This window comes from Streptomyces sp. NPDC057474, from assembly GCF_042802555.1.
Lineage (GTDB): Bacteria > Actinomycetota > Actinomycetes > Streptomycetales > Streptomycetaceae > Streptomyces.
Genome location: NZ_JBHVDX010000001.1, coordinates 56,257 through 113,927 on the forward strand (window position 1 = coordinate 56,257; position 57,671 = coordinate 113,927).

A 57,671-nucleotide genomic window follows, 5' to 3' on the forward strand; every position below is an offset into this window, starting at 1 on the left:
CCGGTGGCGGTCCCGCAAGGCCAAGGGGCTCGCCTACGCGGCCCCCACGGCCGTGTTCGTCGGGGTCTTCTTCCTGCTGCCCCTCCTGCTCGTCGGGCAGATGTCGCTCAGCGACTGGCCGCTGCTCGCCGGGGACCGAGGTGTCAACGCCCCCGAGAACTACACCGACATCACCGACGCCCCGCTGTTCTGGCCCGCCGTCCGCTTCACCCTCCTCTACACCGGGGTCGTCACCGTCGTACTGCTCGGCCTGGCGCTCCTGCTCGCCCTGCTCGTCCAGGAGTCACGGCCGGGCGCCGGCTTCTTTCGTACGGTCTACTTCCTGCCCAGCGCCCTGGGCCTGGCCTCCGCCTCCCTGCTCTTCTGGGGGCTGTACAGCCCGACCACCGGCCCGCTCGGCGACATCCTCGAAGGGCTCGGTCTCGTCGACGAAGAGGTGTCCTTCCTCGGCACACCGACTGCCGCCCTGCTGTCGACGGTGTTCCTCATCGTCTGGAAGTTCGCGGGCTTCTACATGCTGATCCTGCTCGTGGGCCTGCAACGCATCCCGCACGAGGTGTACGAGGCGGCGCGGATGGACGGCGCGAGCCGCGCCCAGATCTTCCGCTCCATCACCCTGCCCCTGCTGCGCCCCTCCCTCGCGCTCACCCTGCTCCTGTGCGTCACCGGATCGCTGCTCGCCTTCGACCAGTTCTTCATCCTCACCAAGGGCGGCCCCGACAACAGCACCGTCACCGTCGTCCAGTTGATCTACCGCGAGGCCTTCCAGCGGCTGAACCTCGGCACCGCGGCTGCCCTGTCGATCATCGTGCTGGCCGTGCTGCTCCTGCTCAACGCCCTCCAGTTCCGCGGTCTGCGCCGCGCCGACGAGTCATGAGAGGGAACCCGACCGTGCTTACCCGCGCCCTCGGCCGTACGCCGTACTACGTCGTCGCCGGAGGTCTGGCCGTCATCTTCCTCTTCCCGCTGCTGTGGAACACCTGGGCGTCGGCCAGCCCCCAGCCCGGCACCGCCCAGGACTCGGGCTACGGCCTCGGCAACTACCGGACGCTGCTCGAGTACGACGCCGGTCTGTGGCAGTACCTGCTGAACAGCACGGTCGTCTCGGCGCTCACGGTCGCCCTGACCCTCGGTGTCTCCCTGCTCGGCGGCTACGCCTTCGCCCGCTTCGACTTCCCCGGCAAGAACCTGCTGTTCCTGCTGACCCTGGCCATCCTGATGGTCCCGTACGCCACCCTCCTCATACCGCTCTACGTACTGCTCGGCAGGCTGCAGCTGCAGAACTCGCTGATCGGGCTGAGCCTCGTCCTGGCCATGTTCCAACTGCCGTTCGCCACCTTCATGATGCGGATCTCCTTCGAGGCGGTGCCGCGCGAACTGGAGGAGTCGGCGCTCGTCGACGGCTGCGGCACGGCGGGCGCGCTGCGCCGGGTGCTCCTCCCGGCGGTACGGCCGGGGCTGATCACCGTGGGGCTCTTCGCGTTCCTCGCGGCCTGGAACGACTTCATCGCGCCCCTGATCCTCATCTCCGACAGCGCGAAGGCACCCCTGCCACTGGCCGTCGCGAACTTGCGGCAGCAGAGCATGGGCGCCGTCGACTACGGCGCGACCGAGGCGGGTGTGGTGGTCCTCGCCGTGCCCTGCCTGCTCCTCTTCCTGCTGCTGCAACGGCACTACATCCGGGGCTTCATGTCCGGCGCGCTCAAGGGCTGACGCGCTCGAGGGCTGACGCGCTCGAGGGCCGACGCATACGCGCGGCGCGACGACGTGGACAGCCCACCGCCGACCGAAGGGACGAACCGAAGGCATGAACAGGTGAGGGAGAACACGGTGACGTCATCCGTCCTGCCCGTGGCGCCGACCCGTGGCCGACTGCGGCCGCTCGGCCTCGACGAGGTCAGGATCACCGGGGGTTTCTGGGCCCGGCGACGGCACACCAACACGACCGCCACGCTCGACCACTGCCGCGACTGGATGGACCGCGTCGGCTGGACCGGCAACTTCCGGGCCGCCGTCGAGGGCAGGATCCACCGGGACCGGCGCGGCCGGGAGTTCGCCGACTCCGAGGTCTACAAGCTGCTCGAAGCCATGGCCTGGGAGGCCGCGAACGGCGACGGCGCCCCGCTGGACGCCGAGATCACCGCCCTCACCGACCTCGTCGCCCCCGCCCAGGAGGCGGACGGCTATCTGAGCACCGCCTTCGGCCGCCCCGGTCAGCCCGCCCGCTACAGCGACCTCGAAGAGGGCCACGAACTGTACTGCCAGGGGCACCTCGTCCAGGCCGGCGTGGCCCAGGCCCGCGCCCGGGGCGAGGGCGAACTCGCGAAGATCGCCCAGCGGGCCGCCGACCACGTCTGCGCCACCTTCGGGCCGGGCGGCATCGAGGCCTTCTGCGGCCACCCGCAGATCGAGTCGGCTCTCGTCGAACTGGCCCGGCTCACCGGACGGCAGCGCTACCTCGACCAGGCCGCCCTCTTCGTCGACCGACGCGGCCACGGCACCCTCACCGAGGGCGAGTTCGGCCGCGCCTACTTCCAGGACGACCTCCCCGTCCGCCGGGCCACGGCCCTGCGCGGTCACGCCGTCCGCGCCCTCTACCTCGCCGCAGGCGCCGTCGACGTGGCCGTGGAGACCGGCGACGACGAGCTGCTCGCCGCCGTCGTACGCCAGTGGGAGGCCACGGTCGCCCGTCGCACCTACCTGACCGGCGGCATGGGCTCGCACCACCGCGACGAGTCCTTCGGCGCCGACTTCGTCCTGCCCCCGGACCGCGCCTACTCGGAGACCTGCGCGGGGGTCGCCTCCGTGATGCTCGGCTGGCGGCTGCTCCTCGCCACCGGCGAACCCCGCTTCGCCGACCTCGTCGAACGAACCCTGTTCAACGTCGTCGCCACCTCCCCGTCCGAGGACGGCCGGTCCTTCTTCTACGCCAACACCCTGCACCGGCGGCACCGGGGCGTCGCACCGCAGGCGGACGTCGACAGCCCCCGTGCCGACTCGGGGCTGCGCGCCCCCTGGTTCGCGGTGTCGTGCTGTCCGACCAACGTGGCGCGGACCCTGGCACAACTGCCGGCCTACCTGGCGACGGCGGACGACGAGGGCGTGCAGCTGCACCAGTACGCCGACGCCGACATCGCCACCTCCCTCACCGGTGGACGGGGTGTCGCCCTGCGGGTCCGCACCGACTACCCGTCCGGCGGGAGCGTGACCGTCCGGATCGGCCGCTCCCCGGCCCACCCGTGGGCCCTCTCGCTGCGCGTGCCCCAGTGGGCGGCGGGCGCCACCGCGTGGCTGGTCGATCCCGACGGCGTGCGCCGCCCGGTCGCCCCGGGCACGGCGGCCGTGACCCGGGTCTTCCGGCCCGGCGACGAGATACGGCTGGAACTGCCCGTCGCCCCGCGCTGGATCCACGCCGACCCCCGCATCGACGCCGTACGCGGCACGGTGGCCGTCCAGCGCGGCCCGCTGGTGTACTGCGCCGAGTCCGTCGACCTGCCGGACGGCCACGAGGTCGACGCGATCCGGGTGGACACGTCCGCTGACCCCGAGGACGGGCCGGGCGGCGGCACGGAGGGCACGGGCGGCACGGTCGTGGTCGCCGGGGAGGTCGCCGTACGCGAAGGGCGGAGCGAGGCGGCATGGCCGTACGAGCCGCTGGGGCACCCCCATGAACAGCAGCCCGCCGACCCCACCGGGATCGTCCTCGTGCCCTACCACTCCTGGGCCGACCGGGGCCCCTCGACCATGCGGGTGTGGCTGCCGACGACCGAAGAGGGCCGGCCCGAAGACCCGGACAGCGGCACCGACACAGGGAGGTAGTCGTGCGCGGACCACGAAGACGGCACCACCACAGAACCCTGGCCGGAGCGCCGGCCGTCGGACTGCTCGGCACGCTCGCCGCCGCCGTTCCGGCCGAGGCGGACAACTCGGCGATCGGCTACCCCGTCTACTCCGGATCGGCGGAGCCCGTACCGGCAGGCTCGCCCTCACCGCCGACCGTCTCACCCACCGCGTCTACGACCCCGTCACACGCAAGGTGACCTTCCCGGACGGCGGCGGCGCCAAGGCCCGGACCACCGGGCTGCGTACGGCCGTCGCGGCACCGCAGGACGTCGAGTACGGCCGCAAGGACCGGGTCACCGACCTGTTCGCCAAGGCCGCGCGGGACCTGACCGGCACGGCGACGGACAACCTCGCCGCCGGTGCCACGGTCCGCCCCTCCCACGAGGCCGAGGGGCGGGGCGTGGCCGGAGCCGTCGACGGCTTCACCGTCAACGGGGCACGAGCGTACGGGTCACCGGGATCGCCGACCGGGCCGCGCGGCCGGTCACCGCGACCGTGTGGGTACGGCAGACCGACGCGGTCGAGATCACCAGCATCGCAGAGGAGCCGGTCACCACCCGCGCCGGCCGGGCGCCCACACTCCCGGCGACCGTCGTCGTCACGTACAACGACGGCTCCAAGGACGGCCGGATCAGCGTCACTTGGGACCCGGTGGAGCCGGGGCAGTACGCCGAGCCCGGCACCTTCGCGGTGAAGGGGGACCGTGGCGGGCACCACGTACCGCGCGACGGCCACCGTCACCGTGACGGGCCCTCCATGACCGGCCCTCCACAGCACTCCATGACCGCTCGGTGACCGCCTGCCTCGGCTGATCGAGCGGTCACCGTCCCATCCCCCACACCTGCCGAACGACTGACGATCGGAGTCGAGAGCATGTCCCAACCCCCCACCCGGCGAAGGCTGTTGAGCCTCGCCGCCGGAGCGGCGGCCGCCACCCCGCTCGTACCGGCAACCTCGCTCGCGCACGCCGCCCCGGCCGCACAAGCTGCTGCTGCCCAGGCCCCGTCCGCAACAGCCGCCCAGGCCCCCGCGACCCCACTGCCCCTCCCCTCCACCTGGTCGGTACACCCCTTCCCCCTGGCCCAAGTCACCCTGGGCGACGGTGTGTTCAGGGCCAAGCGCGACCTGATGCTGAACTACGCCCGGTCCTACCCGGCCGACCGCATCCTGGCCGTCTTCCGCGCCAACGCCGGTCTCGACACGCGGGGTGCCCGGCCGCCCGGTGGCTGGGAGACCTCCGACGGCAATCTGCGCGGCCACTACGGCGGCCACTTCCTCACCCTCGTCGCCCAGGCGTACGCGGACACCCGGGAGGCCGCCCTCAAGACCAAGCTGGACCACTTGGTCGGCGCGCTGGGGGAGTGCCAGGCGGCGCTGGCGGAGCGCGGTACGCCGAGACCCAGCCACCCGGGCTTTCTGGCGGCGTACCCGGAGACGCAGTTCATCCTGCTGGAGAGCTACACGACGTACCCCACCATCTGGGCGCCGTACTACACCTGCCACAAGATCATGCGGGGACTCCTCGACGCGCACACCCTGGCCGGGAACGCACAGGCCCTGACCATCGCCTCGAAGATGGGCGACTGGGTGCACAGCAGGCTCGGCGGGCTGCCCAAGGCGCAGTTGGACCGCATGTGGTCCATCTACATCGCCGGTGAGTACGGCGGCATGAACGAGGTGATGGCCGACCTCCACGCCCTCACCGGCAAGGCGGAACACCTCGCCGCCGCCCGCTGCTTCGACAACACCGCGCTCCTTGACGCCTGTGCCCAGGACCGGGACATCCTCGACGGGCGGCACGCCAACCAGCACATCCCGCAGTTCACCGGCTATCTGCGGCTGTTCGACGAGACGGGGGAGGAGCGGTACGCCGAGGCCGCGCGGAACTTCTGGGGCATGGTCGCCGGGCCCCGGACGTACAGCCTGGGCGGCACGGGACAGGGCGAGATGTTCAAGGCCCGAGGAGCCATCGCGGCCACGCTGGACGACAAGAACGCCGAGACCTGTGCGACGTACAACATGCTGAAGCTCAGCCGGCAGTTGTTCTTCCGGGAGCCGGACGCGGCCCGCATGGACTACTACGAGCGGGGTCTGACCAACCACATTCTGGCCTCCCGCCGGGACGCGGCGAGCACGAGCAGCCCGGAGGTCACCTACTTCGTGGGGATGGGCCCGGGAGTCGTGCGCGAGTACGGCAACACCGGCACCTGCTGCGGCGGCACCGGCATGGAGAACCACACCAAGTACCAGGACTCGGTGTACTTCCGGTCCGCCGACGGCAGCGCGCTGTACGTGAACCTGTATCTCGCCTCGACCCTGCGGTGGCCGGAGCGGGGACTCGTCGTGGAACAGACGAGCGCCTATCCGGCCGAGGGTGTCCGCACCCTGACGTTCCGGGAGGGCGGGGGCACGTTCGATCTGAAGCTGCGGGTGCCGTCCTGGGCCACGGGGGGATTCACCGTCACGGTCAACGGGGTCCGGCAACGAATCGAGGCCGTGCCCGGGTCGTACCTCACGCTGAGCCGGAACTGGCGGCGCGGTGACCGGGTCGGGATCTCCGCGCCGTACCGGCTGCGGGTGGAAAGGGCCCTGGACGATCCCACGGTCCAGTCGGTGTTCTGCGGTCCGCTGCTGCTGGTCGCGCAGAGCCCGGAGGCCGGGTTCCGCAGCTTCTCCTTCTACAAGGACTTCACCCTGCGCGGCGATCTCGCGGACGTGATCCGACCCGAGGGCAGGCCGCTGCACTTCACCACGCACGGTCTGACCCTCGCGCCGTTCTTCGTCGGGAACGACGTCGGCTACCACGCCTACTTCAGGCGCTCCGAGCCCGTCGTCGTGTTCGGTACGGCCGGTTCGGGCGTCCCGAACCGGGCCCGGGGCGACGGCCTGACCTTCCTCGACGTGCTCTGGGCGCAGGCGTCCTTCCCGACGTCCGAGGACTTCGTGCGGGCGGTGCGGGCCCTCGCCGACGGGTGGGTGTCCGAGGGCCGGTTCACCGCCGCCGAGCGGGACGCCGTGGTCGCCGCGGCGGTCCGGGCGGGTCTCCGGGGCTGAGCACGCGCGAAGGGTTGACGTGTACGGGGCGAGATGGGTTTATGGGAGCGCTCCCATAACTCTCTGGCACCCCGACCTTTCGATGCCTGAGTTTCTCGGCGCCCACCCCCACCTGGAGTCGCAGTGAGAACTGGAAGAAGCACGCAGCGAAGGAATTTCTTAAGCACTCTTCTGGCCGGACTGGCGGGCCTGATCGGGCTCACACTCCTGGCAGTCCTCGCCCCGGCCGTCGCCCTGGCCCAGTCGGCGCCCGACGTCCAGGCCACCGGCCTGCACATCGGTGACGGCCGGCTGCTGGAGGGCAACGGCAACGATTTCGTGATGCGCGGCGTCAATCACGCCCACACCTGGTACCCGGGTGAGACGCAGTCGCTGGCCGACATCAAGGCGCTGGGCGCCAACACCGTCCGCGTCGTCCTCTCCGACGGGCACCGCTGGACCAGGAACAGCCCCGCCGACGTGGCGAACGTCGTCGCCCAGTGCAAGGCCAACCGGCTCATCTGCGTCCTGGAGGTGCACGACACCACCGGATACGGCGAGGAGGCCGCGGCCGGCACGCTCGACCACGCGGCCGACTACTGGATCGGCCTCAAGGGCGTCCTCGCCGGCGAGGAGAACTACGTCATCGTCAACATCGGCAACGAGCCCTGGGGCAACACCAACCCCGAGGGCTGGACGGCCCCCACCATCGCCGCCGTGCAGAAGCTGCGGGCCGCGGGCTTCGAGCACACGATCATGGTGGACGCGCCCAACTGGGGCCAGGACTGGCAGGGCGTCATGCGCGCCAACGCCCGGTCCGTGTACGACGCCGACACCACCGGCAACCTGATCTTCTCGATCCACATGTACAGCGTCTTCGACACCGCCGCGGAGATCACCGACTACCTGGGCGCCTTCGCGAACGCCGGACTGCCCATCCTCATCGGCGAGTTCGGCGGACCCGCCGACCAGTGGGGCGATCCGGACGAGGACACCATGATGGCCACCGCCGAGCAGCTGGACCTCGGCTACCTCGCCTGGTCCTGGAGCGGCAACACCGACCCGATCCTCGACCTGTCGATCGGCTTCGACCCCACGCAGCTCAGCGCCTGGGGCCAGCGCATCTTCAACGGCGCCGACGGCATCGCGCAGACGGCTGAGGAAGCCACGATCTTCGGCGGCGGCAACCCGGGCGACACCCAGGCGCCGACCACCCCCGGCGCCCCGACCGCCTCCGCGGTGACGGCGGCCTCCGCCACGCTCTCCTGGACCGCCGCCACGGACAACGTCGGCGTCACCGGCTACGACATCGTCCGCGTCAGCGGCTCCGCCGAAACCAAGCTCGCGGCCTCCACCACCAACTCCGTCACCCTGACCGGCCTCACCGCCGACACGGCGTACACCTTCGCCGTCTACGCTCGTGACGCCGCCGGGAACCGGTCGAACCGCTCGGCCACCGTGAACGTCACGACGGACGAGGGCGGCAACACACCCGCCGGGAACTGCTCCGTGGCCTACCGGGCCACCAACGAGTGGCCGGGCGGCTTCCAGGGCGAGATCGTCATCCGCAACACCGGTACCACCGCCGTCAGCGGCTGGACTCTGGCCTTCACCTTCGCAGGCGGTCAGACGATCACCAACATGTGGGGCGGGAGCGCCACGCAGAGCGGTGGCGCGGTGAGCGTGAAGCCCGCCTCCTACACCTCCACCATCCCGGCCGCGGGCTCCGTGACGGTCGGGTTCATCGGCAGCAAGGGCGCAACCAACACCGCACCGACGACGTTCACGCTCAACGGGGCGACCTGCGCGAGCAGTTGACCGCCCTTGCGAAGTGACCGGCGGGGGCCTGCTCGTGGCCCCCGCCGCTCACGTCAGCGTCGTACGAGCTCGATCCGGTACTTCCGGGTCTGTGAACCGTCCTCGCTGGTCACGGTGACGACGGCCGAGGTCCGGCCGGACCCGCCGGACTTGGCGGTCCTGTCCACGGTGACGGTCGCGTACGGGTCGCGCGCCGTCGCCGTGACCTCCGCCCGGCTCGGGTTCTCGGTGGCTATCCGGTAGGTGGTGGTGTCGGGGTCGAAGGACCTGATCGGTTTACCGGCGACCTCGATGGAGGTGGCGGCGGTGTCCGAGGAGGCGCCGGGGGTCTTGGCGAACACCTCGATCTCGCCCATCGTGATGTAGCCGCCCTGACGCGCGGTCATGACCACGCGCACGCCGGTCGCAGGGCCCGCGTCGAGCGGGACGTCGATCACCGGTGTGCCCTCGGTGCCGACCGCGACGGGATCGCCCACGTCGGTCCACGGACCGTTCTCGGTGGCCTGGACCTGCACCTTCAGGCTCTCGGGGAAGGAGACGTTGGTCCCGTCCCGATGGAAGTGGGCGACGACCCGGGTCAGGTCGCGGGCCTTCGGGAGGCTGAAGGCGATGGTGTCGGACGGGTTCTTGGTGCCCGACTTCCAGTTGGACCAGGCCTTCTCGGCGGTGTTGCCGTTGCGCAGCCGCTCGGCGGAGTAACCGCTCTCGGTGAAGGTGGCGCCGACGGAGACGTTCGTGTCGGTCGCGATGTTGGCCTCCGTGGCCTGGGTGACCTGGACACGTACGGTCGCGTCGGCCGTGCTGCCGTCGACGACCTCCGCAGTACCCGGCAGTGTCACGACGCCGGTCTTGTCGAACGCTCCGGTGGGTGCCGCGTCCCAGGTCACCGGGAGGGTGGTCCGGCCGCCGTGCCTGCCGACGCCGACGACCGTCGTCGGCAGCTCCGGCTCGCCGCCCACGTACGTCTTGGCGCGGGCGGGGACGGTCGAGGCGATCGTGTCGACGGTGACGAGGGCCTTCGCGGGGATCCTGCGTCCAAGGGCGTCGGTCGCCTCGCCCGTGACGCGTACGGTCCCGGGCCTGCTCCACTTCCGGTCCGACGGCAGGTCCCACACCACGGGCAGGGAGCCCCGGGCGCCGTCCCGGAACACCGGAGTCACCGTCTCCGGCAGCTTCGGCCGCAGATCCGGGACGGTGAACGCCTCGGCCCGCTCGGTGCGCAGCACGGTCTCGTCGCTCACGGTCCAGCGCTGGTTGGCCGCCGAGGTCGGGGTGTACGTCGACACCTTGGCGCCGTCCGCCGAGGACTGCCCGGTGACATCGACGAGACGGCCGGTGGCGGTGTTCACGAAGGTCCAACTTCCGTCGCCCGTCGTCGACATGACCCACTGCGCGGCTGCGGGGACCTCGTCGGCGGCCGGGTCTTCGAGGACGGCCTGGTTGTCGCGTACGGCGAGCCGCTTGCCGGTGTCGGCGTTGGTGAGGGCGTAGCGCTCGCGGTTGCCGGTGCCGGGGGTCAGCTGCTCCACCGACCACAGCTGCCGGGCGCTCGCGGTGTCGGTCGTGCGGATGACGACGCCGGTGCCGTCCTCCGACGGGGTGAGCGATTTGCCGCTCTGTGTGCCCTGGAGGCGGTAGACGTGGTCGGGCTGGACGAGGGCGGCGTCCTTCGCCGCGCCGCTGACGCCCTCGACCAGGAAGGTGGTGACGGACTTGGCGGGGACGTCGAGGGTGGCCGCGCGGTCGGTCACCCGGACCGGGGTGCCCTCGACGAGGGCGCCGTCGGCGCTCGTCACGACGGGGGTGACGGTGGCGCGGGACGAGACCTTGCCGAAGCGCGAGAGATCGAGGGTGACGGAACGCGCGGTCGTGCCGCCGTTCACGTGGACCACGGTGGCCGCACGGCCCGACTTCTTGACGGCGGCGACGCTGGACGGGTCGTCGACCTTCACGAAGTGGTCGCCGGGGCGGATGTGATGGGTGAAGTTCCGGATGGTGTGGAACTTGGAGTTGGCCCGGATCGGGCAGGTCTCCAGGGTGTCCGAGGCCGTGCAGTTGAACGGGACGTGGATGCTGCCCCAGTTCTTGCCGGCCGCGGCCTGCGGGACGGAGTCCTCGATGGGCTGCCAGAACACCCAGGCGGAGGGCTCCAGTTCACGCATGTCGTCGACCATGCGGGTGGCGATGCCGAGGCCGGGCTCCATGCTGGTGAAGTCGGTGCCGGTGCCCCAGGTGCCCTCGACCTCGCTCATCCAGAGCTTCTTGTCGGCGCCCTTGGCGATGTCACGCGCGCTGGTGCGCATGCCGGTGCCGTAGGTGTGCACGTTGAGCTGGGGGACGGCGGCACGCGCGGAGGTGTCGTACGCGTTCCAGTTCTGGGTGAAGATCGTGGGGTTGGTCTCGTCCATCGCAGAGATCTCGGCGTCGGTCGCCGCTCCCTCGAGCGCCTTGTCGAGCGCGAGGACCACCTTCTGCTGGAGCGCGGGGCCCGCGTGCGCGCCTTCCTGGCGGCCACCGGTGGGCTGGCCGTTCGCGCCGATCTGGGTGCCCCAGTAGTTGGTGTTGGGCTCGTTCAGCGGGGCGATGGTGTCGAAGTCGATACCGTGCCGCTTCTCCATCTCCTCGGTGACCCGCACCAGATAGGTGGCGAACTCGTCGACGCGGTCCGCGCGGATCTGGTCCGTGTTCGCGTCGAAGCCGCCGGAGACATAACCGTTGACGGTCTGGAACCAGGGCGGCGAGTTGCTGAACGCCTCCCACTTGGTGATCTTGTCCTTGACCTGGTCCACCCACCACCGCTGGCCCGGGTCGGCATCCCAGTCCCAGTGGTCCGGGTTGTCCGGGTCCCACCACTCCATGTCCTGCCGGGTGGTGCCCTCGGGGGCCTTCCAGAAGCCGTCCATCGTCGCGCCGGTCTTCATGTAGTCCCTGCGGACGTCCGGGGCGTTGCCGCCGCCGATGTTGTAGCGCGCGATGTTGAGGCCGAGGCCGTCCTCACCGAACAGCATGTCGACGAGCTGTCTTCGGACGGGCTCCGGGTAGTTGCCCGTGGCGTTGGCGAACCAGACGAGGCTCGTGCCCCACCCCTCGAACTCCTGCTGCTGGTACGACGGGTCGATCCGTACGGTGACTCCGCTCTGCGCCACCGGAGCCGGTGTGTCCGCGGCCGTGGGCGGCGCGGCCATCAGGCCCGCGCCGAGCACCAGGGGAACCATGGGCGCCCATGCCCGGACGATGCGATGTCGTGGGGACACGACACTCCCTTCCACTACACGGAGGCGAACGAGATTTCGTTGACATGCCCAAAACATGTGCTTAGCATTCAGGAAACTGAAAGCGCTTTCTAGCCCTTGTGTGTACGGATTCGCACGACCCAGGAACGTCCCCCACTCGTCCCGGGAGGAACCACATGAGGTCGTCCTTGTCACGCGCCGCACGCGGCGTGCCCGCTCTCACGCTCGGCCTGCTGCTCGCCGCGACCGCGCCCGTCGAGGCCGGGACAGCCGCCGGCGCCGAGGCGGCACCCCTTGCTGAGACGTCCCCCACCGGCTTCGCCGCCGTCAACGCGCTCGGACAGAACGGCACCACGGGCGGAGCGGGTGGCGCGACCGTGACCGCCACCACCACCGAGCAGTTCCTGCAGTACATCGACACGGTGGGCCCGCTGGTCATCCGGGTGCAGGGCACCGTCGACATCACCAGCAAGCAGGGCGTCCGCCCCAACAAGACCATCATCGGCGTCGGTTCCTCGGCCGTCATCAACGGCGGCGGCCTGGACTTCTACCGCTCGTACAACGTCATCGTGCGGAACATCAAGTTCACCAACGCCGAGGACGACGCGGTCAACGTCGGCCAGGAGTCCCACCACATCTGGATCGACCACAACGAGTTCGTCGCGCCCCTCGACGGGGCCGTCGACGTCGTGCGCGGCGCCGAGTACGTCACCGTGTCCTGGAACTGGTTCAACAAGACCGACAAGAGCATGCTGCTCGGGCACTCCGACGGCAACGGCAGCCAGGACGCCGGGAAGCTGAAGGTCTCGATCCACCACAACTTCTTCGACGGCTCACGGCAACGGCATCCCCGGGTCCGCTTCGGCGAGCCGGTGCACGTCTACAACAACTACTACAAGGGAAACGCCATCTACGGCGTCGCCTCGACCATGAACGCCGGCGTCGTCGTCGAGGGCAACCACTTCGAGGGCGTCCCCGCCCCCTGCTACTCGGCGAGCGGGTACGACGCCTCCGGGCCGGGCCGGCTGGTCCAGCGGAACAACGTCTTCACCGGGTCCGGTACGTGCGAGACCAACGGCACGGTGACCGAGCCGCGCACCTACTACGCCTACACGCTGGACCCCGCCACGAACGTCCCGGCCCTCGTACGGGCCGGGGCAGGCACAGGAAAGACCGGTAGCTGAACATCCCCCTGTATCCCCCCATATCCCCCCACGAAAAACAGGAGAGACCCCGATGAACTCACCGCGCAAGAAGGTGGTCGTGGCCGCGCTGGCGGCCGCGTTGCTCGCCGGACCCGGTGTCGCGCAGGCCGCACCCCAGGCCGCGCCCGTGCCCCGGGAGCAGGCCGCGGCGGCCACCATCACCTGGACCCTCGTCCGGGCGAGCAACCCGACACAGGACCAGCAGACGGCGTACAACCTCATCACGGCGGCCATGAACGCCGCGGTCGCCCGGTACAACAACCTCAGCGACCTGGGCAAGAACATCACCGTCCGCTACGAGCCTGGCGTCCCCACCGCCGACGGGAACATCAACGGGACCATCCGATTCGGCAACCGCAGCTATATGAACGAGCGGACCGCGCTGCACGAGATCGCGCACACCATAGGCGTGGGCACCAGCTCGGGCTGGTCGCGGCTGGGTGGCAGCGGTACGTGGACCGGTGCGCAGGCCACGGCACTCGTCCGGCAGTACGACGGGGCGAGCGCGAAGATCTCCACCGGTGGCGGCCACTTCTGGCCGTACGGACTGAACTACGACAACGAGTTCTCCGGTACGGCGGCCGACCGGCACGTCCGGATCGTCGCCGCGATGGTGAGCGACGGACTGTAACTCGGGTGGTTGCAGAGGGAGTTGGTGCCTGGTGACAAAGGCGCCGACGGTAGCTGCGTTGTTGTGAGCATGGGGCGGTGGGGACGCTTTCGCGGTCCTACCGTCCCAGCATGAACACGAGTCGCAGCAGGGGAAAGAACCCAAGGGCACTGCGGAGTGCCGCGTCGGCGGTGCTGCTGACCGTCGGGGCGCTCACCGGGGCCGCCCCGGACGCCCGGGGCGAGGACGCGCGGACCGAGACGGCCGTGGCGTCGACGAGTCCGGTCGGCGGGGTGACCGAGACGGTGGTGCGGGTGAGGGCGCCGCTGCCGGCGTCCTTCGGGGCGCGGCCGGCGGCGTGCGACTGGCTGTCGTATCTGCGCTACCGGTCCGCCGACGGGCCGGCGGACTCGGCCGACGCCGACCGGATCCTCGTCGCCCAGCCGGGGATCCTGGAAGGCGCCGGAGCCTTCGACAGCATCGCCCGCAACACCGTGGCACGGGCCGCCGGGCAGGGCCGGCACATCGAGTTCTGGGCCCTGGACCGGCGCTCCAACTGCCTGGAGGACCGCACCGGTGTGGCCTCCGGCGACCAGCACACCGCCGTCGACTACTACTACCGGGACAAGCAGGTCGAGGGCCGTACCTTCGACGGGTTCGTCGGCGACGGCGAGCTGGGCTGGATGGCGAAGCTCGGTATCGAACGGACCGTCCGCGACCAGTACGACCTGCTCACCGCCGAACTGCCCGACCAGCGGGTGCGCAAGGAGAAGGTGCTGTGCGGCGGGCACTCCCTGGGCGGTGTGATCACCGGGTACTTCGCGACCGCCGACTTCGACGGCGACCGGGCCACCACGGCCGACGCCGGACACAACCAGTGCGCCGGCTACTTCGCCCTCGACACCACCGTCTCCACCTCGCTCGCCGACCTGAGCGGCAGCATCCCGGACGACACCAACCTGCCCGACGTGGGCCTCGGTTACGGCGCGGTCCAGGCCGGGCTCGACAGCGGACTGCTGCCACGCACGCTGTCCGCGCCGGTGCTCCTCAACCCGGAGATGATGACGCTGCTGGCCATCGCCGGCGTGGGCGCGTTGCAGGACCCGGGCGGCGAGGCCGATCTGCCGAGCTATCTGCCTCTCAACACCAACATCGAGGTCACCAACCGCTTCCTGTTCTCCGAGGACACCGCCACCTTCCTCACCGGCTCACCGGCGGTGAAGGACTTCCGGCTCACCAACGAGGCGATACTCGGCGCGCTGATGGACGACCACTCCGTACCACTGGCGTTCCTGCAGAGCAGCGTCGGCTTCTTCGACGGCGGGCCGATCGTCGACAAGAGCTTCCCCGTCGCCAACGGGAGCGACGAGCAACCGGCGCTGTTCGGCAGCGAGTACAAGGCCATCCCCGACCGGCCGGGCGGCCCGCTCTACACCTGGCGGAACTACGACCGCGTGGGCGATGCCGACGACCCCGGGTACCGGTCGGCCGACGGGACCCCGTTCACCGCCGCGGGCAAGGAGGTCACCGACATCCAGGAGCTGGCCCGCAGCATGGGCGAGCAGCCGTTGGACTTCACCGAGCAGTACTTCCCGACCAAGCTGGTCACCGACCTCCAACTGGCCGGCTCACCCCAGGTGAAGCGACTCGTCGTCCACCCGGACGGGCTCACCGCCAACCCGACGCTCACCGTGCTCGCGGGCGACGGACTGCTGGCGGGCCGCGTCCCGGCCGACCTGGACCCCGTCGTCGCCGACGGCTACCAGCACCTGGATGTGCTGACCGCCGCGCCCACGCAGAACAACGGCCGTCCCGAGCCCGTCTCCACGAGCCTGACGGAGTTCGCGCGGGACCCCGACTAGCCATCGCCCCCATGGAAGAAGGGCCCGGGAGGATTTCTCCTCCCGGGCCCTTCACCCGTGTGCGGTGGGTGTGCGCCGTGGGCGGGGCGTCAGACCCTGGTCGCGGCGAAGGCCGCCGCCGCGTCGGCGTTCGCGGTGTAGCCGAGGTGGGCGCCCACGTCGCCCCCGCCGTTCTCACAGACGGGATCGCCGGCCGCGCAGAAGTCGATGGTGCGGCTCTGGTAGGTGCCGGTGACGCTCTTGCCGATGGCCCGGATCGGGTTGCCGAACAGCAGCACCGCCGAGACCCTGGGTTCGAGCGCGGCGGGAATGCCGGCCACGATGGGGCTGCCGACCACCGCGCCGGCGCTGCTGATGCCGATGGAGTTGTCGACGACGTTCGCGCCCTGCGAATAGCCGACGAGAATGAAACGCTGGTTCGGGCAGGAAGCGGCCTGGCTCCTGACGTGGTTCACGAGGTCCGTGTTGCCCTGCGCGGCCGAGGTGAGGGAAAGGTCCGCGGGATAGTTCACCTTGTAGCTGGACAGTGATTTGCCCGTGATTTTCTTCTGCAGCGCGGAATACACGGGGTCGCCGACGATGAAGCCGAGCGTGCCCGGCTCGAACGTGCCGCGAGCCGCGACGATGTCGATGTCCGTGCAGGCCGCGGCCGTGGCCGTGGGTGCCGAGACGGTGGCCAGTCCGGCCCCGCCGGCCAGCGAGAGCGCGGCGAGGCATAAGCGGATACGCATGGGGATCCTTTGAGGGTGGGGCGCGAAGTGCGCCTGTGGAAAAGGATGTCCCGAAGGTATTCGCCTTGTCAGGCCGAGTGTTATGGACGGTAATTCAGTAATCGCTTTTCTTTTTGCGCCGAGGTGAGTCTGTTCTGTTCTGGTGAGTCTGTTCTTCTTATGCGGTGAACGTGTCGTCGTCCCGCAATGCCTCGGCGCGCAGGGCGAGGATGAGGTCCAGACGGGTGCCGGGGTCGTGCAGGGCGTCGCCGAAGAGCTTCTCCAGCTGGCGCAGGCGGTAGCGGACCGTCTGCGGGTGGACGTGGAGGCGGGCGGCGACATCGGGCACGTTGCTGCCGCTGAGGAGCCAGGCCAGGAGGGTTTCGGCGAGCCGGCCGCGCGGCCCTTCCGCGACCGCGTCCAGCGGGGCCAGCGCCCGTAACTGGAGCTGGGCGAGCATCGGTTCGTCGCTGTGCAGCAGCAGCGTCGACAGATGGTCGGCGCAGCGCACCACGCCCTGCCGGGGCAGGATGCCGCGCCCCATCAGCCCGAGCGCACGCGTGGCCCAGTGCAGCGAACGTGCCGCTTCGGCGAGCGGGACCGTCGGGCCGATCGCGGCGGGCCGGCCACGCAGCGCGAGTGTGAACGCCCGGCCTCCGAAGCGGCCGGAACCGTCCGGATCGGGCACCAGCATCCGCGGCGGCCGGGACTCCATGTCCACCAGCGCCCCCGCCGCCGCCAACGGCCGGTCCGCCTCCCGCTGGTCCGGGGTCGCCGCCAAGGCGACCACCGCGACCTGCCTCGGCACCGACCACCGGGCGCCGTGCGCCAGGTCCTGCACCGCCTCCGGGGCCACCGGTCCCTCGCCCAGCAGCAGATCGAGCAGCCGCCTGCGCCGCCGCTCCAACTCGTCCGTACTGCGCAGCTGCGCCTCCGCGTATCCGGCGGCGGCCGCCTCGGCCACCTCGTGCACGGTCCGGAACGCGAGTTCGCCCAGCGCGGCCACGACCGAGGAGTCCAGGCCCAGTTCCTCCGCCGTACGGCCCATCAGCCGCCAGGCGTGCAGACCTCCGACCCGTAGCGCCGACTGCAACGCGTCCAGAGCGCGGCCCTCCAGGGCCTCGCCGCGCCCGAGTTCGTAGTACGTCGCGGTGATCGCGGCCCCGTGGCCGCGCGGATCGGCGATGTGGTCGACGAACAGGGTCAGCGCCTGCACGACCCCCGATCTGAGGTGCGCGCGATACGCCCCGTCCGCCGGCCGGGCGTACTCCGGGACCTGTCTGCGCACCTCCTCCTCCACCTCGTCGGCGACGGCCTCCAACCGGTCGCGCAGAAGTTTGGCGAGTTCGGGCGGCACAGGGGCAGCGCCGGGACCGTCCGGTACGCCGTGCGGCGGGGTGGGGGCAGCCACGGCGGACCCTCCTTTCACCCGGAAGCGGCTCACCCGCGGGCTGGTGCCCGTGGGGCGAGGGGCAAGTCCTGGGTTGGACGGACGTCCCCTGCGCTCCGTTCCGTGCCCCGACGGCACCGGCCTCACGCCGCCACCCCCAGCGCACCGGCGAGCATCGGCCACGACGTGCCGAACTCCCGCTTCCAGTAGGCCCAGCTGTGCCCTCCTCCCGCGTAGAAGTGGGTGGTCACCGGGACCCGCAGCAGCGAAAGCGTGTCCGTGAACGCGTGGGCGGACGGCCACAGCGCGCTCTCCAGCGCCTCGGGGAGCCAGTCGCCGATGCCGCCGACCACTCCGCTGCCGCTCGACACGTACAGGGCGGTGCCGCGCAGCCCCGCCGCGCGGGAACGCGGGTTGAAGTCCCGCCAGGTGAGCAGGTTCAGGATCGGGTTGCCCCACAGCGACAGGGGCGACAGGTTCTCGCGGGCCACGATGGCGTCCATCAGGCTCGGCACCCCGGGTGCCGTCGTGTCGAGGATGCCGCTGTACGAGGCCGCCGCCGCGAACGTCGCCGGGTGACGTGCCGCGTGCGCCATCGCTCCGTAGCCGCCGGTCGAGACCCCGGCGACGGCTCGGACCCCGGACGCCCGGTAGTCACGGGCGAGCAGCGCCGGGACCTCGGCGATCTGGAAGGTCTCGTAGTCGGGGCCGTCCCGCCAGGCGGTGGGGATGCCGGTCGGCCCCGCGTCCGGCATCGCCACGATCAGCTCCCGGCCCGCCGTGAACGCCTCGATGTCCGTCTCCCGGGTCCATGACGTGTAGTCGTCGTGGGCGCCGTGGAGGAGATACAGCACGGGGTACGTCCGGGCGGGCTGCGTGTCGAAGGAGGACGGGAGGATCAGTCGGACCGGGGCGTTCCGCCCCAGGGCGGCGGAGGGGAGGGAGACGTCGAGGGTGCGGGGGCCGAGGCGGGTGACGGATTGAGCGGCGGGGGTGGTGGCTGCGGCGGCTGGCTGACTGGTGCCGGTGCCGGTGCCGGTGCTGCGGCTGGTGGTGGTCTGGGCGGTGGGCGTCCGGCGGGTGGCTGCCCTGGCGGTGCCGGTGGCCGTGGTGCCGAAGAGGGCGGCCAGGCCGGTGGCGGCGGCCGCCCTGGAGACGGAGCGTCGGGACATTGCGGTGGTGCGTTCGGTGCGTTCGGTGTGGTCGGGCATGGCGGCTCTCCTCGGATCGGGTTCAGCGGGTGTCCCTGGCGAGCTCCCACCGCAGATGGGCGGCGATCTCGTCCACATGCGGCGGGTCGAGCAGCGACAGGTGGTGACCCGTGACCCGGACGACGGTCAGGCGCGGGCACACCTCGTCCCAGCCGAGCGTCTCGTCGTCCCGCTCGTACGCGGGGTCGCGCACGGTGTGCGGGGCGGGCTCGGTGGCCCGGTACAGCACCACCCGCCCGTCGTGCCGGCCCGGTTGGTGGGCCTCACCCGTCCGCAGGTCCAGATAGGAGGACCGCTGGTGAGCGAGGGCTGCCTGCGGCACGTCGGCGGCCTCCCGCAGGGCCCGCAGCACGGTGTCGACGCGCTCGCCGTCGTCCTCCGTCGCGGCCAACTCGTCGTAAGGCAGCGTCAGTTCGACCCCGTACGTGTCGGCTATGTGGCGGGCGAAGCCGGTGAAGTGGGCGTGGATCCGCTCGGCCGGTGTGCCCCCGGGGTGGGGGAGCGGCCGTACGGAATCGATGAGCACCACCAGCCGCACGTCCCGCCCGGCGGCCGTCAGCTGCCGCGCCGCCTCCTGCGCGACGAAGCCGCCGAACGACCAACCGCCCAGCAGGCAGGGCCCGTCGGGGTACACGGCGGCCACCGCTTCGGCGTAGCGACGCGCCTTCTCGTCGACCGTACGGGCCTCTTCGACCCGCTCCAGCCCATACACCGGCCGCTCCCCGCCGAGCCGTTCCACGAGGGCCCGGTAGACGTCGGTGGTGCCGCCGGCGGCGTGGACGAGAAAGAGAGGGGGATGGGGGCCGGAGGTGTGGAAGGGCCGGAGGAAGGAGTGGGAGCCGGTGTTGTGGAGGGGCTGGGGCGGGTGGTGCGTGTCGGAGGTGTGGAGGGGCCGGGGCAGGAAGTCCTCGCGCGGCGTCGTCTCGGTCGGCGATGACGAGTCCTCGCCGGCTGCGTGTGGGAGCTGCGGCAGGGGCTCCTTGCCGACCGCTCGGGGGGCGGCGTGTGGCGGGGTGTCCTCGTCCGAGGCCCGTGGCGCTCGCGATGGCGAGTCTCCGGCTGTTGCCTTCGCGGCCGGCGCGAGTGGGATGCCGCCGGACGGAGCCGGTCTCATTGCCTGCGCCGGGGCGGCTTCGGCCGATGTCGCCTGCGTCGGCGCCGCCTGCTGGACACCCCCGGCCGGCATCGCCTCGACCGTCAGCGCTCGCTGGATGCGGGCGGCCGTGTCCTCGACCGTGGCGGCGCCCAGCAGGTCGCGCAGGGGGAGTTCGATGTCGAACTCGCGTTCCAGGGCGGCGCGGATGCGGACGGCCATCAGGGAGTCCAGGCCCAGCTCGGCGAAGGCGGTGGCCGGGGTGATGCGGGTCGGCGAGTGTCCTGTGACGGCGGCGATGTGGTGGCAGAGGCGGGTGGAGACGGAGGCGTCCTCCGCCGAACGCCACCCTTCTGGCGTACGACTGCTCTCCCGCCCATGCCACCCGTCCAACTCCCGGGTGCCGTCCAGCCCAGGGCCTCCTTCCGCAGCATGGCCTCCGGCCGCCGTACGGTCCGCCTCCGGCATGTGCCGTCCGGACACCATGCGGCCCCCTGCCGTCCCGTGGCCCCCGCCCGGTTCGCGGCCCCCCTCGACCTCCGCATGTGCCTGCCCCGTCCCCGCAACCCTCGCCCGGCCATCCGTCCACCAGTGCCGCACATGCCGCCAGCGCGGCCCGGGCAGGTCGATGACGCGGCCCCGCGGCGGCGGAAGCCGCAACCCGGCGGTGTGCAGGGTGCCCACCTGGGTGAGGAAGTCGGCGGCAGTGTCGGCGTCGCGGTGGAGGGTGCCGAGGGCGAGGGTGCCGGGGGCGGTCTCCGTGAGGGCTCGGGTCAGGACCGGGTGGGGTGAGAGCTCGACGAACGCGGTGTGGCCGTCGGCAGCGGCAGCGGCGACGGCCCGGTCGAGGCGCACGGGCCGCCGCAGGTTGGCGGCCCAGTGCGCCGCGTCGAACACACAGTCGCCGCGCGGGTCGTCCAGGACGGTGGAGTAGACGGGGACTCGGGGGTGTCCGCCCCGGATGTCGGCCAGCTCGGCCGTCAACTCTGCCAGGAGCGGCTCCACTTGGGGGGAGTGCCCGGCCCCGGCCACCCGCATCGCACGCGCGGCCCGCCCCTCCCCCTCCAGCCGGCGCACCAGACCGGCCACCGCCTCCTCCTCCCCGGTGACCACCTTCTGGCCGGGTGAGGAGTGCACGGCGACATGCACGCCTGGGAAGTCCCGTTCCAGAGTGACGAGTTCGTCGTCGTCGAGGTCCACCACCGCCATCGCCCCGCCTCGCAGCCCACTGAGCAGCCGGGCTCGCACGGCCACCACACGGGCCGCGTCCGACACTTCCAGCGCGCCCGCGCACACCGCGGCGGCCACCTCGCCCAGGGAGTGGCCGATGACGGCGACGGGCTCGACCCCGTGCGCGCGCCACAGCTCGGCGAGCGCCAGCTGAAAGCCGAGGAGGACGGGTTGGGCGACCTCCAGGCGGTCGAGGTCGCCGCCGGTGGCCAGGTGGTCGTACAGGGAGAGCCCGCACTCGGGGGCCAGTTGCGCGTCCAGCTTCTCCACGGCCGCGGCGAAGACGGGTTCCTCGGCGAGCAGTCGGCGTCCCATGCCGGACCACTGGCTGCCGTACCCGGAGAAGACCCAGACCGGGCCGCGCCCGACGAGATCCCGGTCGCCCACCATGACCCGCGCGTGGGGTCGACCTCCTGCCAACGCGTCCAGTGCGTCCATGAGTTCGGCACGGTCGTCGGCGACGATCGCGGCGCGCACGGACCCCCGCCCCGCCCGCCCGGCCAGCGTGCGCGCCACGTCGGCGGGGTGCGCGGCGCTGCCCTCGCGTGTGCCGAGCCAGTCAGCCAGCCGGGCGGCGGTGTCGCGGACGCGGACGGTGTCGGTGTCGGAGAGGAGATGGAGACGCACGGGGGGTTCCTCGGCCGGGGGCGGGAGCAGGGCGCCGGGCCGCCATTCCTCCAGTACCGCGTGGGCGTTGGTGCCGCCGAACCCGAACCCGGAGACTCCGGCGGTGGCCGTACCGCCGTACCGGGGCCACGGTTCGGCCTCCGTCACGACCCGCAGTCGTACGTCGTCCTCCAGGGTGCTGCCCTCGCCGCAGTGCAGCGAGGGCGGAATCAGGTCGTGGTGGAGTGCGAGCACCGTCTTCACCAGGCCGGCGATGCCCGCGGCGGACTCCAGGTGGCCCAGGTTGCCCTTGACGGAGCCGAGTAGCAGCGGCTGGTCGGGGTCGCGGCCCGTACCGAGCACGGCGCCGAGCGCGCCCGCCTCGATCGGGTCGCCGATCGGGGTGCCGGTGCCGTGCGCCTCGACGTGGTCGATGTGCGCGGGGGAGAGACCGGCACGCGCGTAGGCGGTGGTCAGCAGGGCCTGCTGGGCGGCCGGGTTGGGGGCCAGGAGGCCGTTGGAGCGGCCGTCGGAGTTGACGGCGGTGGCGCGGACGACGGCGAGGACGCGGTCGCCGTCGCGTTCGGCGTCGGACAGCCGCTTCAGCAGCACGGCCGCACAGCCCTCGCCCCGGCCGATGCCGTCGGCCGCCGCGGAGAACGGCTTGCACCGGCCGTCCGGCGCGAGGGCGCCCGCCCGCCGGAAGGCGACGGTGACGGTCGGGGAGAGCAGCAGATTGACCCCGGCGGCGATCGCGAGGTCGCTCTCGCCCGTGCGCAGGCTGACGCACGCGTGGTGCACGGCCACCAGGGACGACGAACACGCGGTGTCGACGGCCATGCTCGGCCCGCGCGTGTCCAGGACGTACGCCAGCCGGCCCGCCGCCACGCTCAGCGCCCCGCCGGCCGGCGCCCAGGGATCGACGGCGGCCGGGTCGGCGCCGGTGAGCTGGCCGTACTCGGGCGCGGAGATCCCGACGTAGACACCGGTGGCGCTGCCCGCGAGGGACGCGGCCGGGACGGCGGCATGGTCGAGGGCCTCGTGGACGACCTCCAGGAGGATCCGCTGCTGCGGGTCCATCACGGCGGCCTCGCGCGGGGTGATACGGAAGAAGTCCGCGTCGAACCCGGCGATGTCGTCCAGGTAGCCGCCGTACGGAAGGGCGTCGGCGGGTGGGTACGCCGTGAAGTCCCGCCACCGGTCCTGCGGGACCCGCCGGATCGTGTCGACGCCCTCGCGGAGCAACCGCCAGTAGTCCGCCGGGCCGTGCACATCACCGGGCAGCCGACAGCCGACCCCGACGACCGCGACCGGCTCACCGGGCGACGTGGGCGCCCTCGGAGGCGGGGCCGCCACCGGGGCGATGTCCGCCGCCGTACCGCACAGGCGCGCCACCAGCGCATCCCCGGTGGACGCCTCCCACAACAGCGTCGCAGGCAGCTCGCGACCCGTCGCCCGGGACAACTCCCCGGCCAGCACGACCGCGTCCCGCGAGGACATTCCGAGATCCGCGAACGGCCGGTCCATCGGCACGTCCTCGACGGCCGTACCGCTCCAGACGGCCACCTGCTCGGCGATCACCCGCCGCAGCGCGCCTTCCTCACGGCCTGCGACCGGCCGCCGCAACGCGCCTTTCTCGCCATCGGCGACCGGCCCCCGCAGGTCGCCCTCGTCGTCCCCCACAACCCTCATCCCACGACCCCCACCGCATAGGCACCCGCCACATAGCGCTCACGGGTCAGCGCGCGCGAGACCTTCCCGCTGGACGTACGGGGCACCGTGCCCGGCGGGACGAGGACGACGTCGGAGAGCCGCAGCCCGTGCCGGGCGGAGACGGCCGCGCGTACGGTTCGCACGAGGGCCGGTACGTCGATGTCGGCGAGAGGCACGGTCCGTACGTGTTCCACGACGACGACCACCCGCTCCCCGGAGCCGCCCGGCACAGCGAACGCGGCGAGCCGGTCCCGCCGTACGGCCGGGTGCGCGTCCTGGACCGTGGCCTCCACGTCCTGCGGGTAGTGGTTGCGCCCGTCGACGACGATGAGGTCCTTCAGCCGCCCGGTGACGAGCAACTGCCCGTCCAGGACCGTCCCCAGGTCGCCGGTCCGCAGCCACTCGCCCGGCCCGGCCGTGGCATCGTCGAGTACGGCGCCGAAGACGCGCCGGGTCTGCCGGGCCTGGTTCCGGTAGCCCCGCCCCACATTGGGGCCCTGCACCCAGATCTCGCCGACCTCTCCCTCGGCCAGGGCGGCCCGCGAGACCGGGTCGGCGATCCGTACCCGCTGCCCCGCCGGTGCGCCGCAGCCGGCCAGCAGTACGGCCCTCGGGTCGTCGGGCCGCGCGGGCAGGGCCTTCCCGGCGGCCAGGGCGTCGCGGTCGAGCGCGAACCCGCGGGGCGGCTCCCCGGGGCGGGCGGCGCTGACGAAGACGGTCGCCTCGGCCAGCCCGTACGACGGACAGTGTGTCTCCGGGACGAGGCCCTGCGCGGCGAACGCGGCGTGGAAACGGTCGGCCGTGCCGGGGCGGACCGGCTCGCTGCCGTTGATCAGGGCGGCGACGCCGTCCAGCCGGAGCCCGGTCTTCTGCGCCTCGGTGACCGTCGAAGCGCAGTAGTCGTAGGCGAAGTTGGGCGCCGCGCTCAGCGCACGCGGGTGCGCGGCCAGCAGCCGCAGCCAGCGCACGGGCTCGTGCAGGAACGCCACGGGATCCATGAGCACCGACAGCAGCCCCCGCACCACCGGCGCCGCGACACTCAGCACGAGCCCCATGTCGTGGTAGAGCGGCAGCCAGCCCACACAGGTCACCGGATGCGCGTCGGCGCGGTAGGCGGCCAGCGCCTGGCGGGCGTTGGCGACGACATTGGCATGGGTGATCTCCACGCCCGCCGGGGTGCGGGTCGAGCCGGAGGTGTACTGGAGATAGGCGACGGCGGCGTCGTCGGGCGTGGGCGGCCGCCCGTCGTCGGCGGCGGCATCCGGCACCTCGTCCACGGCGACGACCTTCACCGCCCGGCCCTCGCACAACTCCCGTACCTCGGCGAGGGCGTGGCCCGTCGTCACGACGACCGCCGGGCCCGCGTTGTTCAGGACCGCCGACAGCCGGTCGCCCTGACCGGGCAGGCCGGGCGGAAACAGCGGTACGGCGATCAGTCCCGCGGCGAGCGCCCCGAGGAAGGCGGTGACGTACTCCGTCCCCTGCGGGCACAGCACCGCGACCCGCTCCCCGGGCTCGGCCTCCGCCGCGAGCCGGGCGGCCACGGCCCGCATCCGCAGGTCCAGCCTGCGCCAGGTCAGGGTGCGGTGGACGCCCCGCGAGTGCGGCGCGGGATGGTCGACAAAGGTGAACGCCCGGCGGTCGGGGGTGGTCTCGGCCCAGTGCCGCACATACTCCGGCAGACTGCGGAACGTGGGCGCGAGCGGGGGGCGGCGGCTGTCCATCGGGCATGGCTCCTCACAGCGCGGGGACGGCTTGCGGTCAGAGCGGTGACACAACTCGGCGGGCTCAGCGGGATTCAGCGGGCACAGGTGGCTCAGCGTGCTCAGAGCGGGATGTTGCCGTGGCGGCGTTCCGGCATCGGGGCCCGCTTGCCGCGCAGGGCGCGCAGGGCGCGGCAGATGTGGGAGCGGGTGTCGCGCGGAGCGATGACGGCGTCGATGTAGCCGCGCTCGGCGGCGAGATACGGGGTGCCGTACGTGCTCTCGTACGCGGTGACGAGACTGGCGCGCAGCGCTTCGGGGTCGGCCGCGGCGGCGAGTTCGCGGCGGTGCAGGACCCCCACCGCGCCCTCGGCGCCCATGACGGCGATCCGGGCGGTGGGCCAGGCGAGATTGATGTCGGCGCCCAGGTGCTTGGAGCCCATCACCGCGTATCCGCCGCCGTACGCCTTGCGCACCACCACCGTGACCTTGGGGACGGTGGCCTCGGCGTACGCGTACAGGAGTTTCGCGCCGCGCCGGATGATGCCGGCCTGCTCCTGACGGACGCCGGAGAGATAGCCGGGGACGTCGGCGAAGGTCAGCAGCGGGACGCCGAACGCGTCGCAGAACCGCACGAACCGTGCGGCCTTCTCGGAGGCGTCGATGTCGAGGACCCCGGCGGCGTGCAGCGGCTGGTTGGCGACGACGCCGACGGAGGCGCCCTCGACGAGCGCGAACGCGCAGATGATGTTCGGCGCGAACAGCTCCTGCACCTCCAGGAGTTCACCGTCGTCGACGACCGCGCGCAGGATGTCCCGCATGTCGTAGGCCTGCCCGAGCCGGTCCGGCACCACCGCGTCGAGAGCCGGCCCGGCGGGAGCGGCCCCGGGCGCGTACTGCGGGGGTCGCTCCAGGTTGTTGGCGGGCAGGTACGACAGCAGGTCACGCACGGTGTCGAGGGCGTCCACCTCGTCGGCGGCGAGGAAGTGGGCGTTGCCGTTGACCGTGTTGCTGGTGCGGGCGCCGCCCAGTTCCTCGGCGCTGGTGCGCTCACCGGTGACCGTCTCGATGACGTCGGGCCCGGTGACGAACATGTGCGAGGCGCCGTCCACCATCACGGTGAAGTCGGTGATGGCGGGCGAGTACGCGGCCCCGCCGGCGCAGGGGCCCAGGACGACCGAGATCTGCGGGATCACGCCGGACGCCTGCACATTGCGGCGCACCAGCTCGGCGTAGAGGGCGAGCGAGGTGACGCCCTCCTGGATGCGGGCGCCGCCGCCGTCGTTGAGCCCGATGACCGGACAGCCCGTCTTCAGGGCGAGGTCCATCAGCGCGATGGTCTTCTCGCCGAAGGCCTCGCCCATGCTGCCGCCGAACACCGTGGCGTCCTGGGCGAAGACACAGACGGGCCGGCCGTCGATCGTGCCGTGCCCGGTGACCACCCCGTCGCCGTACGGGCGCCGGGCGGCGTCCCCGGTGGGGCGGGCCCGCACGAACAGGCCCGTCTCGGTGAACGAGCCCGCGTCCAGCAGCAGATCGATCCGCTCCCGGGCTCCGTACTCCCCACGTCTCCTCGGCCCGCCCGGGGCGACGGCCCGCGCCCGGCGGCCCGTCAGCTCGGCGATGCGGTCGGCGGTCCGGTCGACAGTTCGTTCAGTGATCGGGTCGGGGACACGGCTGGTCGCCCTCTCCGCCACCTGCCGCGCCCGGGATGTCGTCACCTCTAGCGTCACAGCCACCTCCGAAGTGGCTTTCGAATATGGCAGTGCCAGAGGGGTGGGCCGGGTCAATCACCGTTCTGTTTGCGGGAGATGAGTCCTGCGGGGCTCGGGTTCGTCCGTGGGTGACAAGGGTCCGGGTGCGACCGGGGTGTTCCGGACGTGTGGCCGTAATCGCGCTTCACTTGAGCTTTCAATGAAGCCGGGATCTCGGCGCCCGAGCACGCCCCACCGTCCTCGAAAGGCATCGACAGGCGCAGCCGACTCGCCCTCCTCGCCGCCGTCACGGCCCTCCTGACCACGGCCACGGCCACGGCGGCGTACGCCAGTGTCCAACCCGGCGTCACCTACTCGGCGAAGGCACCTTCTACGGCGCGACCGGCGTCGGGAGCCGTCTCTACGACGCCACCAGCGACATCGCCATCGCGGCCCTCAACCACACCGACTACGAGAACGCCCGCATGTGCGGCGCCTTCACCCGCGTCAAGGGCCCCCGAGGCGAGCTGACGGTGAAGATCGTCGGCCGCTGCCCGGAGCGCGCCCCCGGCGACGTGGACCTCGGCCGGCAGACCTTCGCCCGTATCGCCGACCCCGTGGCCGGCCGGGTGCCGATCACCTGGACCCTGGTGAGCCCGGACATCAGCGGACCGGTCGCCCACCGCTACAAGGAAGGGTCCACGCAGTGGTGGTGCGCAATCCAGGTCCGCAACCCCGTCGCCACCCTGCAGGTCCGCACCGGCTCGACCTGGCGCCGACTGCCGCGTCAGGAATAGAACTACTTCGTCTCGGCGGACGGAACCGGCTGCGGCTCCGACATCCGCGTCACCGACATCCACGACCAGACGCTCACCGACACCGGCATCACCATCAGGCCGAACACCGACCAGTCGGCCGCGCCCAGTTCACCAAGCGCTGATGCGTGGGAAGGGTGTGGGCATGGACATCGACGCACTGCGCCGGGACACGCCGGGCACCGCCAACCGAGTGCACCTCAACAACGCCGGAGCGGCTCTGCTCTCCCGCCGGACCCTGGACGCCGTCACCTCCCACCTGGAACTGGAAGCGGCCATCGGCGGCTACGAGGCGGCCGGGCAGGAGCGGGACCGGATCGACGCGACCTACACGAACCTCGCCCGGCTGGTCGGCGGACGGCCCGACGAGATCGCGCTGTCCGACAACTCCACCCACGCCTGGAACGCCGCGTTCTACGCGCTGACCTTCAAGCCGGGCGACCGCATCCTCACCGGCCGGGCCGAGTACGGCAGCAACGTCCTCGCCTACCTACAGGTCGCCCGGCGCACCGGCGCGGAGATCGTGGTCGTCCCCGACGACGCGTCCGGACAGCTCGACACCGCCGCCCTCGCCGACCTGATCGACGAGCGCACCCGACTGGTCGGAATCAGCCACATCCCCACCAGCGGCGGACTGGTCAACCCGGCGGCCGAGATCGGCCGGATCACCCGCGCCGCCGGTGTCCCGTTCCTCCTCGACGCCACCCAGTCCGTCGGCCAGTTCCCGGTGGACGTCGAGGCCCTCGGCTGCGACATGCTCACCGCCACCGGCCGCAAGTTCCTGCGCGGCCCGCGCGGCACGGGCTTCCTCTGGGTGCGCTCCGAGGCGCTGGCGTACCTGGACCCGTACGTCACCGAGATCCGGGCGGCCGCCTGGGACGGCGGACGCGGCTTCACCTGGCGGCCCGGCGCCCGGCGCTTCGAGACCTGGGAGGTGAGCTACGCCAATGTCCTGGGCCTCGACGCGGCCGTACGCCAGGCCCTCGACCTGGGCCTGGACCGCATCGGTGAACGAGCCGTCGCGCTGGGCGCGTACCTTCGCGACCGGCTCGACGCCCTCCCCGGCGTCACCACCCACGACCTCGGCGAGCACCGCTGCGCCATCGTGACCGCCAAGGTCGACGGCCTGCCCGCCCCCGAGGTCGCCGCCGCCCTCGCCCGGCAGCGGATCAACGTCTCCACCACCGTCCCCGAACACACCCAGTTCGACACCGAACACCGGGGCGTCCACCCCCTGGTCCGGCTCTCCCCGCACTACTACAACACCGAAGCCGAACTCGACCGCACCGTCGAAGCCATGGCCGACATCGCGCACTCCGCACGCTGAGACCGCCACCCGGCACCCGTCCTTCAGCCCCGCCGCTCCGCGAGGAACTCCCGGGCGCCGCGCAGCCGGGTGCGCAGGCGTCGTTGGGTCACACGGCTGTCCAGCCGGACGTCGAGCGCTCCCCGGAGGGAGGTGCCGGCCCGTCGCCCGGCGGGCAGCCGCGACGCGTCAAGGCCGTCGCGGCGGGCGATGAGGACGCCCAGTTCGTGCCGGGTGAGGTAGTCCGGCCCCGCGATGTGCCGCACGCCGCCTTCCTCGGCAGCGGCCAGTTCCAGCAGCGCGGCGGCCAGGTCGGCCACCTGCACCGGGCAGCGCACGACGTCGGTGAACAGCACGCCGTCCCGGGTGCCGGCCACCAGGTCGTGCACATGCCGTTCGTGCCCGGACGGGGTGTGCCCGTCCCCGATGATCAGCGAGGTCCGTGCCACGACCGCGTGCGGTGCCAGCAGCCGGACACCGGTCTCCGCCGCGGCCTTCGCCGCACCGTACGGCGTGACGGGATCGGGCAGACAGGTCTCGTCGTAGTGGACCCGATCGCCCGTTATCTGCGGTCCTGATCTGGCCCTTGTTGTGTGAGGCACATGGGCTCATCAGTCCGTGTGACTGTGGGATATCTGCTGGTTGTGAGGCACGTGGTGACGGTCAGTCATGGGTGTCATGAAGTTCCGTGCTGCATGCGCCGAGTCCCCAGTCGACGGGCGCCCGTTGTGGGTCGTGGTCGATGGGTCGTACCGGCTTCACCATGAGTCCTGTTTGTTCCTGGCTTCGTTGCGGGACATGGGTCGGTCGTTCAACACTGAGAAGGCGTACGGCATCCGTTCCGCCCTGCTGCTGACCTGGTGCTCCGAACGCGGCCTCGACTGGAAGCAGATCACTCTGCTCGACCTGGCCCGGTTCCTGCGCTGGCTGGTGGACGAGCCGCTGCCGCCACGCAGCCCGCGGGTGTCGTCCCCGCCGCGCTTCCGGATGGAGAAGTCGGCGAACGCGGTGATGACCGGGGTCTGCGAGTTCTTGCGGTTCTGCTCGCGCAACGAGTGGGTGGACGCGGAGCTTGTGGGCCGGCTGTCGGAAACGAAGTACCTGAGCTGGCTCCCGCCGGGCAAGGATGAGGGCGAGGACGGCCAGTTCCGCACCGTGAGGACGAAGATCCTCAAGCTGTCGGAGCCGTCCGAGGAGGCTGTGGAGTATCTGCCCCCGGAGGAGGCTGACCAGCTGTTCCAGGTCGCCACGCGGGCCCGCGACCGGTTCCTGGTCGCCCTGCTGGGCTGCACGGGAGAGCGGATCAGTGAGGCATTGGGCCTACGCCGTCAGGATATGCACCTGCTCAGCGACTCACGGATGCTCGGCTGCCGGGTCGAGGGCCCGCACATCCACGTCCGGCGGCGGGCGAACAACGCCAACGGAGCCCTGGCCAAGTCCCGCTTCGCCCGGGTCATCCCGGTCACCGAGGACCTCGCCGGGCTCTACGCGGACTACCAGCTCGAACGGGACGAGGTCCCCGGGGCGGCCGGCTGCGACATGGTCTTCGTGAACCTCTTCCACGCCCCGCTCGGGCAGCCCATGCGCTATGGCACGGCGAAGGAGCTCTTCGACCGGCTGGCGAAGAAAGCCCAGCTCACCGCGCGTCCGCACATGCTGCGGCACGGGGCGGCCACGGCCTGGGTCCGCGCCGGCGTCGACGAGGACGTGGTCCAGGACCTGATGGGGCACGTCTCCCGGTCCTCGCTGACGCCCTACCTGCACGCCAGCGAGGCGGACAAGCGGGCGGCGGTCGAGCTGGTGGCGTCGGGGAGGCGGTCATGACCAGTCCCGCCCCGATCACAGCTGAGCCGCTCTCCGACGTCGTTCCGCTCGACCCGTCGGCCTGGACGAACTGGCTGCAAGGGCAGGTCGATCCACTCTGGCGGCCGGGCGAATGGTCCCAGCAGGCTTGGTTTTTCGACGGTGACGTGGACAACCCGCGCACCTCGGCCTCGAAGTGCATCACCACGTCGTGCTGGACCGTGATGCACTCCCGGGGCCTGGTCTGCCGGCACTGCCTGGAGATGCTGAAGACCAGCACGCTGAGCAAGGAGGAGTTCACCGCGACCTACGAACGGCCCCGCCGGATCCGTACGCAATGGGGGACCGAGCGCGAGTCATGCGTCCTGAACGGTCTCTCCGGCAGATGCGAGCGGCCCGCCTCCAGCGGCCAGCTCTGCCGCACCCACTACTCGCGTTGGCGACGGCGTTCGGACCAGCAGGCCACGGTCGAGGAATGGCTGGCCACCACCACCGTGGAGCCGCTGGCAGCAATGCCGACCTGCATCGTCCGGGGCTGTTTCAACCAGCGGGTGGTCTCCGGACTCTGCAATACGCACCACCAGACGTGGGAGCGGGACAAGCGGGTGGGAGCCACCCGCGACCCCGAGCAGTGGGCCAGCCAGGCGGCCACCCGTCTGCTCACCAACCAGTTCACGTTGCGGGACCTGACAGAGCCTGTCCGCTGGGAGTTCCTCTACGGCCTGCAGCAGCGGGATGCCCGCGGCGGCATCATCGAGCCGATGGCCACCCGCCTGCTGACCCGCCGGCTGGAGGGGGTCCCCAGTCTGCTGACCGTGGACGTTGATTCCTTCATCGAGGGCATCGTCAACCAACACAACCTCGTGGCCTTGATCCGGGAGACCGTCCGGGGCCTACGCCGGGCCTCACTCTCGTTCCGCGGCCTGGCACCCACCGATGCCGACACCTGGGACCTGGGCTGGATGAACCTGCGGTCCACGGCACTGGGCGGGCGCCGCCACCGGGCCGGGCAGGTCGACGCGTCGGCCATCCGTCAGCCGTGGCTCCGAGAAGTGATCAAGACATGGGCCGACACCGTCAGCCTGGACAGCGTCAAGTTCAAGCGGGTGTTCGCCTGCTGCGTCGTTGCTTCCGACGCCCTGCATGCCCGGCCCGGCGGGGGCCAGGACTACACGAACCTGCGGTTCGCTGACATGCAGGCGGTCTTCACCGCGATGAGCCGCATCCGCCGCACCGCCGATGATGAACTCGCCAGCCGGAACTATCGCCAGCAGTCGTTCGGCTGCTTCATGGAGATCGTCGACTTCGGCCGCAAGACAGACATGCTGACCGGCATGCCCGGCAGCTTCGACCGGGACAAAACGCTGGTCCTGCCGCCCGAGGAGACGAGCGAGGACGCCGCCGGCCGGGCCGTCCCTGAGCCCGTCATCGCTCAGCTTGATGCCCACCTCGCTCTGATGGGAGCCGGCTTCTCCTACGGCGAGATGAAGCCGGCCGACATCGAGCTGATGATGCAGACCGCCTACCTGGTCCTGCGCGACACCGGCCGCCGCCCCGTCGAGATCGCCAGCCTGCGCCTGAAGTGCCTGGAGACCCGCGGGGACGAGAACACCCTCGTCTGGGACAACGTCAAGAAGCGCCGCTACGGCCGCAAGCTGCCCATCACCCGCGAGACAGCCGACGTGATCAGGGCCTGGCTGGTCCGTCGACGTCAGCTGGAGGTTCCCCCTCGCAGTCGCAAGTTCCTGTTCCCGTCGATCACCGACCGCAGCGGGATCGCGCACATGGGGGGCAGCCTGGCCAACGCGATGCGCGAGTGGGTCACGGCGATCCCGGTGCTGCCGAGCGATGAACTGGACGAGCACGGAAACAGGCTCCCGTTCGACCGCTCGCTGATCTTCCCCTACGCGTTCCGGCATTCCTATGCCCAGCGTCACGCTGACGCTGGCGTCCCGGTTGACGTGCTGAAAGAGCTCATGGACCACCGGTCGATCGTCACGACGATGTCGTACTACCAGGTGTCCCTGAAGCGGAAACGCGAAGCGATCACCACCATGCGGAGGCACACCATCGACCGTTCCGGCCGCCCGGCACCCTTCACCAGCACGACCGACTACGAGGCCCAGTCGGTCGCCGTTCCGTTCGGCAACTGCCGCGAGCCCAGCAACGTCAAGGCCGGCGGCAAGGCATGCGCGATCCGCTTCCAGTGCGCCGGATGCGGTTTCTATCGCCCGGACCCGTCCTACCTGCCAGCGATCGAAGAGCACGTCAACGATCTGCGAGCCGACCGCGAGACCGCCAGGGCCATGGACGCCGACGACTTCGTGGTCCGCAATCTCGCCGACCAGATCACCGCGTTCACGACCGTCGCCGACACGATGCGCGACCGACTCGGCAAGCTCCCCCAGGACGAGCGCGAGGAGATCGAGGAGGCCAGCTCGATCCTGCGGAAGGTCCGGGCGACCCGGGAACACAAGCTGCTGCCATTGACCGTGATCCGCAAGGAGGCCCCAGATTCCTGTTGAGACATCCCCGCAGCCTTCCCGGACACCTGCTGAGGTCCTCAAAGCCGCACGTCAGCGGGACAGTGCCGATAAGAGAGGACGCGTCCTCAAGGCCGTCCAGGACATGCTCCGCGACAACAGGCGCATCACCTTTGCCACAGTCGCCCGCGAGGCCGGTGTCTCCAGCTGGCTCGTCTATGCCCCCGGCCTGCGCGAACACATCGACCAGGCACGGGCCCGCCAGGCCGCGCAGGGCCACCAGGACCAGCAGAGCGGACGGCGAGTCTCTACCGCCAGCGAGCACACCGACCTGCTTCTCGCCCGACAAGAGATCAAACGACTCAGAACCGAGAATGGCCAGCTGCGGCAACAAGCCCGCGTTCACCTTGGGCAGCAGGTCGAACAGCTCGGCAACCACGACCTGGTCGACCGCGTCAACGAGCTCACGGAGGAGAACCTCCGACTGTCCACGGCGGAACGGCAGGCAACCACTCAGAACACGGGACTCCAGCAGCGAGTCGCCGAGCTTGAGGACGACCTGGCAGCCGCACGCACAAGCCTTCGCCGCATGATCCGCAAGGAGAATCGGTTGCCACCGGAGCCCTGAATCCCGCCGATCATCGGTTCTGGAATCATTCGCGCATGGAATTCGAACTCACGCCGCCCACCGGTCTCGGCGCCCTGGTCATCGGCATGCCACGCGAGGCAGCAGACCAGGCACTCGCCTCGTTCCGCGACCCCTCAGCGATCTCGGAATCAGATCAGTTGGGCAGGTTCGTCTTCCGGCCAAGCGGCCTGATGGTCAGCATTCACTGCTCGCGCGGCCAGCTCGAAGCAATCGAGCTGGGCCGACCCGCCAGCGGCCAGGACACCGTCCGGTTCCGCGGCATCGACGTCTTCGGTCTGCCAGCTGCCGAGGTGGTCACCCTGCTGCGCGGGCTCGCCACGATCACCGAGGCCGAGGACGACCCGGCCTCCTTCATCGCACCAGACCTTCTTCTCAGCTTCTGGCGCCCCTTCGAAGCGGACGACGAACCTGAAGAACAGGGCTACTACTTCAGCTCGGTCCTCCTGGCTCGACCCGGCTACTACGACACACCCGCTGAAGCCGCTGCCAGACTCCGCGCAGCTGGACACCAGGAGCCGTGACCTGACGAGTTCGGCTGGTGACGATCCACCCGTTACCAGCGCCTATCAGAGTGGAAGAGCCTCATCAACCACGGTCTTCAGGTCTGCCGGCAGATCAGGTGAGTCCCGCCAGTTCTGGGCGATCAGCAAGAGCGCGACCCATGCGTCACGCGCCTCAGCGTTCGACTGCCCGGAAAGAACCGCGTCCAGCACCCGCCTGGCGAGACCGTCGACAACCTCATACAGGGCATTCGAGACCTTGCTCACGTCATCCAGAGGCGTGCCCGCAGCGTGTGACGGTGCACCGTCGAGCCGGATGGTGACTGAGGCAGCCGAGTACGTCCTTCCATGGAGGAAGTCACGAAGGCTGCCAACTTGATGACGAGACGGCAGAAGTGGCTGATCAGGACTCTGAGACACACCGTCACCCTATTTGAAGCGGGACCGTCGCTAACGTCCCTCACACAGCTGCGAAGCCCTGAACTGCAACGAGGCCACATAGACCCGAGATAACCGTCGAGAACACGGCGTCGCTGGACACATGGACCAGGCGGCAGCCCCGCTCGGCCGCGGCCCTCGCCACCCGGACCGCGCCCTCGGCGGTGATCTCCCAATCGGCGTTGCCGCTGGACGCGTTGACGATGACCGAGGGCGCCACCTTGGCCAGTACCTCGGTCACCTGTGCAGGGTCCCGGACGTCGAGGGAGTGCCGGACGACATCCCCCGCGGTGTCCGGAGGCCGGGTGGAGTAGGTCGCGGCCGTCTCGTATCCCGCCGCCGGGGCCCGGCGCGTCAACTCGCCGCCCAGGAACCCGCTGCCGCCGATGATGAGGAGCTTCATGGTGGGAAACGGTAGGGGGTTCGGCGCTCTACGGTCCGGAGGGAGGGGCTTGGCCCGTACGGTCCGGAGGGCGTGGCCGACGGCGTCGAGGTCGCCCGCCCGTTCCGCGACCAGCGCCGCGCTCGACCCCCGCGGCCGGGTGGGCCGGTCGCGGGGGCCACCGACCGCAAGCCTCCCATCCCTGCGGTCGCGGTGCCCGAACCCGCCTGCCCGGCAGGGGAGTTGTCAGCGGTGCAACGTCGTCACCTTCAAGGTCGGGTCGCTCGCGATCTCCGCCTGGGTGAAGCGTTCCCTGACCCACTGCTTGCGGGAGTAGAGGCGGGTCTGGTCGGTGTAGTGGGGGGAGGCAGGGTTCGCCGACTGGCCGTAGGTGAGGAGGGTGTGGGTGCGGGGGCCGTCGAGGGTGAGTTCGACGGCCATGAGGAAGCTGGTGCCGAAGGCGCCGGCGGGCGGGGTGCCCGTGCCCGAGTCGGGGCCCGCGTCCAGGACGTTGAAGCAGCCCTTCCTGCCGGTGCAGCCGGACAACGGGACACCGGCCCACTTCTGCACGGCACCGAGCTCGGCGTCGACCGGCAGGCCCCGGGCGGCGAAGTCCTGGACCGCGTCGGCCAGGGCACGCCGGACCCGTATGTCGTCACCCTTGACGCCGCGCGGCGTGGTGAGCGGCTGCGTCGGGTCGTAGGCGACGCGCTGCCAGGTGTCGGGTGGACCGGCCCCGAGAAGGCGCTCGACGAAGGTGAACCAGAGCGCGGCGCACCGGCTGCCGGTGTCGGCGCGGGTGTCCCAGTCGGCGAGGGTCGCGCACGCCTGCCGTATGTCGACCTCCTTGCCGTCCGTGGTCTCCAGGAGCGGGTTGGCGCGGCACATGGCCACCACGTCGTCGCGGCCCGTCTCGGCCGACAGGACTCGGTTGCCCAGCATCGACGCGCGCAGGGTGCTCAGGGTGAAGCCCGGGGCGCCGAGCCCGTCCGTGCCGTCCGCGCGCTCCCCGATCATCCGCAGCCCGAGCTGGGCCCGCTGCCCGAGGCGCGCATCGGTGTCGTAGGTGCCCGGGAAGCCGGTGAGGGGCTCCCCGGGATTGGTGTACCGGGGGCCGTTGTTGGAGTTGGCGACGTAGTCGGCGCGGTTCAGCCTCGGCTGGTGGGACGGGCCGTGAATGCCCGGCACGATCGCGTCGGGATCGCTGCCCCAGGCACAGGCCGACGTCGAACCGTCCAGGGTGGCGGGGCCCTCTCCGTCGTCCTGCGGGACACAGCGCTTCAGCTGTTCGTCGGTGAGGTGCGCGACGACCGAGGAGTCGGTGAAGTACGTGCCGCCGCCGGTGTCGGCCGCGAGGGTGTATGTCCAGGGGATGCCCTGGTAGGTCTCCTGGGCGGCGCGCAACTGGCCGAGGTTGCGGGCCTTGCCCATGGCCAGCCAGGTGTTCATGGAGCGCAGGTTGTCGGCGTTGGCGTCACGGACGGCGTAGGCGGTCTCCGTGGTCCAGCCGGAGGACAGCACCGCGCCGAAGCGTGAGGTGTACAGGGTTCGTTCGACGGTCGTGAGCCCGCCGTCCCCGTCGCGGACGGTGACCGGGACCGTGCGGCGCTTCATCCGCTCGGTCTTGCCGTCGACCACATAGCTGGTCGGGTCGCCCGGCACCAGCTTCAGCGCGTAGACGGAGGAGTGCTGTGCGTCGCTCGCGGTGTGCGTCCAGGCGAGATGCTGGTTGTGGCCGATCAGGACCAGAGGCGTGCCGTAGATACCGGCGCCGGACACGTCCAGGGTGCCGGGGATCGTCAACTGCACCTGGTAGAAGCGGAATCGGCTGTCGGTCCAGGGCAGGTGGGGGTTGGCGAGGACCATCGCGTTGCCGGTCCGGGTCGCCTCCCGGCCGAGCGCCCACCCGTTGCTGCCGAAGTCCGCGCCGAGACCCGGCAGGCTCGGGGCGGCTTTCGTCCCCCTGGCGCCCGCCGCCGGCGGCTTCGCGTCACCGATGTCGGGGGCCAGCGGGGCTGCCCCGGCCGCTCCGTTGACGTCGTGCACGACGTTCCACAGGTCGAGCGCGGTGATCGGCCGTACCCACGGCTTGCCCTTGCACCGGGCGTCCGGCAGCGCGTCGACGCCCGTGTCCCGCAGATAGCGGTTGTAGCCGGCGGCGTACCCCTCGACCATCCGGCGCAGCTCCGCCGTCGGCCCCACCGGCGCCTTCCGGTCGAGCAGCCGCTGGACGGTGCCCGCGCGCGACTGACCCTTGTAGTACGTGTCGCTCGCCAGGTCGGCGCCCTCGCCGGCCTCCCCGTCGGGCCCGAAGAACCGGGACCGCTCTCCCCGTAACGTCACGACCTGGTCGGCGAGTTCGCACACGTTGTCCTGCGCGAACGCGTAGCCGTAGCCGTATCCGAGCCCGTCGAAGTCCCGGGCCAGGATGTGCGGGATGCCGTACTCGGTGCGGTTGATCCGGGCCGTGTACCCGCCCTCGCCCACCGCTCGGCCCGCCGCCTCCCCACTCGCTCCCGTCGCTGCGGACGAGGGCGCGGGCTGCAGGGCGGCGGTGACCGAGGCGAGGCAGAGGGCGGCCGCGACGGCCGCCAACCGGCTGATAAGGAAACTTCTGTGACGCTTCGTCAGCGTTCTGGTTTCACCCATGGCCCTACTTTTCCGGTACAACCGGCGGGGGCACATCGCGCCCCCGAGGGATTTCCCGGCGCCGTATCAGCCTGGGGAGGTACATCTTCTGGGTCAGGAATCCCTGCCCCGGCCGCTCAGCGCGTCGCGCATCCGGTCGACGAGACCGAGTCCCGGCGCGAGGATCCTGTCGGCCGGGGGCTTGGTGGGGTGGCCAACTGCGGGAAGAGGTCGCTCTCCTCGTCTCGTACGGTGCCGGATCTCGGCCATCAGCCGGCCGATCCGCCGGTCGAACTCCGGGTCGTCGGCGGCACACCGCTCCAGGTCCTTCATGGTGCGCGCTCGGCCTCGGCGTGATCCGCCGGCTCCCGGTCCGCGACCGCGTCACCGTTGTGCAGGTGCCGGCGGACCGCCGGGTGGAGACATGCCTCCCCGGCGACGGAATGCCGTACCGGCTCGATCGTGACCAGACCGGCGTATTTGCTTGCGCTGTGGGTTGCCGGAAGGCAATTTCTCGATTGTGCCGAAGAGTTCTTCCACCTCCCGGTGGTCGGTCTTCAGTTCCTCGACGACGTCTCCGCCGTGAACCATTTCCGTCGCTCCTTGCCTGCGCGTCCCGGCCGTTCGTTCCGGGCCGGACCCTGAGGAGGTCGGTGAAACCCGCACGTCCCCGAATTCGTCGCATTGACGTCCCGGTGAGTCGGTGCGCCAGGGAGATGTGGCCCAGGACACGTCCATTCCGTGGCCTGCGCCATTTCCGGCCCGACGGCGCACGGCTACGTTTTGCATCGCGTTCCCCAGAACTCAACGGATGGCCCAGCGTGCTCGCAGATCTCTCCCCACTCATAGCGGCGACCACCCAGTGGCTGACGCGCGCCTATCCGGCGGGCGGCGGCGCACTGGACGGCGCGCTCTTGGAGGCGCAGGCCCGGCAGGCCGTCACCGTGGCCGCCCGGCTCCGCTATCCGACGCCGATGGACGCCGCGCTCGTCGGCGTGGCGGGACCGGGCGGCACCGCCCGGCTCGACTGGATCACCGGCTTCGACGAGGACCTGACACCCGACGAGTACGCCTGGCGGACCTGGGTGGACGAGGTCGTGGCCAGCTGGGCGGCCTGTCTGCTCGCCGACCCCGAGCTGGCCCGCACCGCCGTGGCCGCCCTCACCGACTCCTCCCACACGGCCGGTTCCCCCGCCGTCTTCCGTCGCCTCCTGACCCCGGACGCACTCGACCGGCGCGCCGCCGCACTGCTCCGCCATCCCGACCTCCTCGCCCCCGTCGCCACGCTGCACCACGCCGGCCTGCTCGACACGCTGGAGCGGGGGCAGGCCCTGACGGCCTGAGCCCGCGCCACGGCTCAGGCCCATGGAGGATGCCGGCCGGTCACGGCAGCCGCGTACGGCGGCGTCCCGGCTACCAGCGCAGCGGCAGCCCCGAGAGGTGGTCCTCGAGCAGCCCGGAGATGATCCGGTGGTCGTGGAGCGAGGGATGCCAGTCGCAGCCCAGGTGATCGAGGCCGGGGTCGTCGTAGTACCAGTGGCTGACCCGGCCGTCGCCCCGCCGACCGCGCTCCTCGACGACCCGCAGGGTGGCCTCCGCGAACGCGGTGGTGTTCCAGAGGCGGGCGGCGGCGACCACGAGGAACGTCCTGGGCCCGTACCGGGCGCGCAGCTTGTCGAGGAACCCGTGATAGGCGCTCTCGTAGGCGGCGACCAGCTCGGCCGTCGTGCTCCAGTGCTCCCCGGGATTGAGAGGCGTCGAGAAGTCGTTGATGCCGAGCCCGACCACGACGACCTGTGGACGCCAGCTGTCCGGCTTCCGCCAGACATCGCCCTCGATGTTCAGCAGGGCCCGGTCGTAGTACGTGCGAAAGTCGGTTCCCGGCTCGCCGCCGTTGTAATTGCGGACCATTCCACGGCCGGAGAAGGCGTTGATCTGGTGGTCGGCGTCCAGTTTCCGGGCGGTGAGCGCGCCGAAGGCGAGATCCGCGTTGCTGTTCCGGTTGACCCCGCCGTTGCCGGAACAGTCCTGGGTGTCGGAGGCATTGCCGTAACCGGCGGTGTACGAGTCGCCGATGAACTCGATCTGCCTGCTCCGCGCCTGGGGTCTCGCGAGAATCGTGCCACCGGGGGCCGCGACGAACCCGCCGAACCGGCCGGCCGCCCACGGGCTCTCCGTCCGCTTCACGACCCGCACGCGGTGCCCGCCGTCGGCGAGGCCGTCGATCCAGGAGACGGTCCGGCCCGGGGTGACGAGGGTGGCGACGGTCGTTCCGTCGACCTGGACGTCGTAGTCGTTGTCCGAGTCGTCGAGGACCACTCCGACCCCGGTCCCGCGGAACCTCCCCTCGAAGGAGATGCCGGGCCAGCTGTACCTGACGGTCCCGTCAGCGGCCCTCCTGACCCGGCCGACCGTATGGAACCGGGCCGCCCGGGACCGGGCCGCCTGTGAGGGGGATGCCTGTGAGGGGGATGCGGCGGCGGTGACGAGGCCGGCGGCGGTGGCCGCGACCAACGTCCGTCGGGACAACTGGCGAGGCGTCTGCATGTGGCAGTCCCTTCGACACACGGAGTATGGGAGCGCTCCCATCGTGCATGCGCTATCGAAGGTGACCGCCACACGCGCCGCCGTCAACCCCTCGCGACGGCATCCGCACGCGCGTCCGCGACACCGCCCAGCGGCCGGCGGGCGGCCGCTGGGCTCAGCGCGTGATCACCGTTTCGCGCCCGCCTACTCCTTCCCCAGCACGATGTCGAAGCTCGCGAACGTCCAAGTCCCTTCCACGGGACGGCCGTCCGGTGTCGGTGTCCCGGCCGGACGGCGATCGAAGGCGCGGATGAGCGAGTCCTTCACACCGAAGACCGAGTCGGCTTCGAGGACCGGATCGCCCGCCACGAAGATGTGCGTGATGAGCGGGCGACAGTCGGGTGCCGTCACCTTGAAGTGCAGGTGGGGTGCCCGCATCGGGGAGCGGCCCGCACGGTCGAGGAGACGGCCGACAGGCCCGTCGTCCGGGATCGGGTACGGCGTCGGGGTGAGCCCCCAGAACCGGTAGCGGCCCTCGGCGTCGGTGAACAGATGCGCGCGCCCGGCGAGACCGCCGCCGTCGTACTGGACGTCGTACATCCCGTCGTCGTCGGCCTCCCACACCTCGACCCGGGCCCCGGCGACCGGGGTGCCGTCGGGACCCGTGACCCGGCCCTCGACCCACGACGGCTCGCCACTCGCGCCGCCCGCGATGTCCCCGCCGGGCTCGATGCCGGGCGAGTCCTGGACGAAGAAGGGGCCGAGGACCGTGGACTCGGTGGTCTCGCCGTCACCCGGTTCGTTCACCGCGACGGTCAGCATGGAGACGCCGAGGACGTCCGACAGCAGGACGAACTCCTGGCGGGTGTCGGTCGTGATGTGACCGGCCGCCGTCAGGAACGCGATCGCCGCGGACCATTCGTCCTCGGTGAGCCGTGTCTCGCGCACGAAGGCGTGCGCGTGTCGGACGAGGGCCCGCATGACCTCACCGAACCGGTCGTCCCGTGCGCCGTCGAAGCTCGCGACGACCTTGTCGGTCAGCTCCTGTTCAGTCATCGGTCGGCTCTTTCGTGTGCTTCGCGCCGGTGGCCGGCTCTTCCGTGGCGCGGCCGGCAGGAGACACCGGGACCGGCACCGGGGCGTCTGCACGCCATGCGCGCCCCAGCAGCGCGCGCATCTCGTCGCGGGTCACCGGGCGCGGGTTGGAGTCCGGGACCTGGGCCATGACCAGGTCGGTGGCCCTGTCGAGTTCCTCCTCGGCGAGCCCCAACTCGGCCAGGGAGCAAGGGGGTTCGAGCCTCGTGTAAAGGTCGAGGAGGGCGCCGAAGGGGTCGGCGGGCGAATCCAGTGCCGCTCCCAGGCGCTGTGCCGCGTCGGGTACGGCGGGCAGATTGAGGCCGACCACATGGGGGAGCACCACGGAGTGCAGGGCAGCGTGTTCGAGGTCGTACGCGCCGCCGAGGACGTGGCACACCTTGTGGTGGAGCCCGGAACCGGCCCCGGCGAAGGCGACCGCCCCGAGATAGGTGCCGAAGAGGATGTCGCGGCGGGCGGCGACGTCCTGGCCGTCGGCGACGACGCGCGGCAGGGCGGACGCCAGCGACCTGACGCCCTCGGCGGCCAGGGCGGAGCTGATCGGGTTGTGCCGGGGCGCCCACCACGCGTCGACGCAGTGGGCGAGGGCGTTGAGTCCCGACGTCACCGACAGCCGGGCCGGCAGCGACAGCATCAGCGTGGCGTCGTAGACGACCACCCGGGGCAGCACCTTCGGGTCGACGCCGGTGCGCTTGTGGCCGTCCTCGGTGAGACCCCAGACAGGGGTGGCCTCGGAGCCGGCGTAGGTGGTGGGGACGGCGAGGATCGGCAGGCCGGTGGTCAGTGCCGCGGCCTTCGCGGTGCCGGTGGTCGAGCCGCCGCCGACGCTCAGCAGCAGGTCGGCCGCGTGCTCGTGGGCGGCGGCGCGTACGGCCTCGGCGACCTCGGCCGGTACGTGGGGCCTGACCCCGCCGAAGATCCCGACGACGGGGAGGTCCTTGCAGATGTCCTCGGCCAGGGCGCGTTCCGCGTCGGCCGCGATCACCAGGACCCGGCTCGCGCCGAGCCCGGTGACCTCGGCCGCCACGTCGTCCCGTGCGGTGCCGGAGCCGAAGACGACCCGCTGACCCCAGGACTCGTACACCACCGTCGAGTGGACGGGGCTCACCGCGCCACCGCGGCCCGGACCCGGGGCACGGCGCCGGCCGCGATCGCCCCGGCGAGCGCGGGGACGGCGAAGGCGTAGAAGGCCCACTCGATGTCGGCGCCCGAGCTGAGGACGAACGCACCCAGCGACGGGCCGGCGATCGCGCCGAACCGGCCGATGGACAGGGCCCAGGCGAGACCGTTGCCGCGAACGGCGTCCGGGTACCTGGTCACGATGAACGCGTTGCCGAGGATCTGCGAACCGATGAACCCGAACCCGCTGATGAACATCAGCACGAACATCACGGCCGTCGGCGGGCGGGTGCTCATCGCGATCAGGCTCAGGGTGCCGACCAGGAACGCGGCGACCACGACCCGCTTGGGGCCGAGCTTGTCCGCGATCCGGCCACCGATGATGGCCCCGACCCCGACGCCCAGCCACATCGCGGCCGTCTGCAGCAGCGCCGAGCCGAGCGAGAAGCCCGCGGCCTGCATGATGCTGGGCAGCCAGGTGCTGATCCCGAAGACCAGCAGGAGTCCGCAGAAGGACATGGCCCAGAAGAGCACGGTCGATACCGCGAGTCCGCCCGTGAGCAGCGAGCCGAGGCCCAGCCAGCGGCCCGGGTCCGCCGTGGGCGCGGCCTCCGACGGGGTGAGGCCGAGCCGCTCCTCCACCTCTCGCGCCTCGTCCGCGCGGCCGGTGCGGCGCAGGTGGAACGGGCTCTCCGGGAGCCTGAGCACCAGCGGAATGGCCAGGAACACCGGCACCACACCGATCACGTACAGCCAGCGGTACGACACGTCGGGGAGCATGGCCGTGCCCAGCAGCGGGGAGAGCAGAGCACCGGCCGCGTAACCGCTCATGATCAGGGCCACGTTGCGGCTGCGGCGGCCGGGCTCGCTGAGGTCGGCGACGAAGGCGTTGATCGTCGGCAGGACGACACCCAGGCCGAGGCCGACGATCAGGCGGCCGACGCCGAAGGACGGGACGCCGCTCGCGACCGTGCAGACCGCCATGCCGACGGAGAAGACCATGGTCCCGGTGAGCAGGAGCCGGCGTGGTCCGGTGCGGTGGACGAGGGCCCCGGCGAGGCCGGCGCCGATGAGCATGCCGATGCCGACGAGCGCGCCGATCGAGCCGGCCTCCGTCTTGTCGATGCCGAGCGAGGGGTCGCCCAGGAGCGCGGGCACGGTGACGCCGTACACGGCGAGGTCGTAACCCTCCAGGGAGGCGACGACCCAGGCGGCGACCAGCATGAACGTGGTCGCGGGGATTCTGCGGACGGTCGGGCGTATGACGGACGGAGCGGTCATGGCCGGATCCTTTCTCCGACGGTGGCAGGAGCCTGCATCGGCTCGACTGCTGTGGCAAGGGCTTTCAGGAGCGCCGGGACATCTGTGAGTGAGGCCACGGTGCCGAGGATGTAGAAGTCGGGCCGCCACAGGACGGCGGCGGTGCCGGTCTCGTCGAACCAGCGCCCGTAGACGCCGCCGATGTCGGTGAACCCCTCGGTGGTGAGGCGGCGGTCGGTGAGGTGGTGGACGCCGACGCCGAGGCGGGCGGCGAGTTCGGTGGCGGAGATGTCGAGCGAGGCGCCTTCGCGGCCGTCGACGAGGAGGACGAAGCCACGGCCGAGTACGGCGTCGAAGAGTCCCTCGGTGCCGTGCGACTCGACCCGGCCCTGCGGCATCAGATGTCCTGCCTGCGGGGACGCGTCGTGCAGACCCGGACCGAGGCCCGGGAAGCGCATCTTCTCGGGGCGCCCGTTCGCCTCGCGCTGCGCGATCAGGCGGGCGTCGCGCTCGGCGGCCGCCGTCGGGTCGCGCACGGTCTGCACCCGGCCCAGCTCGATGCCCTTGGCGATGATGGCCCGCACATGCGGTTCACGTTCGCTCTGGTACGTGTCGAGCAGCGCGTCGTCGGCGCCGCGCAGTACGGCGTCGAGCTTGAACGCGATGTTCTGGGCGTCCCGGATGCCCGAGCACATGCCCTGCCCGAGGAACGGCGGCATCTGGTGGGCCGCGTCCCCGGCCAGCAGGATCCGGCCACGGCGCCAGTGCTCGGCGACCAGCGAGCGGAAGGTGTAGGTGGCGACGCGGACGAGGTCGGCCTGGCTCCGGTCGACGTAGTCGGCGACCCGCGCCCACACCCGGTCGGGCTCCCGCTCGACGGGGAAGTCCTCCGCCGAGTCGAGCATGAAGCTGAACCGGTGGTGCTCGGGGCCCAGCGAGATGATCGATATCGGCTGCCTCGGGTCGCACACCTGGCGCGCCTTGGGGATGTCCGCGCCGCCGTCCTCCTTCAGCCGGAAGTCGCAGACCATCCACGGCTCGGAGAACCCGTAGTCGTCCTGCCCGACGGCGAGCCAGTCACGGGTGAAGCTGTTGCCTCCGTCGCAGGCGACCACGTACCGGGCCGGGACGACGGTGTCGGCTCCCTCGACCTGGATGTCCACGCCGTGCGGCGCCTCGTGCAGTCCGGTGACCTTGGAGTCCATACGGATCTCGACGTTGCCGAGACCGCGGACGAGGCCGTCGAGTGCGTCCTCCAAATAGGGCTGGTACATCATGTACCACTCCGCCCAGCCCTGGCCGCCGACGGCGGCGAAGTCGTGCTCGATGAGGAGGTCGCCCGCGCCGTTGCGCCACTCGTAGTTCCGCTGGACGTGCAGCGTGGGCAACAGGGCCCGGGAGAGGCCGAGGCGGTCGAACGTCCGCATCGTCTCGTCGTCGAAGATGGCGGCGCGCGGCAGGTTGTAGAGGGTGGGATAGCGCTCCAGCACGATCACGTCATGGCCTGCCTGACCCAGCAGGGCCGCCGTGACCATGCCCACGGGCCCGTATCCGATGACGGCGACGTCGTACATGTGCGTGCCCTTGTCGTACATACCCTTGTCGTACATAGGCGTGGCCTTCATATGCGTGGCCTTCCGCTCAGACACCGGCGTACGCGGGTGCGGGCGCGGGGTCGGTGGCGAGACCGAGGAGCTTCTCGGCGTTCTGGTGGCCGATCTTGAGCCGGTCGGCGTCGCTGATCGGCGCGTTCCGCAGGAACGTCGTGGCCGTCCCGATGTCCTCGAAGGGGTAGTCGGTGCCGAAGAGGATGTGGTCGGCGCCCATCGAGAGCAGCGCGGTCAGCAGCGGGGCGGAGGAGCAGACGCCGCTGGTCGTGATGTAGAGGTTGTTCCGGATGTACTCCGAGGGGCGTCCGCGCTTGAGCTCGATGCCGTGGTGGGCGTGGAAGTCCCAGCGGGAGTCCATGCGCCACAGCACGAACGGCAGTCCCTCTCCCATGTGGCCGAGCAGCAGCTTGGCGTTCGGGAAGTCGTCGAAGACGCCGCCGAAGATCAGCCGCAGGGCGTGCGTGGCCGTGTCGATGCCCCAGCTCCACATCGGTCCGACGAGTTCGGGGTGGCCGGACAGTACGTGCGCGGTGTCGACACCGTTGGCCGGGTGCAGATAGAGCGGCACGTCGAGGTGCTCGGCGCGCTCCCAGACGACACGCAGCTCGGGGTCGTCGAGGTACCTGCCGTGGGTGTGCGCGTTGACGAGGGCGCCGCGCAGACCGAGCTGGGTGACCGCGCGCTCCAGCTCGTCGGCGGCGGCCTTCGGGTCCTGCAGCGGCAGGGCGGCGAAGCCGGAGAAGCGGTCGGGGTGCTCGGCGACGACACCGGTCAGGAAGTCGTTGACCGTGATCGCCTGGCGTACGGCGGTCGCCGGGTCCTTCTCCGCCTGGAGGCCGGGGGAGTTGAGCGACAGCACCTGCATGTCCAGGCCCGCCGCGTCCATGGCGTCGAGGCGTTCCTCGGTGAGGTCGAGGAGCCGGCGCGAGGCCTCCGCCCAGGCGTGGGGCTGGGCGATGGAGGCGGTGGACGCCCCGTGACCCACCAGGTCGGGGGTCACGAAGTGCTCTTCTAGGCCGATCAGCTTCATTGCGGAGTTCTCCTCGGGGGATCGGGGATCGGGGATCGGGGGATCGGGGGGTCGGGGGCAGGGGATCCGGGGATCCGGGGATCGCGGACGCCGGCCGACGGGGCCTCGTCAGGGGAGCGAGGTCACGTGTGCGGTTCTGGGGAGGGGCCCGGTTCGGCGTGAGTGGCCGGAGCGGGTGGGTGACGGCGGGTGTGTGCGCGTCGGACAAGCGGCTCGTCGGCTGCGAGGGGGACGCCGGTGCGGCGGGGGAGCAGCCGGGTGGCGTTGAGCGCCACCGGTTCGCAGTTCACCAGAACGTAACGCGTTCTGCAATAGTGAATGTAGGATCCGTTTCAAGACGCAGGTCGGCCGGTCGCGCCGATAGGCTGACCGCGTTCGTCCACCGGCAGGGGAGAGAGCGCGCCGTGACCACCACTGACCCCAAGGAACACAACGGGGAGCGGCAGGGCATCCAGTCCGTCGAGACCGCGATGCGGGTCCTGCTCGCGCTGGAGAGCGGTGGCGGCGCGCTGAGTCTGTCGGCGATCGCGCAGGCCAGCGGCATGCAGCCCAGCAAGGTCCACCGCTACCTCGTCAGCCTCGGCCGCATCGGGCTGACGGCGCAGGATCCCGCTTCCGGCCTCTACGACTTCGGCGCCACCCTGCGCCGCATGGGCGCCGAGGCGCTGCGCCGCACCAACGAGGTCGCGGTGGCGGGCGGCCACGCGATGCGGCTGCGCGACCGCACGGGCCACTCCGTGAACCTCTCCGTCTGGGGCGACCGCGGGCCGATCGTCGTCAGCTGGGCGTACGGCACCCGCCCCCTGCCCCTGACCGTCCGCGTCGGCGCCACCCTCCCCCTGCTCACGTCATCGGTCGGCCGCGTCTTCCTGGCCCACCTGCCCGAGAGCCTCACCGACGAGGTCCTGACCGGCGAACTGCGCGGCAAGGAGGCGGAATGGACGGGCGAACGCCTCGCCGACACCCGGGCACGCGTCCTCGAACAGGGGCACGCCGAGACCCACGGTGGCGTCATCCCGGGCATCATCTCCCTCGCCGCCCCCGTCTTCGCGGCCGGCGACCCGCTCCCCCTCGCCATCTCCGTCGTCCTCCCGGAGAGCGCCGGCACGCCGGAACAGCTAGCCGAGGTGACGCGTGAACTGCACGAGACGGTGACGGCGGCCTCGCACGAGCTGGGGCACCTTTCGTAGGCCCCGCCGTACCCGCACGGCCCCGTCGTACCGGCGCAGCCCCGTCGTACCCGCACGGCCCCGTCGTACCGGCGCAGCCCCGTCGTACCCGCACGGCCCCGCCGTACCGGCGCAGCCCCGTCGTGCCGGCGCAGCCGGGCGGTACCCGCAGGGCCTCGCCGCACCCGCGCAGCCCCGTCGTACCGGCGCAGCCGGGCCGTACCCGCGCAGCCCCGTCGTACCCGCGCAGCCCCGTCGTACCCGCACGGCCTCGCCGTACTCGCGCAGCCCCGCCGTACCCGCGCCGCCCCGTCGTACCGGCGCAGCCGGGCCGTACCCGCACGGGCCTCGCCGTACCCGCGCAGCCCGGCGTCGTGCCGAACGGCGCGGCTACGCCTGCGGGGTGTGGCGGATGCCCGCCACCTCGTCGTAGTACGACTCGGCCGACGGGCCGAGCACGTCGTGGGCCTCCAGGAACATCTCGTGCGCCTCGTGGCCCACCCAGCCCGCCGGGAGCAGCTCGGTCGGCAGGTCCGGGTCGCGGAAGGGGAACTTGCGGTAGTCGTACGTCAGCCGCATGCGTTCGACCAGCGCCTCTTCGGGGCTGAGGTGCCCGGCCCGGTAGGACGGCATCCGGCTGCGGTAGGTGCGCAGCAGCTCCCGGTAGTCCTCGTTCAGCGCGGCCAGGTCCCAGCCGCGGGCCGCCATCTCGCGGTCGACGGGCAGTCCGCCGGACTGGCAGCGCAGGGTGTCCAGCCGGATGGCGGGCTCGTCCGCGAACTTCTCCCGGACCTGCCGGAGCCGGTCGTGCGGGGAGACGTACGTGGACGGGGCCAGCGGGCCGAAGCCCAGCCAGGCCAGCTCCTTGCGGATACGGTCGCGTACGCCGCGCTCGGTCTCGGGGACCGAGTAGATGACCATGTACCAGTGCCGGTCCCAGTCGGACGGCGCCCGGTCGAAGATGCGTGAGCGACCCTCGTCGAGGAGCTGGAGGCTGCGTCTGTTGAGGGTGTAGACGGTCTCCCGGCCCTCGCGCCGGACGTCGAACCAGCCCTCCTTGCGCAGCCGCGCGAGGACCACCCGCACGGTGCTCTCCCCGACGCCGAAGCGGCCCATCAGGGTGCTGAGGGTGCGCATCCTGGCGTCGCCGCCGCGGTAGCGGACGTAGTCGCCGAACAGGTCGAAGACGATCGATCGAGGCTTCACGAAACCGACTATGTCACACGGACGGCCGTCGCGAGGATGAGCGGTTCGACCGAAGGACCCTTTGAACAGCTGGTCAGGCACCGCATCCTCGGTCATGGAAAAGCGCTACAAATTATTGACGCCCGTGTATCCATTGACACAGGATGCTCGCGGGGCTGAGTCTGGGCCTGTACTCGATGTGGAGGTCGGAGCCATGGTTTCTCGGATCGCTTGTGTGGGAGGCGGCCCCGGCGGGCTGTTCTTCGCGGCGCTCGTCAAGCAGGCCGATCCGTCGGTCGAGGTGACGGTCTTCGAACGGAATCGTGCGGAGGACACCTTCGGCTTCGGTGTGGTGTTCTCCGACGCGACCCTGGCCGCCATCCATGCGGCCGATCCGGTGCTGCGCACCGCGCTCGCCGACCACGGGCGGCACTGGGACGACATCGAGGTGCGGCTGAAGGGACAGCGGATCCGGTGCGGTGGCAACGGCATGGCCGCCATCACCCGCAAGACCCTGCTCCAGCTGCTGCACGAGCGGGCCGTCGAGGTCGGCGTCGACCTCCGCTTCAGCCACGAGGTCCCCGCCGATCCGGCGCAACTCGCCGACTACGACCTGATCGTGGCCGCCGACGGAGCCAACTCCCGCTTGCGAGACCGCCTCGCCGACGTCCTCGTACCGGAGGTGGAGGTCGCGACCGCAAAGTTCATCTGGTTCGGCACGAACTACCTCTTCGACGGTCTGACCTTCGTCCACGAACACGGGCCGCACGGCACGTTCGCCGTGCACGGTTACCCGATCAGCGACAGCGTCAGCACCTTCATCGTGGAGACCGACGAGGAGTCCTGGCGGCGGGCGGGCCTCGACGAGTTCGACACCGCGCAGCCGCCGGGCCCCAGTGACGAGAAGACCAGACACTATCTGGAGAAGCTCTTCGCCGAGCAGATCGACGGCCACGCACTCCTGGTCAACAACTCCCGCTGGGGCAACTTCCGCACCCGCCGAGCCCGTCGCTGGCACAGCGGCAACGTCGTCCTCCTCGGCGACGCCGCCCACACCGCGCACTTCTCCGTCGGCTCCGGCACCAAGATGGCCATGGAGGACGCGGTCGCCCTCGCCGACAGCGTCATCGCCCACCGCGACGATCTGCCGAGCGCCCTGGAGGCGTACGAGGCCGCCCGGCGCCCCTCGGTGCAGAAGATCCAGGGCGCCGCCCGGCCCAGCCTGTCCTGGTGGGAGCACTTCGGGCGCTACCACGATGCCTTCCGGCCCACCCAGTTCGCCTTCCACTTCATCTCCCGCTCCATCGGCAAGGACCGGATCGCGCGCCGCGACCCCGAGTTCATCGACCGGGTCGTACGGGACTGGCGGGTCGCCCACGAGGGATACGCACCCCTCGACACCCCGCTCATGGAGTTCGCCGGCCGACGCCTGACCGCCGGGCAACTCGCCGAGCTACGGGACGAGGGCTCCCGGTGCCTGTGGCTCACCGCGCCCGACGGGGAGGCCAAACTCCCCCCGGTGTACGAGCAGTTGGCTGCCTCTTTGAGCGCGGAACCACCGCCGGACCTCGTCGCCGTACAGGACGGCACCCCGCTCACCCGGTCGCTGCTCGCCGAGCAGGCGCGGTTGGTGCACGGCGTGCCCGCGCTGATCGTGGAGGACGCGATGGACGACGACCGGGCGCAGACGCTGCTGTTGTCGGGGCGGGCGGATCTGGTGGGGCAGGCATGAGCACGAAGCTGACCCCGTTGTTCGCGCCCGAGGGTGTCGTGGTGATCGGTGCCTCGCGGCAGGCCGGCAAGCTCGGTGCCGCCATGGCCCGCTCGCTGGCCGCCTTCCCCGGTGCCCGAGCGCTGGTCAACGCGCGCCGTCCCGAGCCGGGCGCGGGCGTGTACATCTCGGTCGCCGACGCGGCCGCGCACACCGAAGGGCGGCTCGACCTGGCCGTGTTGTGCGTACCGGCCTCCGGCTGCGCGGACGCCCTCGCCGAGGCGGCTGCCGCCGGGTGCCGTGCCGCGCTGGTCTGCGCCGGCGGGTTCGGCGAGGCGGGACCGGAGGGGGAGGAGCACGCGAAGGCGCTGCGCCGGGTCGCCCGGGAGACCGGGGTCCGGCTGCTCGGCCCCAACACCTCCGGTTTCTTCGCGCCCCACCTGGGCCTGACGGCCAGCTTCGTGCCCGCCGCCGGACAGCTTCCGGCCGGTGACATCGCCGTCGTCGCGGCCAGCGGCGGCGTCAACCACGCGCTCTCCTTCGACCTGGCCGCCGCCGGGAACGGCATCAGTCTCGGCGTCGGCATCGGCGCGGGCCTCGACGTCACCGCCGCGGACGTCCTGGAACACCTCGTGGACGACGACCGTACGAGCGCCGTCGCCCTGCATCTGGAGACGGTGCCGGACGGGCCCCGGCTGGTGGCGGCCGTACGCGGGGTGGCCGCCGTGAAACCCGTCGTGGCGCTGGTCGTCGGCCGTAGCGACGTCGGGGACTTCGCCCGCTCGCACACCGGCGCGCTCGCCACGTCCTGGCGCACGACACGGGCCGCGCTGCGGCAGGCCGGAGCGGTGGTCGTGGACGACGAACGGGAGTTGGTGGACGCGCTCACCGCGCTCTCCCGTGTCCGGCTGCGCCCCCTACCGGACCCCGGACTCGGCATCGTGACCGCCCAGGCGGGCCCGGGACTGCTGCTGGCGGACCGGGCGGGCACCGACGGCATCCGTATGCCGGAGCTGGCAGTCGACACGCGGCACACGCTGGGCGAACTGCTGCCCCCGCTCACCTACCAACGCAACCCGGTGGACACCGGCCGGCCCGCCGAGAGCTTCGCCCGGGTCCTCGCCACCACAGCCGCCGACCCGGCCGTGGACCTCCTCGCCGTCTACGCCCTCACCGAGCCCGACAGCGTCGACCTCGCCTCCGCCGCCCAGGACGCCGGCCTTGGCCCCGACTCCCCGGCCGTGGTGGTCGTGGGAGGCCTCCCCGAAGACGTCGCCGAGCAACGGGCCCGACTCCACAAGACCGGCATCCCGGCCCTCACGGGACCGGCCTCCGCCGCCAACGCCGTACGCGCACTGGTGACGGACGCGCGACAGCGGGCGTTGGGGGCGGCAGCGGAGAAGGCCTCCCGTGGAGCGGAGCGGGCAGCCGACGGGACTACGGCTCCCGTGGCCGTGTCCGTGCCGCGTGGCCTGCTCGACGAGGACGCCGCCAAGTCGTTCCTCGCGGAACTCGGCATCCGTACGCCCGACCGGGTCGCCTGTGACTCCCGCGCGGACGCCCACCAAGCCTTGCGGCTGCTGGGCGGACCGGTCGCGGTCAAGGTGCTCGACGCCGCGATCCTCCACAAGACGGAGGTCGGCGGGGTACACCTGGGTGTGCGTACGGCCGAGGAGTTGGACGCGGCGTTGGACGCGATCGGTGCCGGCCGTCGCTCCCTGGTGGAGGCGATGGCGCCGGCCGGCGTCGACCTGGTCCTCGGAGTGCGGCGGGACCCGGTGTTCGGGCCGGTCGTGCTGGCGGGACTGGGCGGTACGGCCGCCGAGGCGCTCGCCGACGTGGCGATCCGGCTCGCCCCGCTGTCCGTGGCCGAGGCAGCCGCCATGCCCGACGACCTGGCCGCCCGTGCCCTGCTGGACGGGTGGCGCGGTGGGCCCGTGCTCGACCGGGCCGAGTTCGGGCGGGTCGTCGCCGCGCTCGCCGCCGCCCTGGCCGCGAGTCCCCAGACCGCCGAGATCGAGATCAACCCGCTGCGGCTGACCGCCGAGGGGCTGATCGCACTGGACGCCGTGATCGTGCCCACGCCCACCGAGGAGAACGACCATGCCTAGGCCGAGCAGCGACGGCGTTGTGTCCTGGCCCGCCGAGTACGCGCAGCGCTACACGGAGAAGGGCTACTGGGAGGGCATCGCCCTCGGAGACCGGCTGCACACCGCCGCCGACGCGAACCCCGACGCCGTCGCGGTCGTCGACGGCGCACGGCGCCTGACGTACCGCCAACTCGCCGCACGCGCGGATGCCACCGCCCAGCGCCTGGCCGCGCTGGGCCTCGGCCCCGACGACCGGCTCGTGGTGCAACTGCCCAACACCGCCGAGTTCGTGATCCTCACCTACGCCTGTCTCCGCCTCGGTGTCATCCCGGTCATGGCGCTGCCCGGCCACCGCAGACACGAGATCGGCCATCTCGTCGAGCAGAGCGAGGCCGTGGCCCTCGCTGTTCCGGACTTCCTGAGGGACCACGACCACCAGGCGATGGCGGTCGAGATCGCCGAGGGGTCATCAACTCTGCGTCATGTACTGGTCCTTGGCGACAAGGTGGGCGACGATGCCGTGGATCTGCGGGAGTTGTGCGCCGCACCCGGCACCGAGGGTGGGGACCTACGGCAGGTCGTGGACGCGTACCGGCCCGACAGCCGCTCCATCGCCGTCTTCCTGCTCTCCGGCGGCACCACCGGACTGCCCAAGCTCATCGCCCGCACGCACGACGACTACCTCTACAACGCCCGCCGCAGCGCCGAGGTCTGCGAACTCGGCCCCGGGACCGTCTACTTCGCCGCCCTGCCCCTCGGGCACAACTTCCCGCTGGCCTGCCCCGGACTCCTCGGCACACTGCTGAACGGCGGCCGGGTCGTGCTCGGTTCACCCAGCCCCGAAAAGGCCTTCGCGCTGATCGAGAACGAGGGTGTCACCGCGACCGCCGTGGTCCCCGCCATCGCCCAACGCTGGCTGGACCACCGTGCGGACCACCCCGGGGCCGACCTGAGCTCGCTGCGGTTGCTCCAGGTCGGCGGCTCCCGCCTCGCCGACCACGTGGCCCGCCGCGTCCGCCCCGAACTGGGCTGCACACTCCAGCAGGTGTTCGGCATGGCCGAGGGGCTCCTCAACTACACCCGCCCGGACGACTCCGAGGACGTCATCTGTACGACGCAGGGGCGCCCCATGTGCGAGGACGACGAACTCCTCGTGGTCGACGAACTGGGCGACCCGGTCGCCGAGGGGGTGCCGGGCGTGCTGCTCACACGTGGTCCGTACACCCCGCGCGGCTACTACCGTGCCGAGGAACAGAACGCCCGCGCGTTCACCGAGGACGGCTGGTACCGCACCGGCGACATCGTGCGGCTGCGGCCGGACGGCAATCTCGTCGTCGAGGGCCGCGACAAGGACATGATCATCCGGGGTGGGGAGAACATCTCCGCCGAGGAGATCGAGAACTTCGCCTACCAGACGCCGGGCGTCGCCCGAGCCGCCGCCGTCGCCATGCCCGACCCCGGCCTCGGCGAGCGGGTCTGCCTCTACGTCGTACCGGAACCGGGCCACACGGTCACCCTCGACGACATCCACCACGTCATGGACCGCTCGGGCATCGCCCGCTTCAAGTTCCCGGACCGGCTGGTGACCGTCCCCGAACTCGCCGCCACCAAGGTCGGAAAGATCGACAAGAAGGCCCTGCGCGCCGACATCGTCCGCCGCCTCGACACCGAGGGAACCCCCGGCGGTCACTGATGCGGTGAGAGAGCCGCACAGCACAGATGAACTCCCCTCCCTGCCGCGCCGGTTGTGAACCGGCTGCCGCACTCGATCAAAGGAGATCGACATGAGCGAGACCTTCGTCCTGGTGACCGGGGCATGGCACGGCGGCTGGGCCTGGCGCCCGGTCGCGAACGAACTGCGGGCCGCCGGCCACGAGGTGCACACCCCGACCCTGGCCGGGCTGAGCGCCGACGACGACCCGCGCGGGGTGACCCTCACCGACTGCGTGAACAGCCTAGTGGAGTACGTCGAAGGGGCCGGTCTGAGCGACATCACCCTGCTCGGCCACAGCTGGGGCGGCTTCGTCCTCACCGGCGCGGCACCGAGACTCGCCGCACGCGTCCGGCGGCTCGTCTTCTGGAGCGCCTTCGTGCCGAACGACGGAGAGTCACTGATCGACGCGTGCCCGCCGCACTACGGCGAGATGTTCCACGCCCTGGCCGCCGCGTCCGGCGACGACACGGTGACTTTGCCCCTGGAGGTCTGGCAGCAGGCGTTCATGCAGGACGCCGGCGAGGAGACCCAGCGCCTCGTCCACTCCCTCCTCGTCCCCCAACCTCTCGGCACCTTCACCGAGAAGCCCGACACGACCGCGTTCACCGCGCTCGACATCCCCACCGCCTACATCCTGTCGACCGAGGATCTCTCCCTCCCGGGCGAGTGGGCCTGGGCCGACCGCTTCCCCCAGCGGCTCAAGAACCCCCTCGTCATAGAGACCCCCGGCAGTCATGAGGGCTGCTTCACCCGGCCCGCCGAGCTGGCGGGGGCGTTCATCCGGGCCTGCGCGGTGTAGCGACCGGCCGAGCCGGCCGGCGGCCAGCGGCTGAGGCCGACTGCGGCGTGCAGGCGTACGCCTGCGTCGGTCCAGGCCGTGGAGGCCGAGGCCAGGGGGTCCTGTCCGTACGCCGGGTTTCGTCCGTACACCGGGTCCTGTCCGTACGTCGGGTCCTGTCCGTACGCCGGGTCATTTCCGTACGTCGGGTCGTGGTCGTGCTCCCGTGTGTCGAGGAGTCTTCTCAGCAGGTTCGACGAGGTGGTGAGACCGGTGCGGGTCAGCCGGTCCGCCGCTTCGCGGAGTCGGTCGCGAACCGAGCGGGGGAGACGGCGCAGACCGTGGTGGGCGGCCTCGGCGAGGGCGGTGAGCGCCGCGTCGGCGGCTGTCGCGATCGGATCGGACGGGGTGCGGTCGGCGAGCGCAGCGCGGGCGGCACCGTCGGCGGGGCGAGGCCGGGACGAGTATTCCGCCGGGCCCGAGCAGGGTGAACGGAGTGATACGGGCCTGGCCCCGGGAGTGGTGTACGGCCCCGTCGTCACGGGGCCGTCAACTCCGTCAGATCGGCGAGCAGTTCGGACACCGCCACCGGGTCGATCTCCTCGAAGCGGGCGCTGTGGGTGTCCCTCGGCCAGTAGTCGCCCGGCCGGGTGGCGAGCCAGATGTGCTCCACCTTCTGCTGCTCGGCGGGATCGAAGAAGCCGACGGCGATGCCGTGGTCGGGGGTGAGTACCGCGTAGCGGTTCGGGGCCAGCTGCTTGGAGATCCAGCGCTCGACACCCGCGTCCAGCGGCTGACCGCGCCGCCAGCCGCGCCGCTCCAGACCGACGAGCCTGCCCGTCGTCACCGTGAGGCCCTCGAAGCGCTCCAGACGCCAGCCGGCGGCCTCCTCCGCGGCCAGCTCGAACACCTGCCGCCCCAGCTGCGGGAACGGCTGGAGGATCTCGTGGTCCGCGAACAGCTCCGCCCAGACGTCGAGTCCGCCCGGCAGCAGCAGCGGGTGCGCGATCCGTACGCTCGCCGTGTCGGGTAGAACGAACGTGCTGTCCTCGACGTCCGCGAACGTACGGTCCTCCGCCACCCGGAAGGCCGTCGTCGTCCCGTCCGTGTCGCTCAGCCACACCAGCCGTCGGACGAGATGCCACAGCAGCGGATGCCCGACGAACAGCTCGCGGAACTCGGCCGCCGACCACGAACGGCCCTGCACCATGGCCGACTCCAGTCGCCGCACCTGGTCGGCGGCGATGGTCCGTACGTCCTTCTTCAGCGCCATGAACCGCTTGCGCTCGGCAGCAGCCAGCTCCGCGTCGTCCCGCGAGCCCGGCTGGGGCAGGTCCTTGCGACGCCTGCCGTCCGGGTCCTGGACGAAGGGACGCAGCTGTTCGTCGAAGCCGACCGTGAACGTACGGCTGCCGTAGTCGATGTCCGTGGTGCCCCGCGCGTCAAGGCCCAAGTCGGGCACCAGCCGGTCGGCGAGCTGCTCGCCGGTCAGCCCGAGGTCCTCCGCGAGCTCGGCGATCTTCTCCAGCGCGCGGGTCCGGAGCGCTTTGAACTTCACGCGCTGCGCCACGCCGTGCAGATGCATCAGCGCCACATCGGTGCCGATCGCGGCCAGCACGCCCAGCCCGTCGACCGCCCGCTGGTGCGCACCCTCGCCGGGCCAGGCCCGCACCAGCGGTGTGAGACGGCGTACCGTCTCGTCGTCACCGAGCAGCCCCAGTGCGCCCAGCGCCCAGCTCTCCTGACTCGGCATACCGGCGAGCCGCCACTGCTCGAACAGGGCCCAGACGAACTCTGCGAGCGACTCCGGCACGCACAACTCCCGGACCACGGCCACCCCCGGGTACGGCTCGCCCGGCCGGGACATCGCGAGCATGGTCACCGCATGCCGGGTGGCGTCGGCGGGCAGGGCGCCACCGGAGCGCACCAGGATCTGCGGCAGCAGCACCGGCTCGGCCCACTCGACGGGCTCGGGCAGCTTCGCCGGCAGCGCCGTCCGCAGCGGATCGGACAGCAACTCCCCGATCGCCGCCACGGCCTCGGCTCCGTACCGCTCGGCGGCGGACCGCACGACCTGCTCCCCGTGCAGGGCCGCGATGGTGTGCAGCGCCTGCTCGGCGTGCCGGCGCGCGGGACCCGCCTTGCCCACGGCGTCCGGCACCAGCAGCGGGGCGGCGGCCTCTCCATGCCGCCTGAACCAGGAACGGGCCGTCCCCCGCGCCGACTTCAGCCGCACGGCCCACTCCGCGACGAGCCGGGCCGCCCCCACGCTCACATACGGCAGCAGCAGCGGCGCGAGCGACGTGGGCCACTTCGGGGCGACACCCAGCACCACCCCCAGCGCGTCCGTGCCGAACCGGGCGACGATCGGCTTGAGGGCGGCATCGCTGTCGAGACTCGTCGGGTTCCACTCGTCCAGCAGCGGC

Annotated in this window: 40 protein-coding genes and 3 pseudogenes (2 of these 43 only partly in view); 22 read left to right on the plus strand and 21 right to left on the minus strand. The window is 71.4% G+C overall.

Annotated elements, in window-relative coordinates:
* From ACFU53_RS00280 to ACFU53_RS00310, 7 genes are all read left to right on the plus strand, one after another.
* Nucleotides 1-877, plus strand: the 3' portion of a protein-coding gene (locus ACFU53_RS00280) for a carbohydrate ABC transporter permease (protein WP_383984013.1). 86 nt of this gene lie to the left of the window's left edge; 877 of the gene's 963 nt are visible here — the last part of the coding sequence; its start codon lies off the left edge, out of view; its stop codon occupies nucleotides 875-877.
* Between the two features lie 14 nt (nucleotides 878-891).
* Nucleotides 892-1,713 carry a carbohydrate ABC transporter permease gene (locus ACFU53_RS00285; RefSeq protein WP_383984016.1) on the plus strand — a complete coding sequence of 274 codons (822 nt, stop codon included), beginning with the start codon at nucleotides 892-894 and terminating at the stop codon, nucleotides 1,711-1,713.
* Between the two features lie 117 nt (nucleotides 1,714-1,830).
* Nucleotides 1,831-3,819, plus strand: a complete 1,989-nt coding sequence (locus tag ACFU53_RS00290) for a glycoside hydrolase family 127 protein (protein WP_383984019.1) — start codon at nucleotides 1,831-1,833, stop codon at nucleotides 3,817-3,819.
* A gap of 2 nt (nucleotides 3,820-3,821) precedes the next feature.
* Entirely contained in the window at nucleotides 3,822-4,040 is a 219-nt protein-coding gene (locus ACFU53_RS00295; protein ID WP_383984022.1) for a hypothetical protein, read from the plus strand.
* A gap of 298 nt (nucleotides 4,041-4,338) precedes the next feature.
* Nucleotides 4,339-4,638, plus strand: a complete 300-nt coding sequence (locus tag ACFU53_RS00300) for an Ig-like domain-containing protein (RefSeq protein ID WP_383984025.1) — start codon at nucleotides 4,339-4,341, stop codon at nucleotides 4,636-4,638.
* Nucleotides 4,639-4,716: 78 nt separating this feature from the next.
* Entirely contained in the window at nucleotides 4,717-6,897 is a 2,181-nt protein-coding gene (locus ACFU53_RS00305; RefSeq protein WP_383984028.1) for a glycoside hydrolase family 127 protein, read from the plus strand.
* A gap of 123 nt (nucleotides 6,898-7,020) precedes the next feature.
* On the plus strand, nucleotides 7,021-8,694 hold the full coding sequence (locus ACFU53_RS00310; RefSeq protein WP_383984031.1) for a cellulase family glycosylhydrolase: 1,674 nt from the start codon (nucleotides 7,021-7,023) through the stop codon (nucleotides 8,692-8,694).
* Nucleotides 8,695-8,747: 53 nt separating this feature from the next.
* Here the strand turns inward: ACFU53_RS00310 and ACFU53_RS00315 are convergent, their stop codons facing one another.
* On the minus strand, nucleotides 8,748-11,909 hold the full coding sequence (locus ACFU53_RS00315; RefSeq protein ID WP_383984211.1) for a glycoside hydrolase: 3,162 nt from the start codon (nucleotides 11,907-11,909) through the stop codon (nucleotides 8,748-8,750).
* Between the two features lie 194 nt (nucleotides 11,910-12,103).
* Here ACFU53_RS00315 and ACFU53_RS00320 point away from each other — a divergent pair, with 194 nt between their 5' ends.
* The 3 genes from ACFU53_RS00320 (at nucleotide 12,104) to ACFU53_RS00330 (ending at nucleotide 15,604) form a co-directional block, all read left to right on the plus strand.
* Nucleotides 12,104-13,111, plus strand: coding sequence for a polysaccharide lyase family 1 protein (locus ACFU53_RS00320; protein WP_383984034.1), 1,008 nt, complete (start codon nucleotides 12,104-12,106; stop codon nucleotides 13,109-13,111).
* A gap of 52 nt (nucleotides 13,112-13,163) precedes the next feature.
* Nucleotides 13,164-13,763 (plus strand): hypothetical protein, encoded by a 600-nt coding sequence (locus tag ACFU53_RS00325; RefSeq protein ID WP_383984036.1) that lies wholly within the window; start codon nucleotides 13,164-13,166, stop codon nucleotides 13,761-13,763.
* Between the two features lie 110 nt (nucleotides 13,764-13,873).
* On the plus strand, nucleotides 13,874-15,604 hold the full coding sequence (locus ACFU53_RS00330; protein ID WP_383984039.1) for a hypothetical protein: 1,731 nt from the start codon (nucleotides 13,874-13,876) through the stop codon (nucleotides 15,602-15,604).
* Between the two features lie 89 nt (nucleotides 15,605-15,693).
* On the opposite strand, the gene ACFU53_RS00335 is transcribed toward ACFU53_RS00330, so the two are convergent.
* The 6 genes from ACFU53_RS00335 to ACFU53_RS00360 all read right to left on the minus strand — a co-directional run bounded on the left by ACFU53_RS00335 (nucleotide 15,694) and on the right by ACFU53_RS00360 (nucleotide 26,957).
* Nucleotides 15,694-16,335, minus strand: coding sequence for a cutinase family protein (locus ACFU53_RS00335; protein WP_383984042.1), 642 nt, complete (start codon nucleotides 16,333-16,335; stop codon nucleotides 15,694-15,696).
* A 157-nt stretch (nucleotides 16,336-16,492) separates the two neighbouring features.
* Entirely contained in the window at nucleotides 16,493-17,725 is a 1,233-nt protein-coding gene (locus ACFU53_RS00340) for a PucR family transcriptional regulator (protein ID WP_383984045.1), read from the minus strand.
* 122 nt (nucleotides 17,726-17,847) lie between these two features.
* Nucleotides 17,848-18,915 carry an alpha/beta hydrolase gene (locus ACFU53_RS00345; RefSeq protein WP_383984048.1) on the minus strand — a complete coding sequence of 356 codons (1,068 nt, stop codon included), beginning with the start codon at nucleotides 18,913-18,915 and terminating at the stop codon, nucleotides 17,848-17,850.
* 22 nt (nucleotides 18,916-18,937) lie between these two features.
* Nucleotides 18,938-23,536: a beta-ketoacyl synthase N-terminal-like domain-containing protein gene (locus tag ACFU53_RS00350; protein ID WP_383984051.1), complete on the minus strand. Its 4,599-nt coding sequence runs from the start codon at nucleotides 23,534-23,536 to the stop codon at nucleotides 18,938-18,940.
* The gene (locus ACFU53_RS00355; RefSeq protein WP_383984054.1) at nucleotides 23,533-25,281 is read right to left on the minus strand and encodes a fatty acyl-AMP ligase; all 1,749 of its coding nucleotides are present in this window, start codon (nucleotides 25,279-25,281) and stop codon (nucleotides 23,533-23,535) included. Before ACFU53_RS00355 ends, ACFU53_RS00350 begins: the two co-directional genes overlap by 4 nt.
* 101 nt (nucleotides 25,282-25,382) lie before the next feature.
* Nucleotides 25,383-26,957, minus strand: coding sequence for an acyl-CoA carboxylase subunit beta (locus ACFU53_RS00360; protein WP_383984214.1), 1,575 nt, complete (start codon nucleotides 26,955-26,957; stop codon nucleotides 25,383-25,385).
* A gap of 434 nt (nucleotides 26,958-27,391) precedes the next feature.
* Here ACFU53_RS00360 and ACFU53_RS00365 point away from each other — a divergent pair.
* Together ACFU53_RS00365 and ACFU53_RS00370 are read left to right on the plus strand one after the other, a co-directional pair.
* Nucleotides 27,392-27,751, plus strand: a pseudogene (locus tag ACFU53_RS00365) (expansin EXLX1 family cellulose-binding protein); the annotation flags it as partial.
* A gap of 163 nt (nucleotides 27,752-27,914) precedes the next feature.
* Nucleotides 27,915-29,096 (plus strand): aminotransferase class V-fold PLP-dependent enzyme, encoded by a 1,182-nt coding sequence (locus ACFU53_RS00370; RefSeq protein ID WP_383984057.1) that lies wholly within the window; start codon nucleotides 27,915-27,917, stop codon nucleotides 29,094-29,096.
* A gap of 23 nt (nucleotides 29,097-29,119) precedes the next feature.
* Here the strand turns inward: ACFU53_RS00370 and ACFU53_RS00375 are convergent.
* Nucleotides 29,120-29,638: pseudogene (locus ACFU53_RS00375) on the minus strand (sugar nucleotide-binding protein); the annotation flags it as partial.
* Between the two features lie 235 nt (nucleotides 29,639-29,873).
* Between ACFU53_RS00375 and ACFU53_RS00380 the strand changes: the two are divergent.
* The 4 genes from ACFU53_RS00380 to ACFU53_RS00395 are packed head-to-tail and all read left to right on the plus strand — an operon-like array spanning nucleotide 29,874 to nucleotide 34,531.
* Nucleotides 29,874-30,899, plus strand: a complete 1,026-nt coding sequence (locus ACFU53_RS00380; protein ID WP_383984060.1) for a tyrosine-type recombinase/integrase — start codon at nucleotides 29,874-29,876, stop codon at nucleotides 30,897-30,899.
* The gene (locus ACFU53_RS00385) at nucleotides 30,896-33,403 is read left to right on the plus strand and encodes a tyrosine-type recombinase/integrase (RefSeq protein ID WP_383984063.1); all 2,508 of its coding nucleotides are present in this window, start codon (nucleotides 30,896-30,898) and stop codon (nucleotides 33,401-33,403) included. Before ACFU53_RS00380 ends, ACFU53_RS00385 begins: the two co-directional genes overlap by 4 nt.
* On the plus strand, nucleotides 33,393-33,989 hold the full coding sequence (locus ACFU53_RS00390; protein ID WP_383984217.1) for a DUF6262 family protein: 597 nt from the start codon (nucleotides 33,393-33,395) through the stop codon (nucleotides 33,987-33,989). Before ACFU53_RS00385 ends, ACFU53_RS00390 begins: the two co-directional genes overlap by 11 nt.
* 35 nt (nucleotides 33,990-34,024) lie before the next feature.
* Nucleotides 34,025-34,531 carry a hypothetical protein gene (locus ACFU53_RS00395; RefSeq protein WP_383984066.1) on the plus strand — a complete coding sequence of 169 codons (507 nt, stop codon included), beginning with the start codon at nucleotides 34,025-34,027 and terminating at the stop codon, nucleotides 34,529-34,531.
* Between the two features lie 45 nt (nucleotides 34,532-34,576).
* On the opposite strand, the gene ACFU53_RS00400 is transcribed toward ACFU53_RS00395, so the two are convergent.
* The 4 genes and pseudogenes from ACFU53_RS00400 to ACFU53_RS00415 form a co-directional block, all read right to left on the minus strand.
* Nucleotides 34,577-34,777: a hypothetical protein gene (locus ACFU53_RS00400; protein WP_383984069.1), complete on the minus strand. Its 201-nt coding sequence runs from the start codon at nucleotides 34,775-34,777 to the stop codon at nucleotides 34,577-34,579.
* A gap of 193 nt (nucleotides 34,778-34,970) precedes the next feature.
* Nucleotides 34,971-35,351 (minus strand): sugar nucleotide-binding protein, encoded by a 381-nt coding sequence (locus tag ACFU53_RS00405; RefSeq protein ID WP_383984073.1) that lies wholly within the window; start codon nucleotides 35,349-35,351, stop codon nucleotides 34,971-34,973.
* 225 nt (nucleotides 35,352-35,576) lie between these two features.
* Nucleotides 35,577-37,979 (minus strand): penicillin acylase family protein, encoded by a 2,403-nt coding sequence (locus tag ACFU53_RS00410; RefSeq protein ID WP_383984076.1) that lies wholly within the window; start codon nucleotides 37,977-37,979, stop codon nucleotides 35,577-35,579.
* A 93-nt stretch (nucleotides 37,980-38,072) separates the two neighbouring features.
* Nucleotides 38,073-38,549: pseudogene (locus ACFU53_RS00415) on the minus strand (hemerythrin domain-containing protein).
* 230 nt (nucleotides 38,550-38,779) lie between these two features.
* On the opposite strand from ACFU53_RS00415, the gene ACFU53_RS00420 reads away from it, so the two are divergent.
* Nucleotides 38,780-39,301, plus strand: a complete 522-nt coding sequence (locus ACFU53_RS00420) for a hypothetical protein (RefSeq protein WP_383984079.1) — start codon at nucleotides 38,780-38,782, stop codon at nucleotides 39,299-39,301.
* Nucleotides 39,302-39,371: 70 nt separating this feature from the next.
* On the opposite strand, the gene ACFU53_RS00425 is transcribed toward ACFU53_RS00420, so the two are convergent.
* The 6 genes from ACFU53_RS00425 to ACFU53_RS00450 form a co-directional block, all read right to left on the minus strand.
* On the minus strand, nucleotides 39,372-40,505 hold the full coding sequence (locus ACFU53_RS00425) for an SGNH/GDSL hydrolase family protein (RefSeq protein WP_383984082.1): 1,134 nt from the start codon (nucleotides 40,503-40,505) through the stop codon (nucleotides 39,372-39,374).
* A 183-nt stretch (nucleotides 40,506-40,688) separates the two neighbouring features.
* The gene (locus ACFU53_RS00430) at nucleotides 40,689-41,540 is read right to left on the minus strand and encodes a dioxygenase (protein ID WP_383984085.1); all 852 of its coding nucleotides are present in this window, start codon (nucleotides 41,538-41,540) and stop codon (nucleotides 40,689-40,691) included.
* A complete protein-coding gene (locus ACFU53_RS00435) occupies nucleotides 41,533-42,687 on the minus strand; it encodes a maleylacetate reductase (protein WP_383984088.1) in 1,155 nt (384 codons plus the stop codon). The genes ACFU53_RS00430 and ACFU53_RS00435 overlap by 8 nt, the downstream gene beginning before the upstream one ends.
* A complete protein-coding gene (locus ACFU53_RS00440; RefSeq protein WP_383984091.1) occupies nucleotides 42,684-43,979 on the minus strand; it encodes an MFS transporter in 1,296 nt (431 codons plus the stop codon). Before ACFU53_RS00440 ends, ACFU53_RS00435 begins: the two co-directional genes overlap by 4 nt.
* The gene (locus tag ACFU53_RS00445) at nucleotides 43,976-45,583 is read right to left on the minus strand and encodes a bifunctional 3-(3-hydroxy-phenyl)propionate/3-hydroxycinnamic acid hydroxylase (protein ID WP_383984094.1); all 1,608 of its coding nucleotides are present in this window, start codon (nucleotides 45,581-45,583) and stop codon (nucleotides 43,976-43,978) included. The genes ACFU53_RS00440 and ACFU53_RS00445 overlap by 4 nt, the downstream gene beginning before the upstream one ends.
* A gap of 16 nt (nucleotides 45,584-45,599) precedes the next feature.
* The gene (locus tag ACFU53_RS00450) at nucleotides 45,600-46,598 is read right to left on the minus strand and encodes an amidohydrolase family protein (RefSeq protein WP_383984097.1); all 999 of its coding nucleotides are present in this window, start codon (nucleotides 46,596-46,598) and stop codon (nucleotides 45,600-45,602) included.
* Between the two features lie 404 nt (nucleotides 46,599-47,002).
* On the opposite strand from ACFU53_RS00450, the gene ACFU53_RS00455 reads away from it, so the two are divergent.
* Nucleotides 47,003-47,788 carry an IclR family transcriptional regulator gene (locus ACFU53_RS00455; protein ID WP_383984100.1) on the plus strand — a complete coding sequence of 262 codons (786 nt, stop codon included), beginning with the start codon at nucleotides 47,003-47,005 and terminating at the stop codon, nucleotides 47,786-47,788.
* A gap of 369 nt (nucleotides 47,789-48,157) precedes the next feature.
* Here ACFU53_RS00455 and ACFU53_RS00460 read toward each other — a convergent pair whose 3' ends face one another.
* Nucleotides 48,158-48,973 carry a PaaX family transcriptional regulator C-terminal domain-containing protein gene (locus ACFU53_RS00460; protein WP_383984103.1) on the minus strand — a complete coding sequence of 272 codons (816 nt, stop codon included), beginning with the start codon at nucleotides 48,971-48,973 and terminating at the stop codon, nucleotides 48,158-48,160.
* 193 nt (nucleotides 48,974-49,166) lie between these two features.
* On the opposite strand from ACFU53_RS00460, the gene ACFU53_RS00465 reads away from it, so the two are divergent.
* The 4 genes from ACFU53_RS00465 to ACFU53_RS00480 all read left to right on the plus strand — a co-directional run bounded on the left by ACFU53_RS00465 (nucleotide 49,167) and on the right by ACFU53_RS00480 (nucleotide 55,266).
* Nucleotides 49,167-50,684, plus strand: a complete 1,518-nt coding sequence (locus tag ACFU53_RS00465; protein ID WP_383984105.1) for an FAD-dependent monooxygenase — start codon at nucleotides 49,167-49,169, stop codon at nucleotides 50,682-50,684.
* The gene (locus ACFU53_RS00470; RefSeq protein WP_383984108.1) at nucleotides 50,681-52,774 is read left to right on the plus strand and encodes an acetate--CoA ligase family protein; all 2,094 of its coding nucleotides are present in this window, start codon (nucleotides 50,681-50,683) and stop codon (nucleotides 52,772-52,774) included. Before ACFU53_RS00465 ends, ACFU53_RS00470 begins: the two co-directional genes overlap by 4 nt.
* Nucleotides 52,767-54,446 carry a (2,3-dihydroxybenzoyl)adenylate synthase gene (locus ACFU53_RS00475; RefSeq protein WP_383984111.1) on the plus strand — a complete coding sequence of 560 codons (1,680 nt, stop codon included), beginning with the start codon at nucleotides 52,767-52,769 and terminating at the stop codon, nucleotides 54,444-54,446. The genes ACFU53_RS00470 and ACFU53_RS00475 overlap by 8 nt, the downstream gene beginning before the upstream one ends.
* Before the next feature lie 91 nt (nucleotides 54,447-54,537).
* Complete coding sequence (locus ACFU53_RS00480; RefSeq protein WP_383984114.1) at nucleotides 54,538-55,266, plus strand: alpha/beta fold hydrolase; 729 nt, start codon at nucleotides 54,538-54,540, stop codon at nucleotides 55,264-55,266.
* Here the strand turns inward: ACFU53_RS00480 and ACFU53_RS00485 are convergent.
* On the minus strand, nucleotides 55,200-55,787 hold the full coding sequence (locus ACFU53_RS00485) for a hypothetical protein (protein ID WP_383984117.1): 588 nt from the start codon (nucleotides 55,785-55,787) through the stop codon (nucleotides 55,200-55,202). The genes ACFU53_RS00480 and ACFU53_RS00485 overlap by 67 nt on opposite strands.
* On the minus strand, nucleotides 55,784-57,671 hold the 3' portion of the coding sequence (locus ACFU53_RS00490) for a DUF4132 domain-containing protein (protein WP_383984120.1). Its footprint extends 1,679 nt past the window's final position; only the last 1,888 of its 3,567 coding nucleotides appear in the window; its start codon lies off the right edge, out of view; the stop codon is at nucleotides 55,784-55,786. The genes ACFU53_RS00485 and ACFU53_RS00490 overlap by 4 nt, the downstream gene beginning before the upstream one ends.

Excerpts from the sequence above, each read along its gene's own strand:
- ACFU53_RS00305 (WP_383984028.1), top strand. The coding sequence starts at position 4,717 with ATGTCCCAACCCCCCACCCGGCGAAGGCTGTTGAGCCTCGCCGCCGGA.
- ACFU53_RS00315 (WP_383984211.1), bottom strand. The coding sequence starts at position 11,909 with ATGGTTCCCCTGGTGCTCGGCGCGGGCCTGATGGCCGCGCCGCCCACG.
- ACFU53_RS00320 (WP_383984034.1), top strand. The coding sequence starts at position 12,104 with ATGAGGTCGTCCTTGTCACGCGCCGCACGCGGCGTGCCCGCTCTCACG.
- ACFU53_RS00325 (WP_383984036.1), top strand. The coding sequence starts at position 13,164 with ATGAACTCACCGCGCAAGAAGGTGGTCGTGGCCGCGCTGGCGGCCGCG.
- ACFU53_RS00330 (WP_383984039.1), top strand. The coding sequence starts at position 13,874 with ATGAACACGAGTCGCAGCAGGGGAAAGAACCCAAGGGCACTGCGGAGT.
- ACFU53_RS00335 (WP_383984042.1), bottom strand. The coding sequence starts at position 16,335 with ATGCGTATCCGCTTATGCCTCGCCGCGCTCTCGCTGGCCGGCGGGGCC.
- ACFU53_RS00345 (WP_383984048.1), bottom strand. The coding sequence starts at position 18,915 with ATGCCCGACCACACCGAACGCACCGAACGCACCACCGCAATGTCCCGA.
- ACFU53_RS00350 (WP_383984051.1), bottom strand. The coding sequence starts at position 23,536 with ATGAGGGTTGTGGGGGACGACGAGGGCGACCTGCGGGGGCCGGTCGCC.
- ACFU53_RS00355 (WP_383984054.1), bottom strand. The coding sequence starts at position 25,281 with ATGGACAGCCGCCGCCCCCCGCTCGCGCCCACGTTCCGCAGTCTGCCG.
- ACFU53_RS00370 (WP_383984057.1), top strand. The coding sequence starts at position 27,915 with ATGGACATCGACGCACTGCGCCGGGACACGCCGGGCACCGCCAACCGA.
- ACFU53_RS00380 (WP_383984060.1), top strand. The coding sequence starts at position 29,874 with ATGGGTCGGTCGTTCAACACTGAGAAGGCGTACGGCATCCGTTCCGCC.
- ACFU53_RS00385 (WP_383984063.1), top strand. The coding sequence starts at position 30,896 with ATGACCAGTCCCGCCCCGATCACAGCTGAGCCGCTCTCCGACGTCGTT.
- ACFU53_RS00395 (WP_383984066.1), top strand. The coding sequence starts at position 34,025 with ATGGAATTCGAACTCACGCCGCCCACCGGTCTCGGCGCCCTGGTCATC.
- ACFU53_RS00405 (WP_383984073.1), bottom strand. The coding sequence starts at position 35,351 with ATGAAGCTCCTCATCATCGGCGGCAGCGGGTTCCTGGGCGGCGAGTTG.
- ACFU53_RS00410 (WP_383984076.1), bottom strand. The coding sequence starts at position 37,979 with ATGGGTGAAACCAGAACGCTGACGAAGCGTCACAGAAGTTTCCTTATC.
- ACFU53_RS00425 (WP_383984082.1), bottom strand. The coding sequence starts at position 40,505 with ATGCAGACGCCTCGCCAGTTGTCCCGACGGACGTTGGTCGCGGCCACC.
- ACFU53_RS00430 (WP_383984085.1), bottom strand. The coding sequence starts at position 41,540 with ATGACTGAACAGGAGCTGACCGACAAGGTCGTCGCGAGCTTCGACGGC.
- ACFU53_RS00440 (WP_383984091.1), bottom strand. The coding sequence starts at position 43,979 with ATGACCGCTCCGTCCGTCATACGCCCGACCGTCCGCAGAATCCCCGCG.
- ACFU53_RS00445 (WP_383984094.1), bottom strand. The coding sequence starts at position 45,583 with ATGAAGGCCACGCCTATGTACGACAAGGGTATGTACGACAAGGGCACG.
- ACFU53_RS00450 (WP_383984097.1), bottom strand. The coding sequence starts at position 46,598 with ATGAAGCTGATCGGCCTAGAAGAGCACTTCGTGACCCCCGACCTGGTG.
- ACFU53_RS00465 (WP_383984105.1), top strand. The coding sequence starts at position 49,167 with ATGGTTTCTCGGATCGCTTGTGTGGGAGGCGGCCCCGGCGGGCTGTTC.
- ACFU53_RS00470 (WP_383984108.1), top strand. The coding sequence starts at position 50,681 with ATGAGCACGAAGCTGACCCCGTTGTTCGCGCCCGAGGGTGTCGTGGTG.
- ACFU53_RS00475 (WP_383984111.1), top strand. The coding sequence starts at position 52,767 with ATGCCTAGGCCGAGCAGCGACGGCGTTGTGTCCTGGCCCGCCGAGTAC.
- ACFU53_RS00480 (WP_383984114.1), top strand. The coding sequence starts at position 54,538 with ATGAGCGAGACCTTCGTCCTGGTGACCGGGGCATGGCACGGCGGCTGG.